Here is a 56,788-nt window from a genome sequence, read left to right on the forward strand (position 1 = left end):
AGCAAGGCCACGCCCGAGCAGCGGGAAGACTGTTGGCTGCTGATGAGCGAGCAGTTTGCGCCAGATGCAAGCAAGGTCAAGGCTGCGCGTGAGCAGTACGAAGCGGCCGTGGGCACACCCGACGAAGGTGTTGCCGAGATCCGTTTGCGCAAGGCCCTGGTGTCGCCACGGACCCGTTTGCTTCAACGTTTTGCGGTTTTCCCCGAAGGCATGCGTTTTCTGGTGGATCTGCGGGCGCAACTGCTGCCCGTGCTCAAAGGCAATAAGCGGCTTTTGGCCCTTGAGGCCGAGTTGGAAAACCTGTTCACCACTTGGTTCGATGTGGCGTTTTTGGAGTTGCGCCGCATCAGCTGGGATTCGCCTGCCAGTCTGGTCGAAAAACTGATCAAGTACGAAGCGGTGCACGACATCAAGAGCTGGGGCGACGTCAAGAATCGGCTTGATTCTGACCGCCGTTGCTACGGATTCTTCCACCCACGCTTGCCCGATGAGCCGCTGATTTTTGTGGAAGTAGCGTTCATGGACGAGATGGCCTCCAGCATCAGCCCGCTACTGGACGAGTCGGCGGCGGCGGTTGATCTGAGCAAGGCCACGACCGCGATTTTTTACTCCATCAGCAACACACAGACGGGCTTGAAAGGGGTGAGCTTTGGTGACTCCCTGATCAAGCGGGTGGTGGAAACTTTGCGGGCAGATTTTCCAAAACTCAAAGTCTTTGCCACTTTGTCCCCCATTCCCGGATTGCGTTCTTGGCTCACGAAAAACGCGGCCCGCATGCTGGATCAGACACCGGAAAAAATGCGAGGCCAGTTGGGTCTTGCTGTCGGATTCGAGCCGCCAACCGCCGCGCATGTGCTGTCTGCCCTTGACACGGTGGTCACACTCGATGACCGCTCCGCGCTGCGTCAATGGTTGCTGGCTTGTGCTGCGCAATACCTGGGCAAAGAGCTGATCGATGATCGACCCACCGATCCTGTGGCCCGCTTCCACTTGGGCAATGGCGCCAGAGTGGAGCACATTCACTGGGGGGCCGATTTGTCTACCAAAGGGCTCAAACAATCTTGGGGTTTGATGGTCAATTATTTGTACGACTTGCGGAAAATTGACAAGCACCGTCAAATGCTGGCGACCAGTAAGGCCCCTGTGTCCAGCGACGTAGACAAGCTGTTTTTGTGAGAAAAGACCCGCTTCCATTTTTATAACTAAGGAGACAAACCCATGAAAAAATCCATTCACACCTGCAGCGACCGCCGCGATTGGCTCAAGTGGGGCCTTGCGGCATCTGCCAGTGCTGCCATGCCCGCGTGGGCGCAATCGGCTTGGCCCGCTAAACCCGTCACGATGGTCGTGCCTTTCCCGGCCGGTGGCGGCACAGACGCTTTCGCGCGGCCCATGTCGGCTCAATTTTCCAGGCTGACTGGCAAACAGTTGATCGTCGACAACCGGGGCGGAGCAGGGGGCACCTTAGGGGCCGGTATTGCGGCCAAGGCGACACCCGACGGCTACACCTTGTTCATGGGCGCCGTTCACCACACCATTGCGCCCAGCATGTATCCCAAGCTGGACTACGACCTCGAACGCGACTTGATTCCATTGATCCAGGTCGCCAGCGTGCCCCAAGTGCTGGTGGTCAACCCCAAGAAGGTCCAAGCGGCCGACTTCAAAGCCTTCTTGGATTTTGTCAAAAAGAACCCTGGCCGTCTGAATTACGGCTCAGCCGGCGGCGGCACCTCGCACCATTTGGCGGGCGAGCTGTTCAAGCTACAAACCAACACCTTCATTACCCACATCCCATATCGCGGAGCAGGCCCGGCCTTGCAAGACCTGATTGCGGGCAATGTCGACATGATGTTTGACGGCCTGGGATCTTCGGCTACGCACATCAAGGGCGGCCGCATCAAGGCCATGATGGTGTCTGGCAGCAAGCGCAACCCGGCTTTCCCGGATGTACCTTGCTCCGCCGAGTTGGGTTTGCCCGATTACACCGTCTCAACCTGGTATGGCGTGTGGGCTCCAAAAGGTACGCCCGCCGATGTCCAAGCAAGGGCTATTGAAGAAATTCGACGCGCTTGCCTGACCGATGAAGCCAAAGTCGTGTGGGCGGGGCAGGGGGCTGAATTTCCAAACCTGACCACGAACCAATTTGATGCTTTCATCAAAAAAGAACTGGCCAAGTGGTCGCAAGTGGTCAAGGCCTCTGGCGCCAAACTGGACTGATTTTTTTATCGCGGCGTTAACAACCTGGGCATCCGGGTTGTGCCCACATTTTCAATGTTTTGATCTGATGTCATGAGCAATCACAATCTCTTTTCTGCCTTGCGGGCCGCTTTCCCGACGGACCTGACAGCGGTGGCCGTCGAAACCGATGATGGGCTGAGCTACAGCTGGTTAGACCTGGACCGCGCCACGGCCATGATGGCCAACTTGCTGCAATCGCTTGACTTGCCAGAGGGCAGTCGGGTCGCCGTGCAGGTCGAAAAATCGGTCGAGGCCATGATTTTGTACTTGGCTACTTTGCGGGCCGGGTATGTGTTTTTGCCGCTGAACACCGCTTACCAAAGTGCCGAGATTGAGTATTTCATTGGCAACGCCGAGCCTGCGGTGGTGGTTTGCAGCGGTGCTCATTTTGGTTGGGTCAGCAAGATCGCGTTCAAGGCGGGCACACAGCATGTCTTTACCCTCAACGAGGACCGCACGGGCAGTTTGCTCGACCGTGCTGCGCGCCACAGCGACCAGCACAAACCCGTGGTACGCACAGCCGATGACTTGGCCGCCATTCTTTACACCAGTGGTACAACGGGTCGCAGCAAAGGCGCGATGCTCACTCACGGCAACATGCTCAGCAATGCGCTCACGCTCAAGGATTATTGGGGTTGGACGAAGTCCGGGGGGCCAGAAGGCCGTGGCGATGTGTTGATCCACGCGCTGCCGATTTTTCATGTGCACGGCTTGTTTGTGGCCATACACGGTGCACTGATCAACGGCAGCAAGATGATCTGGATGGCCAAATTCGATCCCCAACGAGCCATCGCCAACATGGCGAAGGCCACCGTGTTCATGGGCGTGCCGACACTGTATGTGCGGATGTTGGCCGAAGCTTCGCTGAACAAGGCAGCTGTTAAAAACATGCGCTTGTTCGTTGCAGGTTCCGCGCCTTTGCTGATTGAGACGTTCACAGAATGGCAAACGCGCACGGGTCACACCATATTGGAGCGCTACGGCATGAGCGAAACGGCCATGCTGACCTCCAACCCCTATGCGGCTGACGATCGGTATGCCAAACAGTCCGAGCGGCGAGGCGGTACGGTGGGCTTTCCATTGCCCGATGTGTCTTTGCGTGTGCGCGGAGAAAACGAGCAAAACATGCCGGTGGGCGAGATTGGCGATATTCAGGTTAAGGGCCCCAATGTGTTCAAGGGCTACTGGCGCATGCCCGAAAAAACCGCCGAAGAGTTCACGGGTGACGGTTATTTCAAAACCGGCGATGTGGGCAAGTTCGACGAACGAGGCTATGTGACGATCGTGGGGCGAAGCAAAGACCTGATCATCAGCGGAGGCTACAACGTGTACCCTGCCGAAATTGAGGGCTACATCAATGAAATGCCCGGTGTGACTGAGAGCGCCGTGGTGGGCGTGCCCCACCCTGACTTTGGCGAGGTGGGCGTGGCGGTGCTCATTGCCAAATCAGGTGCCGATCTTCAGCCAGATGCGATCGTGGCCGAGCTCAAGGCCAAGCTGGCCAACTTCAAGATTCCTAAGCGCTGTTTTGTGGTGGCCGAGTTGCCACGAAACACCATGGGCAAGGTACAAAAGAACCTGCTTCGTGAACAATACAAGGGCTTGTTCGCAAGCTGATCTGTGCTTCGGGCGCGCTTGTCAAGCGTGCCCAAAGTCCATGCCATTTCAAGTGTCTGCTGAGCCTGAAATCAGCGCAAAACCAGCACCGGTGTGTGAGAGTGCGTCAAAACCTGTTGGGTTTCGCTACCGAGCAGCAAGCGTTTGATGCCTTTGCGCCCATGCGAAGCCATGACGATCAAATCGGCATTTTGCTTTTTAGCAGCGGCAATGATGGCGTCCGAAACAACATCGGATTTGACCGTGACCGCTTTGGTTTCTACGCCTTTGGCTTTGGCTGCTTTTTCCACGGCTGCTAACTGAACACGGGCTGATTCAGTCCATTGCGTTTCAACGCGCGAAATCTCATCTGCCGACAGGGGAATGCTGCCCTCAAAATAGGCTTGAGGGTAACGCGGCACCACCTTCAGCGCGACCAATTCCGCGCCACAAGTCGCGGCCAACGCAATGGCGCTGGCAACGGCTTTTTTAGACAAGGCAGAACCATCGGTGGCCACGAGAATGCGTTTGTACATGAAGTGCTCCAGAGGGTTGTAAAACTCCAGCTTAGAAGACGTAGGCCCTTCATCAATTGATGCACATCAAGCTTTGTGCGCTGCTGATGTCGTATCGTAGGAACATGACTCAAGTCAATGTTTTGCCTGAAATACCCGCCATGCCCGATGTGCCTGCTGGCATCTTGGCTGGGCAGGCAGCGATGCCTGCGCAGGGCGCTGACCGTTTGACGCTCTTGGACGATCCTAAGGAGTGGGCGGCTTTCAGCTTGCCTGAACAAGACAGCACCGGTTGCTGGAGTTCGAGTGTGGTGTTCGAGGGCATGCATTGCGCAGCTTGCGCCATCACGCTCGAAGATGCTTTGCGTGCCGTTCCTGGTGTGGCTTCGGTGCAAATAAGTTCAGCCAGTCATCGCGGCAAAGTGGTGTGGTCGCCAGAGCAAACACGACCTTCTGAGTGGATGCAATCTGTAGAACGTTTTGGCTACAAGGCCATTCCCGCCAACGATGCCCATGCCCACGAAAGACGACGCCAAGAGGCGCGTCGCATGGTGTGGCGCTTGTCGGTGGCGGCCATGTGCATGATGCAGGTGATGATGTACGCCACCCCGGCTTATTTGTCACTTCCGGGTGAGATCTCGGCCGAATCCATGCATTTATTGCGCTGGGCTTCGTGGGTGCTTTCATTGCCCGTTGTCTTTTTTTCGTGCGCGCCATTTTTTGCCAGTGCCTGGCGCGATTTGCGCGAGCGGCAGATCAGCATGGACTTGCCTGTGGCTTTGGGCATGGTGGTGACTTTTGGGGTCAGCAGCTTGGGGACTTTTGAGCCGAACGGCCCATTTGGTGCTGAAGTTTATTTCGACTCATTGACCATGTTCGTTTTCTTTTTGCTGTTGGGGCGTTGGCTGGAACTGCGTTTGCGTGACCGCACGGCAGGGGCTCTGGAAGCTGTGCTTAACCGGCTGCCCGACAGTGTCCGCAAGCGACAGTCCAATGGCACATGGGCGCTTATTTCAATCAGGAGTCTGGCGGTCGGTGATGTGATTGAGGTCCTGCCCGGGGAAGCCTTTGCAGGTGATGGGCGCGTGCTCTCCGGTCAAACTCAAGTGGATGAAGCGTTGCTGACCGGTGAGTCCTTGCCCTTGTCGCGTCAAGCCGGTGACCGCGTCATTGCGGGCAGCCACAACCTGAGCGGGATCCTGGAAGTCCAAATTGAGCAGGTTGGAGCCGCTACCCGCTACGCCCAGATTGTGGCTTTGATGGAAAGCGCGTCGGTGTCCAAGCCGGCCATGGCTTTGTTAGTAGACCGCTGGGCCAAGCCTTTTTTGGTGGCCGTGTTGCTGGCATCCCTGGGCTCTGCCATTTACTGGTGGCCCACCGATCCGGCGCGTGCCTTGATGGTGGCAGTGGCTGTGCTGATCGTGACCTGTCCTTGCGCGTTGTCACTGGCTACCCCAGCGGCGATGCTGGCCACCGCAGGGGCACTGGCCCGCAGCGGCGTATTGGTCCGCAGGCTAGAGGCTTTGCAAAATCTGGCCAGCATCGACACCGTCATTTTTGACAAAACAGGCACCTTAACCCGTGATGCGCTTCAGGTCGTGCGCACCCACACCCGGTCAGGTGTCCGGCCTGAACAGGCGCTAGCCTGGGCAGCGAGCCTGGCCCGTCACTCATTGCACCCGGTATCCCGTGCGCTATGGTCTGAGGCCAGACAACAAGCAGAGGCAGCAGGTGAGTTGCCCGCGTTGGAGGCATTACTTGCCCAAAAATTCTCAGAGCAAGCCGGGCAGGGCGTTTGTGGTCTGTTGTGCAGCAACGGCGGTACTGCGGTGTTATTGCGGCTGGGTTCAGCTGCTTTTTGCCAAGCCCCTGTTTTTAACGGCCACCATTTGCAAGTCAGCTTGGCCGACGATTCGGGCTGGCTGGCTACTTTTGAATTGGCAGAAGAGGTGCGATCTGAAGCCGCTGGCGTAGTTCAGGCATTGAAAGAAATGGGTCTGACGCTCAAAATCTTATCGGGTGATGGTCAAGCCGCCGTGACGCAGGTGGCCCAATCGGTCGGCATTGCCGATGCTCAAGGCGCTTGCAATCCACAAGACAAATTGCAGGCACTCCAAGTTCGGCAGGCGCAAGGCCACAAAGTGGCCATGGTCGGCGATGGTTTGAACGATGGCCCGGTCTTGGCGGGTGCCGACGTGTCGTTTGCGCTGGGCCAAGCTTTGCCATTGGCGCAATCGAAAGCTGATTTTGTACTGATGGGTGGGCAGTTAAGTGTTCTGGTCAGCACGGTGTTGCGCAGCCGTCATACCGTGCGCGTGGTCAAACAGAATCTCGTGTGGGCCGCCTTTTACAACGTAGCCTGTGTGCCGTTGGCAGTGATGGGCTTGTTGCCTGCCTGGGCTGCAGGTTTGGGCATGGCACTCAGTTCCCTGTTGGTGGTGCTGAATGCGCTGCGTCTGGCGCAAGGTTTGGGTCCTGTTCCAGCGTGTCCACCAGAGACAATGCAAACATCTTTCAAATGAGGCAATCAAGATGGACATTCTTTATTTGTTGATCCCTTTGTCGGTTGCTTTGGTGTTTTTCATCCTGGCGGGCCTTTGGTGGGCGATTCACAGAGGCCAATTTGAGGATATTGAAGCCGAAGGCGAGCGGATTTTGCGCAACGATTGATTTTGATCAAGTGTTTCAGGTGTACACCGGGTCAAACTCTCAGCAGTTTTTAAAAAAGAAGAGGTGAAAATGAAATTTGCCAATATGCAGGCGACTTCGTACAACGACACTGTTGTGCGGCAGTTCGCCATCATGACGGTGGTTTGGGGTGTGGTGGGCATGCTGGTGGGCGTGATCATCGCGGCCCAGCTGGCCTGGCCCGAGCTCAATTTGGGCATTCCATGGCTCAGCTATGGCCGTTTGCGTCCCTTGCACACCAACGCAGTGATTTTTGCGTTTGGCGGATGTGGTTTGTTTGCGTCGGCTTATTACGTCGTGCAGCGCACCTGCAACGTCCGTTTGTTCAACGACAAGCTGGCGGCATTCACCTTTTGGGGCTGGCAAGCCGTGATTGTCATGGCTGCTATTTCTTTGCCCTTGGGCTTCACCCAGAGTCGCGAATATGCTGAGCTGATCTGGCCTATCGATCTTTTGATTGCTGTGGTCTGGGTGGCTTTCGCCGTCGTCTTCTTTGGAACGATCGGAACACGAAAAGTTCGCCACATTTATGTGGCTAACTGGTTTTTTGGTGCTTTCATTATTGCCGTTGCACTTTTGCACATCGTCAACAACGTGCAATTGCCGACCAGTCTGACTCACTCTTACTCGGTTTATGCCGGTGTGCAAGACGCCATGGTGCAGTGGTGGTACGGCCACAATGCGGTGGGTTTCTTCTTGACCGCTGGCTTTCTGGGCATGATGTATTACTTCATCCCCAAGCAGGCAGAGCGTCCCGTGTATTCGTATCGCCTGTCGATCGTGCACTTCTGGGCCCTGATCTTCACCTACATGTGGGCCGGTCCTCACCACCTGCATTACACCGCTTTGCCTGACTGGACTCAGTCGATTGGCATGGTCTTCTCGCTGATTTTGTTGGCACCCAGCTGGGGCGGCATGATCAACGGCATCATGACCTTGTCGGGTGCTTGGCACAAACTGCGTGACGATCCGATCTTGCGATTCCTGATCGTGTCATTGTCGTTCTACGGCATGTCGACCTTCGAAGGTCCGATGATGTCCATCAAGACCGTCAACGCCTTGTCCCACTACACCGACTGGACCGTGGGCCACGTGCACTCGGGTGCTTTGGGCTGGGTGGGCTTGGTGACCATGGGCTCCATGTACTACCTGATTCCCCGTCTGTTCGGACAAAAACAAATGTTCAGCGTCAAGGCGATTGAAATCCACTTTTGGACTGCCACCATCGGCATCGTCATTTACATCGCCGCGATGTGGATTGCGGGTGTCATGCAGGGCCTGATGTGGAGAGCCATCAATGCAGACGGCACGCTGACTTACACCTTCGTCGAATCTGTGAAAGCAACCTACCCGTTTTATGTGCTGCGCTTGTTGGGTGGTTTGCTCTACCTGAGTGGCATGCTGATCATGCTCTGGAACACGATCAAGACGGCAACCCAAGGTCGCTCGGTCGAAGTCCAGATTCCAAGCCTGAACGCGCACGCCTGAGGAGAAATAAAACATGGCTCATAACCCCAAAACAGGTGGTATCTCCCACGAGAAAATCGAGACCAACAACTTTTTGATGATTGTTTTGATCCTCATTGTGTTGATGGTCGGTGGCATGGTCGAAATCGTGCCTTTGTTTTTCCAGAAATCAACAACGCAGCCAATAGAAGGTCTCAAGCCGTACACCGCTTTGCAAGTCATTGGGCGCGATGTTTATGTGCGCGAAGGTTGCTACAACTGCCACTCGCAGATGATCCGACCCTTCCGGGCGGAAACATTGCGCTATGGCCCTTATTCGGTCGCCGGTGAGTTCGTCTATGACCATCCCTTCCAGTGGGGATCCAAACGCACTGGGCCGGATCTTGCCCGTGTGGGAGGTCGTTACAGCGATGAATGGCACCGAATCCACTTGAACAACCCGCGTGATGTGGTGCCTGAGTCCAACATGCCGGCATATTCATGGCTTGGCAAAACGACTGTGGATGCTGAGAGCGTGCCTTCACACATGCGCGCTTTGCGGACGCTGGGTGCGCCGTACAGTGATGAAGAAATCGCAAAGTCTGCTGAAGAGGTTAAAGGAAAGTCAGAGCTGGATGCTGTGATCTCCTACCTTCAAGTGCTGGGTATTCACCGCAAGTAAGGCTGAAAAACCATGGACATCAATACCCTGCGCTCCATTGTGACTGTGCTCACCTTTGCCATCTTCCTGGGCATCATCTGGTGGGTCATGTCGCGACGCAACCAAGCAGATTTCGACGAAGCAGCACAACTGCCGTTTCGCCAAGATGACTGAATTGTCCTCAGTGCATAAATAATTTAAGGAATCAATATGAGTGACTTCATCAGCAATTTCTGGCACTTGTACGTGGCCGGTATCACGCTGGTCAGCATCATCGCCTGTCTGATCCTGCTTTGGTTCAGCGGCAAAGCCAAAGCCATGACCGCCAATGACAACACCACTGGTCATGTCTGGGACGGCGATCTGCGTGAAATGAACAACCCATTGCCACGTTGGTGGGTGGGCTTGTTCATCATCACCATCGTGTTCGCATTTTTGTACTTGGCCATGTATCCCGGTGTGGGCAACTTGGCAGGAAAGTTTGGCTGGACCTCAGCGGGTCAATACGACGCAGAGGTCGCCAAGGCCAATGCCGAAGTGGCTCCGCTGTATGCCAAGTTTTCAGCCATGTCGCCCGAGGATGTGGCCAAAGATCCTCAGGCCCAAGCCATTGGTGACCGTTTGTTCATGAACAACTGCGCACAATGTCACGGCTCCGATGCACGCGGCAGCAAGGGCTTTCCTAACTTGGCCGATGGTGATTGGTTGTACGGTGGCACCCCCGAGATCATCAAAGCCACATTGACGCAAGGGCGCATCGGCAATATGCCTCCGATGGCAGCGGCGGTCGGCACACCCGAGGATGTACGCAACGTGGCGCACTACGTGCTCAGCTTGTCTGGTAGCCCGCACGACTCATTGCGAGCCTCTTTGGGTAAATCCAAGTTTGGTGTTTGCGCTGCTTGTCATGGCATGGACGGCAAGGGCAACCCCGCCATGGGCGCGCCCAACTTGACCGACGACATTTGGCTACACGGCTGGGGTGAAAACGCCATCGTCAACATGGTGAACAACGGCAAAGTCAACCAAATGCCTGCACAGGCAGCCAAGTTGTCCGAAGGCCAGATCCATGTCTTGGCGTCCTATGTCTGGGGCTTGTCTAACAAGACGGCTGCAGCCAACAAGTAAGGCATTCAAACCGCCTGCGTCATTGAATCAGGACACCCGCTTTGGGTGTCTTGTGCATTTAAAGGTAAGTGTTTTGGACCCCAATAAAAATCCTCCTCGCAAAATTGTGCCCATCGTCCCCGTGAACGATGCGTCTCATGCCGAGGATGACGTGCAGATGGTTTCTCTGTATGCCGCAACCCAAAAACTGTATCCGCGCACCGTGCATGGCCTTTTTGCCAAATGGCGCTGGATCATGGTGTTCTTGACGCAATTGGTTTTTTACGGTTTGCCATGGATCGAATGGGGTCAACGCCAGGCTGTGCTTTTTGATTTGGGTGCGCGCCGTTTTTATATCTTTGGTTTGGTGCTTTACCCCCAAGACTTCATTTACCTGACGGCGATCCTGGTCATCGCTGCGTTCTCGCTTTTCCTGTTCACGGCGGTGGCTGGTCGCTTGTGGTGTGGTTATGCCTGCCCACAAACGGTGTACAGCGAAATATTCATGTGGGTTGAACGCAAAATCGAAGGCGATCGGTCGGCCCGCATCAGGCTCGATGATGCGAGCATGTCCACGGAGAAACTGTTCAAGAAGTGGTACAAGCACATCGTTTGGCTGGCGATTGCCATGTGGACAGGTTTCACGTTTGTCGGTTACTTCACGCCCATCAAAGACTTGGGCATGGAATTTTTCCTGGGCAACATGAGTTCTTGGGAAGTGTTTTGGGTGTTTTTCTATGCCTTTGCCACTTACGGCAATGCTGGCTTCATGCGCGAGCAGGTGTGTAAATACATGTGCCCCTATGCGCGCTTTCAGAGCGCCATGTTCGACAAAGACACCTTGATCGTGACGTACGATGCCGAGCGTGGTGAGCCACGTGGTGCACGCTCGAAAAAGGCCGACCCAGCTTCCTTGAGCCTGGGCGCATGTGTCGACTGCAGTTTGTGCGTTCAGGTGTGTCCGACCGGCATCGACATACGAAATGGCCTGCAATACGAATGCATTGGCTGCGGTGCCTGTGCAGACGTTTGTGACACGGTGATGGACAAAGTGGGTTATCCACGTGGATTGGTCAAATACTCGACAGAAAATGCCATGCAGAACCACTGGACTGCTGAGCAAACTTGGCGTCATGTATTCCGTCCTCGGGTTTTGCTCTACGTCGGTATTTTGGTGCTGGTGGTGGCCGCTTTGTTCACCAGTCTGGGTTTGCGCAAACCCTTCAAAGTCGATGTGGTTCGCGACCGTGCCTCGTTGGCCCGAATTGTGGCCGGAGGAAAGATCGAAAACGTTTATCGCCTTCAGATCATGAATGCGGCCGAAACACCCTTGGATTTCCGCCTGGCGGCGCAAGGCCTGCCCGATTTATCACTGGTCACCGACAGTGATGTGCGAGTCGCACCGACCGAGTCGCTTTGGGTGTCGGTCCGTTTGCAGTTGCCTTATGACGCCGCACCTTCTGGTACGCACCCGATTGTGTTCACCATACAGTCGGTGAAATCGGACGGGCAGGTACTGGCTGAATTGCAGGAAAAATCTATTTTCCTGGTGCCTCGTTGATATTTTCACAAAGGTTTGAGCATGTCCAATCCCCTTGTTTCCAATTTGCCCAAGCAGCCTTGGTGGTCTTATGGCCACGTCTGGCTGGTGATTGCCGGTCCTTTGGTGGTGGTGGTCGCTTCATTCATCACCTTTTATTTGGCTGCGAATGGCCAAGACCCTGTATTGAGCCAGTCAAGCGTTGAAGTCAACGCCAATGGTGCGGATGCACGCACCACACTCGCACCCGCAATGCAAGCCAGAAACCATGCGGCCACGGGCACATTGCCCTTGACCGATTCAAAAAACAAACCTTGAACGGGTTGCAGGAGACCGACATGTGGGCAAAACGAATGATGTGGATTGCATGGCCAGCATTCCTGGTGGCGGGTCTTCTTGAGATGCTGGTGTTTGCACTGGTCGATCCGCAAGATTTGCAATGGTTTGGGCACGCCTTGTCACTGTCCCGTCAAGGCGTTTACACCTTGGCTTTCTTCGCCTTCTGGGCCCTGACCATGGTGTCGAGCGGACTGACCACGCTGTTGGCCATGTCACCGTTTGAGGTCAATCGCTGTCCCGTGCCTGGGGACCAACGACCCAGCGACTGCGCGCGCCAAGGTGAAAAGGGCTGCTGAGAAAGCTTAACTTCGTCGAGCGTTAAAGCCCGGCGCAGGGCTTTATTGGCAATGGTGGTTGCTGTTCACCAAGCGCTGCAAGCCATCGGTGTCCAAGATGCGCACATGCCGTTGTTTGACCTCGACGGTGCCGTCTTCGACAAATTTGGAGAAGGTGCGGCTGACTGTCTCCAATTTGAGTCCCAAATAGCTGCCGATTTCTTCGCGGGTCATGCGCAAGACCAGCTCTGATTGCGAAAACCCCCGTGCGTGCAAGCGTTGCACCAGGTTCAGCAAGAAAGCGGCCAATCGCTCTTCGGCCCGCATGCTGCCCAAAAGCAGCATCACACCATGCTCACGCACGATTTCGCGGCTCATGATTTTGTGCACATGGCTTTGAAGTGCCGTCACTTCGCGTGAGATTTCTTCAATGCGGTCAAAAGGCATGACGCAGACTTCGGCATCTTCCAAGGCTACGGCGTCGCAGCTGTGTTGGTCGTTCACGATGCCGTCCAGACCAATGATTTCGCCCGCCATCTGAAAGCCCGTGACCTGATCTCGGCCATCTTCGGTGGCCAGACAGGTTTTGAAAAAACCGGTGCGAATGGCGTACAAGGACGTAAACTTTTCACCGTTGGTGAATAAAGTAGAACCGCGTTTGATTTTCCTACGGACAGCCACCAGATCGTCCAAGCGATTCAGGTCGTGGTCGCTCAGACCCACAGGCAGGCACAACTCGCGCAAGTTGCAATTGGAGCAAGCGACGTTGATGAGTTGGGAATTCATGGTTTATCTCATGGTGCGGAAATGGATTTGCCTTGGATCAAGTTGTTAGCTTAAACCTAAAAAACCATCAAATTTAAGGGTCTACCCGGTTCAGGCCAAAAATCACCAATAACCAGTAGACGGTTGATCTGAGTCAATACTTCGGGCTCTGCAAACGGGCAAAGTCGGTGCCTTGTTATGAAGTCGATCGAACTCAATAGAGGCAGACACATGTCCGTCATCACACCTGAATTGCTGACACGTTTTGATGTGTCTGGCCCACGCTACACATCCTACCCAACAGCAGACCGTTTTGTTGAAGCCTTTGCCGAGGCTGACTACGTGCAAGCATTGGCTCAGCGCCAGTCTGGTGTGGTGGGCAAGAAAACGCCCTTGTCGTTGTATGTGCACATCCCGTTTTGCGAGTCGCTTTGCTACTACTGTGCGTGCAACAAAATCATTACCAAACACAAAGAACGTGCGTCTGAGTATTTGCGCTACCTGAGCAAAGAGCTTGAGTTGCACACCCGGCATTTGGGGCGGGGGCAGTCGGTCAGCCAGTTGCATCTGGGCGGCGGCACACCCACATTCATGAGCGATGACGAATTGCGTCAACTCATGAGTGTGCTGCACCAACATTTTGAATTCGTGCCGGGTGGGGAGTATTCGGTCGAAGTCGACCCGCGCACCGTCGATGAAGGCCGATTGGCTGTTTTGGCAGAACTGGGCTTCAACCGCCTGAGCTTTGGGGTGCAGGACTTTGACCCTGCTGTTCAAAAAGCGGTTCACCGCATCCAGCCAGTCGGTCAAGTCTTTCAGCTGGTCGATGCTGCACGTCGCCTCGGCTTTGAGTCGATCAATGTCGACCTGATTTATGGTTTGCCACTGCAAACGCCTGAGTCCTTTGACCGCACCTTGGCGCAGGTCAACAGCCTGCGCCCGGACCGCATCGCCCTTTACGCCTATGCCCACTTGCCCGAACGTTTCAAGCCCCAGCGTCGCATTCATGCCCAAGAACTGCCCTCGGGCGGTGACAAGGTGGCGATGCTTTCGCGCTCGTTGGATGCATTGACCGATGCGGGTTATGTGTACATCGGCATGGACCACTTTGCCTTGCCGCAAGATGCATTGGCGGTGGCTAAGCGACAAGGTCGTTTGCACCGCAATTTTCAAGGCTACAGCACACAGGCCGATTGCGACCTGATCGCTCTGGGCGTTTCATCGATTGGCCGCGTGGGCGCAAGCTACAGCCAGAACGCCAAAACCATGGAAGAGTATTGCGACCTGCTGGATCAGGGGCACTTTCCGGTGGTGCGTGGCTTGACTTTGACCCGCGATGACCTGATTCGTCGATCGGTCATCATGGCGTTGATGTGCCAAGGGCATTTGGAATTCGAGGCCATCAACCTGGCTTGGCTGATTGACTTTCAAGCTGTGTTTTCCAAAGAACTGGCCCAGCTTGAATCCATGCAAAGCCAAGGCCTGGTGCAGTTGAGCGATAGCGGCATTCAGGTTACACCCATGGGCTGGTTTTTTGTACGGGGCGTGGCCATGGTGTTTGACCGTTATCTGCAAGCCGACCGCAACCACACCCGTTTTTCCAAAATCATCTGAGTGATTGCGCTGAACGGGTGTCCGACCACTTTGAGTGCTGCTTCGCAGACAATGCGGTCATCGAGCAACAAGTGGACCTTCTATGCAAAGTTCTTTGGCCATGACGGCCTTGATGATGGGCGTGTTGGGCGGCCCCCATTGCGTGGCGATGTGTGGCGCAGCCTGTGCGGGTCTTGGCCAAGCAGCGGGTGAGCGACGCAACCAGGCTTTGTGGGCCTTTCAAATCGGCCGCTTGGCCGGTTATTCTTTGCTGGGCGCAGTGGCTGCCGCCAGTGTGCAGGCGCTGGGCTGGCTGACCACGCAGTCGGCCGCCATTCGCCCGGTGTGGACATTGCTGCACTTGGCGGCTTTGGCGCTGGGTTTGTTGCTCATGCTGCAAGCCAGACAACCTGTGTGGCTCGACGGCGCGGCACGCCGACTTTGGGCGCGGGTCCGAGCCTTCAACGCCCGTTGGGGGCGCGCTGCGCCCTGGCTGGTGGGTGGTTTGTGGGCCTTGATGCCTTGCGGCCTGTTGTATTCGGCCGTGATGGTGGCTGCATTGACCAGTCAACCGCTAGAGGGGGCCGCCACCATGGCCTTGTTTGCGCTGGGCAGCAGCCTCAGTCTGTGGGCCGGGCCATGGTTGTTTTTGCGCATGCAATCGTTGGGCGATGGGGCATGGGGCATGCGCGTGGCTGGCTTGGCCTTGGCTGCCGTGTCGGCCTGGGTCTTGTGGATGGGCCTCGTGCACGATCAAGCGCCTTGGTGCGTGACACCCTGATCTGATGAGTTATGTCCCTCATGCCGTTCGCGCGCGAGTGATACACGCACCCATTTTGGGGGATATCAGGCTGACAGACCCTTGTAGAGCATGTAAGCGGCCAGCACGTACAACACGCTGGCAAACACGCGCTTGAGTTGTTTCACGGGCAGTTTGTGGGCCGTGGCCGCACCCAGAGGGGCCATGAGCACGCTGCAAACGGCAATCACCACCAACGCAGGCAGCCACAGGTAACCAAAGCTGTAATCGGGCAGGTTCTGGACGTTCTGGCCACTCACGATGTACCCCATCACATTGGCCAACGCAATCGGAAAACCCAAGGCCGCACTGGTGGCCACGGCGTTGTGAATGGCCACGTTGCACCAAGTCATGAAAGGCACGCTGATGAAACCGCCACCAGCACCCACCAGGCCAGACAGCAGACCGATCAGACCGCCGGCGCCCAGCAAACCCCTGAAACCCGGCACTTGGCGCGCTGGCGCGGGCTTTTTATCCAGAAACATTTGCGTGGCCGAAAAGCCCACAAACAGTGCAAAAAACAAGGCCAGGTAAGTGCCTTTGGCAAACGCAAAAATACCCAAACTGCCGATCAAGCTGCCGATCACGATGCCCGGCGCCAATCCTTTGACCAGATCCCAGCGCACGGCTTTTTTCTTATGGTGAGCCCGCACGCTCGACACAGAGGTGAAGATGATGGTGGCCATAGAGGTGGCAATCGCCATCTTGACCGCCAGATCAGGTCCAACGCCGCGCGAACCCAGGAAATAAGTCAGGAACGGCACCATGATCATGCCGCCGCCAATGCCCAAAAGCCCTGCCAAAAAACCGGTGCAAAGGCCAAGAACAGCCAATTCGGCCAACAGCAGAGGTTCGATGATCATGGTATCGGGGGGGTAATGGAAGTAGAAGGTGTCTGCGAATGCCACCGGGCCGGCATCCTGAACCGGGGTTCAGGTGGGCGAGGGCAGATTGGCGTTGGGTTCATCTGACGCGAGATGATCACGCTCACCAAACAATGTACCAAGCCCGGGCTCTATGAGCATTGGTTCAAGGAAATATAAAGCCCGGCATGCACCGCAGACAGCGCGATTGTAGGTCTTTATTTAAACCCGCAAGCGGATCAAGTCTGTCTCAAATCAACTGCCCGTCTTGTTCCAGAACCTGATCCAGACGCTTGAGCAATTGAGCCAAGCGTTGCTGGGATTCTTGAGGAATATCCGAAACGGTTGAGGCTGAAACTGATGCGCTGGGCGCGGGTTCAGGCGACTCAAAAGCCAGATTTAAAGCAGCCAAAACGGCAATCCTGTCGCGCGCCTTGATCTTGCCCGCATCGCGAATCTTGCACATGGCCACGTCCACTTTGCTGACCGCTGAAAGCAAGCGATCTTCGCCTCCTTCGGGGCAACCCAAAATGTAGCTTTGGCCCATGATCTGGACATCTAATTGTTTGTTGCTCATGCTGAAGCCTCAGGAGATGCAGGGGCAGATGTGGGCAAGCGCTCGATCAAGGCATCCACCCGAGCTCGGGCAGCAGCCAAACGGGACTTGAGTTGGTCGCGCTCCAAGGTCAGTACTTGGACTTGCTGAGCCAGCAAAACGTTGGTGCGGTGAAGCTCTTCGTGGCGCAGCAACAAATGATCCACACGCTCGGCAATTTGATCAATGGTGTCGGAATGGGCCATGGCAGACAAAGAAAAAGTGTTCTCACATTGTAGTGGGTGGGGCCGTTTGTAGGCTGGCCGACAGGTTCCAACTTAAAATAGCTGCTGTTGGTGCTCGCGATGCCAGTTCATGGCACGCAGTTCAACGGGAAGCAGGAGGGACAGGCCACCACGGCCCACCTAACCTGCGCTGCCCCCGCAACGGTAAGCAGACGGGTTTTCAGTCAAACGAAAACCCAGCTTTCATCTCAAACCACTGGTCGCCCTGAAACAGGCAGCCGGGAAGGTGATGAAGGTCGCTCTGTCAGCCCGGATACCGGCCAACAAGGTGACCTGTCGCAAGACTGGTTGTATAGCCCATGCACTGTCGGGGAAGGCGGTGAGGGCGTTTGACTTGTTAGTTTCTTATGAAAAATTCATCCCTTTTGATGGCAGGTGTCCTTACGCTGGCTGTTTCATCCCATGCTCAATCAATTGACTCAACTGGATTGCAGCCTCATGAGCTGACAGATCCCATTGTGATTTCAGCCTCTCGCGTGCCGCAGCCTCGTTCTGCCGGATCTGTGGTGGTTGATGTCATCTCTCGCCAACAAATTGAACAATCGGGTGCGTCCAACGTCGTTGAGTTCTTAGACTCCGTCCCGGGGCTGTCTGTGAATCGGTTGTACGGCCGGCTGGGCATTGATGCGTCAGTGGACGTGGGCTACATGGGGGAGGCCGGCTCTCAAAACGTGCTCATCCTTGTGGATGGTCAGCGTGTCAACAGCTTGGATTCCTCTGGCGTTCGGTTTGCACAGGTTCCGATGAGCAGCATAGAGCGAATCGAAATTCGCAAGGCAGGTGGCGGTGCACTTTATGGGGAACGTGCGCAGGGTGGCGTGATCAACATCATTACACGTGCTGATGCCACCAAAGAAGTGAACCTCGCTTTGGGGAGCTTTGGCTATCGAAAGGCCGACGGATACCTGGGCTTCAAGACGGACGACTTCAGTGGCGGTCTTTCCTTGATGAGTGCGCACTCGGACGGTCATCGCCAACACAGCGACTCCCGCCAGGAAAGCGCACAGTTTCGTATTTCTCACACATCGGCGCTGGGCAAAGTGTCCGTGATTGCCCGAGGTTTTGAGGAGACTGCGAACTTGCCGGGATCTTTAACCCGCGATGAATACGCAGTAGATCCGAAAAAAGCCAGCTCATCTTATGCGCCGCATACACACCGGACAGGCAATTCCCTGGGCATCAAATACGACCGTGCTATTGGCGCTGATGATTTGTTGACTATTGACGTGCTGCAGCAAACATCGAAAGATGAAAGCTATGGTACGTATTACTACAATGTGGGGGGCACGCAATTTGGCGACTACTCTGCAAGCACCATCACCAATAAACGTATTTCCGTGAACCCGGAATACAGGATGAAGTTGGGTGTTGCTCAATTTGTATTCGGAGGGGAGTTTTCATCCGCTGATGCCAATACAGATTCGGGCAAACAGGTTCACCGTTCGAGCGAGTCTGCCTATGTTCAAGCTATGCGGCCCATGGGGTATGGCATCACGCTGGATGGCGGCGCACGCACACAGCGCGTGCACAGCGATTTCCAAAAATCAACAACAGAGGCACAAACGAGTTCAAGTGACCAGAAAAATTCCGTCTCTGCTGGCTTGAAGGCGCAACTTTCGGAGGCAACTTCTGTGAGAGTGGGAGCCCTGACCGGGTTCCGGTTTGCCAATGCAGACGAGTTGTACTTGTTTGACAGAAACACGTTTGCCATGCTCGAAATCAATCCGAATCTGCACCCAATGACCACCCGTGAGTATTTCTTGCAAGCAGAGCAGAAATATTCAAATGGAAAGGTGGAGGCACATTACCGCAACATCAAAGCTCAGGATGAAATTGGGTACCAAGCAATTTGTGGATCGGTTGGTACAACGTTGGCTTCATGCAATGCCAATTTGTACGACACAACCCGGTCTATTTTTTCTCTTGCGTCTGAATGGTTGTTGACACCCAGTCTTTCGGTTAAAGCTTCGGTTGACTTCATCAACGCAAAAATTGCAACAGGTAGCAATGCAGGCAATCGGCTGCCAATGACACCCAAAGAAGTTATTCGCATCACCGCAGAGCAGCGCTTCCAGGATTTTTCCTTGATGGCTTCGTCGCATTACCGCGGCAACTTGATCCAAGCGAGCGATCAAAGCTTCTCCAATCCGTTGATTCCTTCGCGAAATCTGATTGATTTGGGTGCAAAAACTCAATTGAGCAAAACCATCTCGATGTCCGCTTGGATTCGGAACCTGACCAATAAGAATTACTACGACTACGCAAGTGGGAATGGTATTTATCCTGCTGATGTGCGTGGTTTTTACCTGAACATCAAGGCCAGTCTGTAATCCATGCCGCATGCTCTTACCCCCCAACGCATCGTCTGTCTCACCGAAGAGACAACGGAGTGGCTTTACCTGTTGGGGCAGGAGGAGCGCATTGTGGGCATCTCGGGCTATACGGTGCGTCCACGTCGGGCGCGCGATGAAAAGCCCAAAGTCAGTGCATTCTTGAGCGCCAAAATTGACAAAATCTTGGCGCTCAAGCCCGATTGCGTGTTTGGGTTTTCGGATTTGCAGGCCGACATCGCGGCCTTGTTGATCCGTGCGGGTGTGCAGGTCACCATCTTTAACCAGCGCAGCGTGGACGAGATTTTTTCGATGTTGTACCAAGTGGCCGCGATGGTGGGGCAGGCTGAGCAAGGCTTGCATCGTTTGCAGCAAATGCGCGCGCAGTTAGAAGCCATTCAACAAACAGCGGCTACCTTCAAGCGTCGGCCCAAGGTGTATTTCGAAGAATGGGACGAGCCTCACATCAGCTGCATCCGTTGGGTGTCTGAACTGATCGGCATTGCGGGTGGCGACGATTGTTTTCCTGAATTGGCGCAAATGCCCATGGGCAAGGACCGCATCATTGCCAGTGGCCAAACCATTGTGGACCGTGCGCCCGACATCATCATCGGCTCCTTGTGCGGCAAAAAGTTTCGTCCTGAAAAGGCTGCCTTGCGTGAAGGTTGGCAAGATGTACCAGCGGTTCGCAACCGGCAAATTTTTGAAATCAAATCTGCCGATATCTTGCAGCCCGGCCCTGCGGCCTTGACCGACGGTGTGGCGCAGCTGCATCGCATCATTCAGCAGTGGGAAGCTGCTCATGCTTAAACGGATCCTCGCGTTGTGCGCTTTGTGGCTCATCGTCAGCGTAGCTCAAGCTGTTGTTTTGCGCGATGACCGTCAAGTGGACGTGACCCTTGCCAAACCACCGCAACGCATCGTGAGCTTGTTGCCTTCACTCACCGAAACCGTGTGTGCTTTGGGGCAGTGTCAAAAGCTGGTGGGTGTGGACCGTTATTCCAACTGGCCCGAAGGCATTGCCAAGTTGCCGCGCATGGGTGGCGGTATTGACCCGAACATCGAAAGTGTGATCGCCGCCAAACCCGATTTGGTGTTGATGGCCACCTCGGCTCGGGGGGCAGAGCGTTTTGCTTCCCTAGGCTTGACCGTGCTGGCACTTGAGCCCCGTTCACATGCCGATGTGCAGCGCGTCATGCGCATCGTGGCTCAGGCTTTGGATGTGCCCGTGCCTGAAAGTGATCGTGTGTGGCGTCACATTGAAGCGGCGGTGGACGCGGCTGCGCAATCCATTCCTGCACAGGCCAAAGGTCAACGCGTGTACTTTGAAGTCAGCCGTGCGCCTTATGGAGCAAGTGAGTCCTCGTTCATCGGTGAGACATTGCAGCGCTTGAGTGCACGCAACATCTTGCCGGCATCGCTTGGGCCATTTCCAAAAATCAACCCAGAATTTGTGGTGCGTGCACAGCCCGACATCATCATGGTGGGCGACAGTAACTTTGCTGACATGACGACGCGCCCCGGCTGGCAAAACATGCGAGCCATTCGCACACAGCGTGTCTGTCATTTCAGGCCAGAGGAATCTGATGTACTGGTGCGCGCAGGACCGCGCATGGCCGAGGCCGCACGCTTGATGGCGAAATGCTTGACTGACAAAGCGGAAACGAGCAAGGCCAATGACCAACCGAAAGGCCGTCCATGACAACGCATGGTGCGCCTTGGTCGCCCGCGTGGGTGGCACTGAGCCTGCTGGTGTTGTGCTTGCTCGGGATCGCGCTGGGCAGTGCTGTGGGCAGCACTGGGTTTGAAAGTTGGCTCACGGCCATGCAAGATGAAACCGCTTGGCAAATCGTGTGGGACATACGCTTGCCTCGCAGCTTGGGAGCTTGTGCGGCGGGAGCACTGCTGGGGCTCGCAGGCGCGTTAGCGCAAGGCTTGTTTCGCAACCCATTGGCAGACCCCTATTTGCTGGGCAGTGCGTCTGGAGCATCTTTGGGTGTGGCCGTGGCATTGGCGCTGTTTGGCGGCAACCCGTTTGCGACCGAATTTTTGACTCGCTTGGGTTTAACAGGTGCAGCATTCGTGGGGGCCGTGTTGGCGGTGTTGCTCACATTGTTCTTGGCGCGTGGTGTGCAACATACCTTGCGTTTGTTGTTGGCGGGCGTGATCGTGGGTGTGGTGCTGGGCGCGTTGGCTTCGCTCATTGCCCTCATGCGCCCTGATGTGTTGCAGGGGATGCAGGGCTTTTTGTTGGGCTCTACCAGCTTCATTGGGTGGAACGCATGTGTGTTGATGTTGCTTGTGTTGCTGTTGTGCCTGGCCGTGGCCTTTGCACTGAGCCGCGCGCTCGATGCTTTGAGTTTGGGTGAGTCCACCGCTTTGAGTTTGGGGTTGCCTCTTGCGCCTGTCCGAGTGGTGCTGGTCTGCGTGTTGGCTTTGGCCACCGGCACAGCGGTGGCACAAACGGGGTTGGTCGCATTTGTCGGTTTGGCCGCCCCGCACTTGGTGCGTTCTTTGTTGAAGGCCCAACACAACTGGATGGTGTTGTTGTCCGCCTTGATGGGCGGCTTTTTGTTGTTGGCCGCTGACTTACTGGCTCGCATGTGGCTATCGCCCCAAGAGGTGCCAGTGGGTGTACTCACCGCTGTTTTAGGCGGTGGTTATTTGTTGTGGCTGATGTACCGTAGCCAAACAATGAGGGGCTCGCGATGAATGCCCCATTGATGGCTTTGCGTTTGCGCGATGTGCATGTGTCTCTCGCAGGGCAAGAGGTGTTGCTTGGCATCGATATGTCGCTTGTGGCCGGGTGTTGGACCAGCATCGTTGGACCCAACGGTGCAGGCAAGTCCACCTTGCTCAAGGCGATGGCTGGTTTGCTGCCCCTGACAGGTCGCCTCTTTTTGTTTGACCAAGAGCTGGTGGCGATGCAACCTAAGCAGCGTGCACAGCAGCTTTCTTGGTTGGGCCAAAACGAATCTGCGTCTGAGGATCTTCGCGTGTGGGATGTGGTCATGCTGGGCCGCATACCTCATCAAGACTGGCTGGCGTCACCCAGTCCACAAGATCATGCCGTGGTGGAAACTGCATTGAAAGCCACTCAGGCTTGGGACTGGCGCGAGCGTGCCATGGGTCAGCTATCGGGCGGCGAGCGTCAACGCGTGCTGCTGGCCCGTGCCATGGCCGTGCAAGCGCAAGTCATGTTAATGGACGAACCACTCGCCAACCTGGACCCACCACACCAAGTGGATTGGCTGGAGCAGGTACGTTGCTTGACCGCGCAAAACACCACCGTCATCAGCGTGCTTCACGAAGTGGGCATGGCCTTGCATGCCGACAACATGGTGGTCATGCAAGCAGGTCGTGTGGTGCATCAAGGGGCCTGTGTAGATGCTGCAACGCACCGCGCCGTAGAGGCCGTGTTTGACAAGCGCATTGCCATTCATTCGCTGGATGGTCAATGGGTGGCCGTGCCCAAGCTCTAAAAAGGATTTCGCCATGACGGCCATGTGTGTGATGGTGCTGGGCACATCCAGTGGCGCTGGCAAAAGCTGGTTGTCCACGGCGCTGTGCCGCCATTACGCGCGCATGGGCCTGAAGGTTGCGCCCTTCAAAGCGCAGAACATGAGCAACAACGCCCGAGTGGTGGCCAGCGCAACCGGCTTGGGCGAAATCGGCAGTGCGCAATATTTTCAGGCACTGGCAGCCTGTGCCGAGCCCGATGTGCGCATGAACCCTTTGCTGCTCAAGCCCGAGGCAGACACACGCAGCCAGGTGGTGATGCTCGGCCAAGTCAGCCAAGCCTTGAGCGACACCCCTTGGCGTGAGCGCAGCGAGAAAGTCTGGCCTCAGATTGCCGCCGCGCTCGATGAGCTGATCGCCGAGAACGATGTGGTTGTGATCGAGGGGGCTGGTTCTCCAGCCGAGATCAACCTCATGGGCAGCGACATCGTCAACCTGCGGGTGGCACGCCATGCCAATGCCCAATGTTTGCTGGTGACCGACATCGACAAGGGTGGGGCGTTTGCCCACCTGTACGGCACTTGGGCACTGCTGAAGCCTGAAGACCAAAAACGCATCAAAGGCTTCGTGCTCAACAAATTCCGGGGCGACGCCACTTTGCTGGCTCCAGCGCCCGAGATGCTGCAAGCGCTGACTGGCGTGCCCACGGTGGCGGTATTGCCCATGTGGTGGCAACACGGCTTGCCGGAAGAAGATGGCATTTTTGATGACCGCAGTCGTGCCCACGGCGTCATTACCAAAACCGTGGCCGTGATTGCCTATCCGCGCATCAGCAATCTGGATGAGTTTCAGCCCCTCAAAAATGTGCCCGGCGTGCGCTTGCTCTGGGCACGCAGCCCGGCTGATCTGGCGGGTTTGCAAGCCAGTGACTGGATTGTGTTGCCCGGCAGCAAGCACACCAGCGCAGATCTTGCTTGGCTGCGCCAGCAAGGTCTCGATGGGGCCATTGCGCAGCACGTCAGTCAGGGCAGGGCAGTGCTGGGCATCTGCGGCGGTCTGCAGATGTTGGGCGAGGCACTGATCGACACCCACGGCATTGATGGCAACGCACCAGGACTCGGGCTGCTGCCACTGGTCACGCAATTTGCGCAAGACAAAACCGTGACACGCACACAAGCCCGCTTTGGCGCGTTAACCGGTGATTGGTCCGCGCTCAGCGGTCTGGACGTCAAGGGCTACGAAATCCACCATGGCCAAACACAAGGCCACAGTGCCATGCTGGCAGGTGGTGAGGTGTTGCACGAAGTCATGCCCGGACTGGCGTGGCAAAGCGGTAGCGGCCAGGTGATGGGCACCTATTTGCACGGCCTTTTTGAATGTCCGGCGGTTCTGCAAGCACTGTTTGGTGCGCAGGTGCCAACGTTGGAGACGGTGTTTGAGGGGCTTGCCGATTTCATCGAAATCCACATCAATCCATCTGTCTTGAGTCGGCTGATCGAAGCCCCGATGGATCGCTAAAATCGGGCCCATGCAACTCAAAATCGTCGTTTACTCCAAGTCCGCATGCCCACAATGCGAGTCCGCCAAGATGGTGCTCAAAACCAAGTCGCTCGATTTTGAAGAAATCAAGATCGACGTCGAGGCCGAGCGCATGGCTTTTTACGAAAAATGCGGTCCCTCGGTCCGCCAGATGCCTCAGATTTTCATCAATGACCAACGCGTGGGTGGCCTTGCTGGCTTGCAAGCCGCGTTGGGTCAGCTCGGTCGCTGAGGCGCGAAACGGCCTTTCGCCGTGGCCGCATCGGCCATTTTGGGTCTCGCCTTGGCCTGACCTGCCTGATCCAGACACAACAAGGTGTCCACATAGTTCATAAAACGGTTCAGGTAGTCCGGCGACACATCGCGCATGATGCCCAGTGAGCGCAGCACCAGCATGTGAGAGTTGATCGGCCCGGCGTTTTGGGGGGCTTGAGCAATGGCTTGCGAAACCTTCTTTTGCACACTGATCTGGCCCAGCTGCTTGCGAAATTGTCGAATGCGCGGGCTCTCTGTGCGCCAGTCACCTAGTTTGCGCGTGTTGGCGTCGGCCGTGGGCGGTTTCATGTCGTCCAGCAGGTCAGCCAAGGGCGAACGCGTGGATTTGACTTCTGTTGCCGTGCCATGTTCGGCTCCCCGTTGCGCTGCCTCAAACCTTGTTTTCAAGCCATCAATGGCGTGCGCCAGTTTGTCGCAAAGCAAGCCCTGTGCAGGACCTTTTTGTTGTCGCGCCCGTTCAGCCAACACACCGATGTAATGCCAAGCCACCCAATCAAAATGCGCGGCACCAGACGCCTGCATTGTGGCTTGCAGCTCATCCAGCGTGGTCAGGGTTGACGGGGCTTCGGTCATCTCGCGTAGCTCAGTTTGCCTTGATGTTGGCCTGCGCGGCATCGACGGTATTGGCAGCTTTAGGTACAGGTGCCATTTCAACGCGGCGGTTCTGGGCACGGGCTTTGTCACTGGTGTTGGCCACCAAGGGTTGTTCCTGGCCAAAAGCGGCGGCAAACAGCATGGCTGAGGGCATGCCTTCCTCGATCAAGGTGCGTGTCACCTTCAGTGCGCGTTGGGCCGACAGTTCCCAGTTGTCTTCAAACTGGCGGTTTCGGTTGCCGACCGCCTTGTCGTCGGTGAAGCCACTGACCATGAGTATTTCGTCACGAGACTGCAGATAGCTGCGCAGCGGACCCACCAGGCTTTTGAGCAACTTTCGGCCCTCGGGTTCGAGCTTGTCCGAGTTCAACTCAAACAGCAATTTGCCGCTGATGCCGATGCGGCCGTTGTTCAGGGTGATGCGGCCGCTGGCCAATGGAATCGCCAGCGCTTGTTCCAGTGAAATGCGTTTTTGCTCTTCCACTTGGCGTTTCTGCACCTCGTCTTCGAGCTTGGAGGCCATCTCAAGTTGCGTGGCCATCACGCCCACCAGCAACAGCACAAAGGCACCCAACAGACCCGTCATCAGGTCGGCAAATGAGATCCAGGTGGGAGCGGTCGAATCGACGTCTGCGTCGTATTCCTGCATCAAGCGGCTCCTTCGGCCTGGCGCTGTTGCAGGGCTTCGAGCACGTCTTTCTGGCTGCCAATGCTCAGGTCAATCATTTCGCGGGCCTGTGCCACGTAATAGGCCAGTTGTTCGTCGCTGCGCGTCATTGACTTGTCAATGGCTTGTTCGATGCGCTGCAGGTTGTTCATGAGCTTTTCATTGGTCTCACTGAACGCCCGCACTGCAAAGCCGAAGGTCTCACCCAGGCTAGCCACATCGACCGCACCGGCCGTGACCTGCGCTGCAATACCGCTCAGTTTGTCGGTTTCGGCGGCCACATGTTCGTGGAACTGGCCACTGGTCTGGGCCAACGATGCTTTGCTGGAAACGAGCAATGCGTCAATGACACCGCGCTGTTCGGTGGATGCGTGGTTGATCGCGTCCAGCAAGGTGCTGAGTGTGCCCAGGATGCGGGTGCGCTCTTCGAGCAGTGCGTTGTCTCGCGCCACACTGACCGAGATTTCCTGGCGCAGTTGGCCAATGACCTCGGCAGCGGCCTTGGGCGCTTCGGAGGCGGTTTCGATCAAACGAGTGATCGGGTCTTCCAGCGCCGTTCCCAGTGTGGTCAGGTGGCTGGTCACGGCGCTTTGCAGTTCGGCCAGACGGGCCACAGCGGCTTCGCCCCGCAGCGCTTCTTGCTCGCGCAGGGCCGACAGTTCTTGGCGCAACACAGCGGCCAGTTCTTCGGCGCGTTGTTGATGTTGCCCAGCCCATTGCGCCTCAGAGGCAATGCGCTCTTGCATCAGCGCTTCGCTGCTGGCTACCAGTCGCGCCACTTCAGACAGGGTCTGTGTGGCCTGGGTTTGCGTGTGGGCGGTGATGTCCTTCGCCGTGCGGGTCAAGGTGTCGCAAATGGCTTGTTGCTGCGCCAGGGTTTGTGTGCCCGAGTCTTTCCATTGGCCGTGCAGTGCCGAGGCCATCTGCTCCAGTGCGGCTTGCCAGGCTTTGAGGCGCTGCTGGTCGACGCCACTTTGCTGGGCCAGTTGTTGCGCTTGAGTGGCGCTGACCTGTTCAACCAAGCCATGAGCGCTGCGCTCGAAATTTTGGCTGAAGGCGTCCAGGGTTTGGCCGACGCGCTCGGTCATGCGTGTGCTGGCCAGTTCGTGGCGGCTCAGCGTTTCGGCGCTGCTCTGTGCCAAGGCAGCGGCAGTGCTTGTCATTTGCAGGTTGAGCTCGCCCAGTTGCTGTTGCGTGTTGTGCAAAAGGCGCTCGTTCATGCTGTGGGCCTGCTCGGCCAGTTGCGTCATGGTTGATTGCACCACCGGGCGAATGCCATCGCTGGCCAATTGCATGCTTTGGCTCAGGCTGGTGCGCAGCGACTGGTCTACCGATTGCGCAAGGCCCGAGTAGGTCGCTCGCACTTCTTGCTGGAAGCTTTGTTGGTTGTCCAGCAAACGATCTCCCAGTTGTTGGCTGGTTTGGGCCATTTGCGCCATCATGGCCTGCAGCTGCTGCACCACTTGGGGCAGCGCTTGCGATTGCTGCTGCAATGCCTTGAAGGTTTCTTGCCTTTGGTGCGTCAATGAAAAGCCACGCAGGCTGGTGGCGATGTGCGCGTCCAGCACTTGCGCCATTTGTGCGCGTTCTTTGCGCACCAAGCTGCTCATCAGGCCCAACATGGCGGAGGTCGCCACGCCCGCTACCGAGGTGCCAAAAGCCAGGCCCAAACCCTTGATGGGTTCAGAAAACGCTGCACGAATGCCCGCGATATTGGTGGAGCCCTCCAGTGCAAACACGGCCCCGTTGAGGGTCACGACCATCCCCAAAAAGGTGCCTAACATGCCCAGCATGACCAACAAACCCACCAAATAAGGAGTGAGGGCTGGGCCAGGCAGGCCGACACGGTCGCCCTCGACGCGCTGGCGCACCGCGTTTTGCAGGCCTGCGGGCAGGGTGATCAACCAGTCGTTCAGGTTTTGAAGGTCTTGCGGAATTTCTGCCAGTGCCCTGCCCAAGCTGTGGCTGGCGGTCCGGTATTGGCGCAACTCCATGGCCCCAAAAACATAGACACCCCCGATAAAAGCGGTCATGACCAACACCAGAAAGTGGCTGCTTGCCACAGCTGCGGCGACCCAGACGACGGCCAATGCGCCCAGTCCAAAGGCTGCTTCGAAGGAATATCGTTTCATTGTTCTTGTGGTGTTTCTTGGTTGAATGCTTCAAGCAGGCCGAGTGTGGGTTGCAATCGGGTGTCCAGCTCGGCCAGCAAAGCTGAGCGCATCGTCTGGCGCAGCGGCATGAGCCAAGCGTTGACACTTGACTGTGCGCTGGGTGCATCCTCTGAGCCCTCGGCCCGGAGTTCGGTTGCTTGCTTGAGATGTTGTTTGATGGCTTGCACAAAGCGCTTTTCGAGCAATTTGGGCACCTTGGCAAGCAGTGCCGCTTCGCGCTCACTGAGAATGCTTTCAAAAGCCGTGTCCAGCGTCGCCAATTGCTGCAAAGTGCCGGCACTTTTGCTCAGCTGTCCGCGCACTTGCGAGCGCAGTTTCTGAACAGTGCTTTCCATTTGCCGCTGGTGTGCGGCATAAAAGCGCCGGTAGGGCTCAAAAGCGGTTTTGATCTCGATGGATTCGTCCATTTCTGGCGATGGCATGTCTATTCGCGCAAGACCTGATCCTGGTGGTGCGCCTTGCATGATGGATTGCTCCAGCTGGGCCCGAACTTTGTCCACATGCTGACCCAAGGCCTCGGCGGTCATCATGGCCGCACGGCGCATGTGGGCTGGCTGTGGGTCTGGCCTGGATTCCGGGTTCAGCAAGCCGTGCAAGGCAATGGCTTGGCGAAAGTTCAGCCAATCGCCCAGCTTTTGTCCGACATCAACCCCTGCAGGGGTGGCATCTGTCAAGGCGTTTTCGGTCAGAAAACGCACCAGTCGGGAGCTGTTGAAGTGGGCACGCGGCAGGGCTCGCGTCATAGGTGAATGGGCTCGGATTCAAAAAGGCAGAGCGGCAGCGCTCTGGAGGTGACGGGCACCAGGCCAATGGCGAGGGGCAGCCGAATCAGCGAATTCTTAATTTTACCCGCCGAAGTCATGGACCCCCGATCGGGTCGGAGGTGACGGAGCATGAAGCATCGACCCCCGATCGGGTCGGGGGTGACGGAGCATGAAGCATCGACCCCCGATCGGGTCGGGGGTGACGGAGCATGAAGCATAGACCCACGATCGGGTCGGGGTTGACGAGGCTCGGTTTCACGCCAATCTGTCATACCCGGCTTGACCGGGTATCCATGAACCCTGCATTCAAGCCGTTTTCGGCTTGTAGTCGCAAAAAGCAGCCACCGCGCACTGCCCGCACTGCGGTTTGCGCGCCTGGCAGACATAGCGTCCATGCAGGATCAGCCAGTGGTGGGCGTCAACCAAATACTTGCCCGGAATGCGCTTGAGCAGCTTTTGCTCTACTTCGAAGGGCGTTTTGCCTGGGGCCAGGCCCGTGCGGTTGCCCAAGCGGAAAATATGGGTGTCCACCGCCATGGTGGGCTCGCCAAAGGCCGAATTCAGCACCACATTGGCAGTTTTGCGGCCTACACCCGGCAGGGCTTCGAGGGCTTCGCGCGTGCGGGGCACCTGCCCGCCATGCTTTTCAACCAAAATCCGGCAAGTTTCCAGCAGGTGTTTGGCCTTGCTGTGAAAAAGGCCAATGGTCTTGATGTAACTCTCCAGGACTTCCAGACCCAGGTCCAAGATTTTTTGCGGCGTGCCCGCCACGGGAAACAATTTGCGCGTGGCCTTGTTCACGCCCACGTCAGTGGCCTGTGCCGACAGCAGCACGGCGGTCAACAGCTCGAACACGCTGGTGTATTCCAGCTCGGTCACGGGCATCGGATTGGCCGCTTGCAAGGTGGCAAAAAAAGAGTCAATTTGAGCGGGTTTCATGGGGCGTCCGGATGTTGGCAAAATGTCGGCCAAGTCAACACGAGAAGATACACCATGCCTTTGCAATTTGCCGATCGCCTGAACAACGTCGAAACCTCTGCCATCCGCGAGCTCTTCAAGCTCTTGGGCAAGCCCGGCATCATCAGCTTTGCAGGCGGATTCCCTGACAGCGCCATGTTTGATGTGGACGGCATCCGCGAGGCCAGCAACGCGGCTTTGACGCAAGACCCCGGCGCGGCGTTGCAATATGGCGCAACCGAAGGCTACGGTCCGCTTCGCGAGCAATTGGCCCACTTCATGGCCCAAAAGGGCGCTCAAGACGTGGCCCCGGATCAGTTGATCGTGACCACCGGCAGCCAGCAGGCGCTGGATTTGATCGGCAAAACCATGATCAGCCCCGGTGACAAGGTGATCGTGGAAGGCCCGACATTCCTCGCCACCATCCAGTGCTTTCGCCTCTATGGTGCAGAGCTGATCAGCGCCCCGGTGGACGGCCATGGCGTGAAAACCGACGAGCTGGAAAAGCTGATTGCCGAACACAAGCCGAAGTTTGTGTACCTGATCCCCACTTTCGGCAACCCCAGCGGAGCCTTGCTGAGTGCCCAACGTCGCCAGCAGGTTTTGCAAATGGCCGTGAAGCACCAAACCCTGATCGTCGAAGATGACCCCTATGGCGATTTGTACTTTGGCGAAGCGCCCCCGCCCAGCTTGTTGGCCCTGAGTGCGTCTGTGCCCGGCAGCCGCGAGCTGCTGGTGCATTGCGGCTCGCTGTCCAAGGTGCTGTCGCCCGGTTTGCGTGTCGGCTGGATGATCGCACCGCCTGAATTGCTGGCCCGCGCCACCATGTGCAAGCAGTTCAGCGACGCGCACACCAGCACCTTTGCCCAAGCCACTGCAGCGCAATATTTGCTGGCTGGCCGCATGCCCGTCACGCTCGACAAAGTGCGCGCTGTTTATGCAAAACGTGCTCAAACCATGGGCGATGCGCTGCGCCGTGAGCTGGGCGATGCGGTTGAGTTTGTGCAGCCCCAAGGCGGCCTGTTTGTCTGGGCACGCCTCACGGGAGCTGGCGGCAAGGTGAATGACGGCAACGTGTTTGCCAAACGCGCCATCGACAACGGCGTGGCCTTTGTGCCCGGCACACCGTTCTTCTGCGCGAACCCCGACCACGCCACCTTCCGCCTGAGCTTTGCCACCGTGGGCGAAGACAAGATTTTGGAAGGCGTCTCGCGTCTGGCCAAGGCGTTGTGATTTGACGGCCGCCATTTTTAAGCGATGACCACAGAACTGTCCCTGGATGTTGATGGCACCGAAGTCTTGCTGCAGGGGCAGGGGGATCAGCTCATTCTTATGCTGCATGGCTGGCCCGACACCCGTGCCTTGTGGGATGACACGGTGCTGGCCCTCAGGACTGACCATCTTTGTGCGCGGCTGACCTTGCCGGGCTTCACGCGTGGCCCCGTATCGGCCACGTCGCTCGACGAGATGAACCAATTTTTGCGCCGCGTGATCAACCGCATCAGCCCAGGCAAGCCCGTGACGCTGATGCTGCACGATTGGGGATGCGTGTTTGGCTATGAATTCGCCATCCGTCACCCCGAGCGCGTGGCGCGTGTGGTGGCTGTGGATGTGGGCGACCACAATTCGCCACGTTTGCAGCGCAGCTGGGCACTGCGTGAAAAGTTCGCGGTTTTCGCCTACCAGTACTGGCTCGCTGTGGCCTGGAAAATCGGCTGTTCCTTCAGCCCCGGCATGGGCAACCGCATGACCCGTGCCATGGCCCGGTGGTTGCGCTGCCCAACAGACCCGGCCAGCATCACCTACCGCATGAACTACCCCTACGCTATGCAGTGGTTCGGCACGGCCGGTGGTTTCAGGCGTGCCGCCCCGGTGCAGTTGCCCATGCCCATGCTGTATGTGTATGGGGCACGCAAACCCTTCATGTTCCATTCGCCCGAATGGCTGGAGAGGTTGGCCGCGCGTAAAGGCTGCGCCGTCGAAGGCCTCCCCTGCGGTCATTGGGTCATGGTGTCAGAGCCCGAGGCGTTTCAGGCCCGCGTGCGCCAATGGCTAGGCGGCCAAGGATGAGGTGTTCAGCATGAAACCCGAAGACTTGGAGAAGCTGGTCACCCTGCCCATGCCCTTTGGCAAGCACAAGGGCACCCTGATCGCCGATTTGCCCGGCAACTACCTGAATTGGTTTGCGCGAGAGGGTTTCCCAAAAAGTGAGGTCGGACAGCTGCTGCGCTTGATGCAAGAGATCGACCACAACGGCCTGAGCGACCTGCTCAAACCACTGCGCCGCTGAGGCCCCTAGTCGGAGCGGCGCCCTTGCCGATCTGTGCCCCGCAGACCCCAAGTCGTCGCCCAGAGAGCGTGGCGCCCACAATCAAACAGTCAGGGTTTAACGACTTCCAGCAGGCGGTCCAGTCCGCCTTCTTGAATGGCCACCATGGCCTGCTCACGCACCTTGGGTTTGGCGTGGTAGGCCACCGACAGACCTGCCGCACCCATCATGGGCAGGTCGTTGGCCCCGTCGCCCATGGCGATGCATTCATGCGGTGCGATGCCCAACAGCGAAGCAACTTCGAGCAAGGTGCGGCGTTTTTCTGCACCATCGCAAATGTCGCCCCAGCTTTGCATGACCAAGCCACCCGTGAGTTCGCCGCCCACGATCTCCAGTTGGTTGGAACGGGCGAAGTCGATGTTCAAGCGGTCTTTCACGCGGTCCGCAAAAAAGGTGAAGCCACCCGACACCAGCAGCACCTTCATGCCCACTTTTTGGCAAGCGGCGATCAAATGGGCCGCACCGGGGTTGATCTGCAGGCGCTCGTTGTACACGCGCTCCATGTCGGCCAGCGTCACGCCTTTGAGCAAGGCCAGGCGGCGGCGCAAGCTTTCTCTAAAGTCGCTGATCTCGCCGCGCATGGCCGCTTCGGTGATGGCGGCCACCTCGGCCTTGCGGCCCACGGCGTCGGCGATCTCGTCGATGCACTCGATGCTGATGAGCGTGGAGTCCATGTCAAACGCGATCAGCTTGAACTGGGACAAGGGCAGCGGGGCGGTGAAGCCTTGAATGGTGAGGCCGGGGGCGAATTCGGTGGCGGAGGTCATGGGTCAGGATTATCGAAGATCTTGTTGGGGCTCAGGCGGCGGCTGTTTCGGTCTTGGGCTGGCCCAAACTCCGCAGCACATCCCGCACCATCTGCGCCCGCGCCTTGGGGTCGGGCAATTCGCGTTCGATGCGGATTTTGTCGTTGCCCGCCAGCTTGATGTGTTTGTTCTTTTGGATCAAACCAATGATGGCCATGGGGTCTACAGGTGGGTTGGGCTTGAAGGTGATCTGGATGACACCCGGCGCGGCGTCGACCTTGATGACGCCATAGGGCTGGGTCAGCACGCGCAGGCGGTGCACGTCCACCAGCGTCTGCGCTTGCGGGGGCAGCTTGCCAAAGCGGTCCACCAGTTCTTCGAGCAGGGCGTCGATCTGGTCGTTGGTTTTGGCGGTGGCCAGCTTTTTGTAAAAGGACAGGCGCAGGTGAACGTCGCCACAGTAGTCGTTGGGCAGCAGGGCGGGGGCGTGCAGGTTGATGTCGGTGGTGGCGGTCAGTGGGTTGAGCAAATCGGGCTCTTTGCCTGCTTTGAGGCTGCGCACGGCTTCGGACAGCATTTCGTTGTAGAGCTGAAAACCCACTTCGAGCATGTTGCCGCTTTGATTTTCGCCCAACACCTCGCCCGCACCACGGATCTCCAGGTCGTGCATGGCCAGATAAAAGCCGCTGCCCAGTTCTTCCATCTGCTGGATCGCATCGAGCCGTTGGGCGGCTTGTTTGGTCAGGCCTTCGATCTCGGGCACCATCAAATAGGCATAGGCCTGGTGGTGTGATCTGCCCACGCGCCCGCGCAGTTGGTGCAGTTGGGCCAAGCCGAACTTGTCGGCGCGGCTGATGACGATGGTGTTGGCCGTGGGCACGTCGATGCCGGTCTCGATGATGGTCGAGCACAAAAGGATGTTGTAGCGCTGGGCCACAAAGTCGCGCATCACACGCTCCAGCTCGCGCTCGGGCATCTGGCCGTGGGCCACGGCGATGCGGGCTTCGGGCAGGATTTCTTCGAGCTTTTGCTTGCGGTTTTCGATGGTCTCGACTTCGTTGTGCAAAAAGTAGCACTGGCCGCCGCGCTTGAGTTCTCGCAGCACCGCCTCGCGGATCACGCCCGTGCCTTCGTTGCGCACAAAGGTTTTGATGGCCAAGCGGCGCTGCGGCGCGGTAGCAATCACGCTCAAATCGCGCAGACCTTCGAGGGCCATGCCCATCGTGCGGGGAATCGGGGTAGCCGTCAGCGTGAGCACATCGACCTCGGCCCGCAGGCCCTTCATGGCCTCTTTGTGGCGCACGCCAAAGCGGTGTTCCTCGTCGATGATGAGCAGGCCCAGGTCGTGGAACTTGGTGGATTCGCTCAGCAGCTTGTGCGTGCCGACCACGATGTCCACCGTGCCATCGGCAATGCCTTTGAGGGCTGCGGTGACTTCTTTGCCTGACCGAAAGCGCGAGACTTCGGCCACCTTGACGGGCCATTTGGCAAAGCGGTCTTTGAGGGTTTGGAAGTGCTGCTCGGCCAGCAGGGTGGTGGGTGCCAGCAGCGCGACTTGCTTGCCACCGGTCACGGCCACAAAGGCCGCACGCAGCGCCACTTCGGTTTTGCCAAAGCCCACATCGCCACAGACCAGGCGGTCCATCGGGCGGGGGCTGATCATGTCTTGGATCACGCAGTGGATGGCGGCCTTTTGGTCGGCGGTTTCTTCAAAGCCGAAATCGTTGGCAAAGGTTTCGTAGTCTTGCGGGCTGTAGCGGAAGGGGTGGCCTTCGCGGGCTGCGCGGCGGGCGTAGATGTTGAGCAGCTCGGCGGCCGCGTCGCGCACCTGTTCGGCGGCGCGGCGTTTGGCCTTTTCCCACTGGCCGCTGCCCAGCTTGTGCATCGGCGCTTCGTCGGCGCTCACGCCCGTGTAGCGGCCAATCAGCTGCAACTGGCTCACGGGCACATACAGCGTGGCCTTGTCGGCGTATTCAAGGTGCAAAAACTCTTGCAGGGCGGGCGTGCCGTCTTCGTTTTTCTGCCCCATGTCCATGTTGACCAGGCCCCGGTAGCGGCCAATGCCGTGCGCGCTGTGTACCACCGGGTCGCCCACGTTCAGCTCGCTCAGGTCTTTTATGAGCGCTTCAACGTCGCTGACCTGTTCCTGCTTTTTTCGGCGGCGCGTGGTCGGGCCTGCAGCAAATAGTTCGGTTTCTGTGACGAGGTCTGTGTTGTGCTCGAACCAATGAAAACCGCTGACCAGTGCGGCGGTGGCCATGCCGACTTTTTCGTCACTCGCCAAAAACTCTTGCAGGCTGTCAAAGACCGGCGGCGTGAGGCCACTGGAGCGCACAAAGTCGAGCAAGCTTTCGCGGCGGCCATCGCTTTCGGCCAGGATCAGCACCCGGCTGGCGCTGCTGCGGATGTGCGCTTGCAGGCGTGACAGCGGGTCTTCGGCACCACGCACCACGGTCAGCTCGGGCAGAGGCTGGGCCATGGTGTTGTCGGGCACGTCGGCTGTACCTGAGCGCAGCGCCAGTTGCGCGTGGCCGTTGGTCAGCGTGTAGAACTGCTCGGCGCTCAAAAACAGCGCATCCGGCGGCAGCACAGGCCGCTCGGGGTCACCCTGCACCAAGCGGTAGCGGTCGCGGGTGTCTTGCCAAAAGCGCTGAAAGGCCGGTTCAAGATCGCCGTGCAGCACCACCGTGGCGACATTCGCTTGACCCACGCCAAGGTAGTCAAACACCGTGGCTGTTTCTTCAAAGAACAGCGGCAGGTAGTACTCGATGCCCGCCGTGGCCACGCCATTGCCCATGTCTTTGTAGATGCGGCTTTTGGTCGGGTCCCCTTCGAGCAGCTCGCGCCAGCGGCTGCGAAAGCGGGCACGCGCCGCTTCGTCCATCGGGAACTCGCGCCCGGGCAGCAGGCGCACTTCGGGCACGGGGTAAAGGCTGCGCTGGCTGTCGGGGTCAAAGGTGCGGATGCTGTCGATCTCGTCGTCGAACAAATCCACCCGGTAAGGCACCAGCGAGCCCATGGGGAACAAATCAATCAGGCCGCCGCGCACCGCGTATTCGCCGGGGCTGACCACTTGACTGACATGCGAGTAGCCCGCCAGCGTGAGCTGGGCCTTGAGCTGGGCTTCGTCGAGCTTTTGCTTGACCTTGAACTCGAAGGTATAGCCCGCCAAAAAGGACGGCGGAGCCAGACGGTACAGCGCCGTGGTGGCGGGCACCAGCACCACGTCGGCACTCTCGGCGTGGTTGCGTTGCTTGATGCGCCAGAGCGTGGCCAGGCGCTCGCTGATCAGGTCCTGGTGAGGCGAGAAGGTGTCATAAGGCAGGGTTTCCCAGTCCGGAAACATCACACAGCGCAGGTCGGGTGCAAAAAACACCAACTCGTCCATCAGGCGCTGGGCATCAGCGGCATCGCTGGTGACGATGGCGGTCAGCTTGCCGGCCTTCTTCTCGCGCTCGGCCAGCTGAGCCAGCAGTACAGCGTCTGCCGATCCGACGGGGCGGGGCAGGGTGAATCGTTTGCCGATGGTGAGGCTGGGCAGTTGCATGGTGGCGATGGGCAATGGCGGAGAAAAAAGCAAAACACCCCCCGCCGGGATGGAGGGGGGTGGAAATAATCAGCAGACATCGTCATTGTAGAAGCGAGACCCGAGAGCCCCCTTGCTGGCCGTGGGCATGGGTGCAAGCTTCGGACGCCGAGGTGACCTCCTACAATTCAAGCCCATGTCCAAGACTTCTGCCTCCTGTTTCCATACTTTGGTGCCTTGTGCGGGCACGGGCAGCCGTGCCGGCACCGCAAGCCCTAAGCAATACCAAGATGTGGCGGGCCAACCCATGATCATGCACACGGTGCAGTCCTTGGCCCAGGTGCCGCAATTGACGAGTGGCTGGGTGATTTTGTCGCCGGTCGATGATTTCAGCTGGCCCGAGCTGGATTGGCCCAGCCATTTTCGGCGTGTGCCTTGTGGTGGTGCCAGTCGAGCCCAAAGTGTGTTCAATGGCTTGCAGGCCATGCGCCAAGCCGGGGTGCCCGACAGCGACTGGGTGTTGGTGCACGATGCGGCGCGTTGCCTGATCACGCCCGAGGCAGTGTCGCAACTCATCGAGGCCTGCCGGAATGACGCCGTGGGCGGTTTGTTGGCATTGCCGCTGCCCGACACTTTGAAGTCACACGCACTCGACGAGCAGGGCGCACGGGTGGCCAGCACAGTGCCTCGTGCCGACAAATGGTTGGCCCAAACGCCCCAGATGTTCCGTTTGGGCGCTTTGCACGAGGCTTTGGCCAGCGTGTCGGCCAGCGGTTTTGAAGGCATTACCGATGAGTCCAGCGCGATGGAGCGCCTTGGATTGTCTCCGCGCTTGGTGCCAGGTTCGGCCCAAAATTTGAAAGTCACTTACCCGGCAGATTTTGCGTTTGCCGAGGCAGTCCTGAAAGGCAAAGCATGAATATCCGCATTGGCGAAGGCTGGGACGTGCACGCCCTGGTGCCCGGTCGCAAGTTGATTTTGGGCGGCGTGGAGATTGCCCACACGGTGGGTTTGCTGGGCCATTCAGATGCCGATGTGCTGCTGCACGCCATCACCGACGCGGTGTTGGGGGCAGCGGGTTTGGGCGACATTGGGCGGCATTTTCCGGACACCGACGCGCAATTCAAAGGGGCAGACTCGTCTGTGCTGCTGGCAGAGGCCGTGCGCAGAGTCCGGGCCCAAGGCTGGGAACTGGTGAATGTGGACAGCACCATCGTGGCCCAGGCACCCAAGCTGGCCCCGCACATGACCGCCATCAACTCAGGGGTGGCCAAGGCCTTGGGCGTACAAGCCGATCAGGTGAATGTGAAGGCCAAAACGGCCGAGAAATTGGGGCCAGTGGGCATGGGCCAAAGCATGGAGGCGCGTGCGGTCGTGCTGCTGAAGAAGGTTTAAGCGGCCGAATGAATGAGGCGCTTCACGCCTCGCTTTGTGCCTGTCGGAATTTCATCAGCGCCATCAAACCACCCGCGCTGTTGTTGAACACCGAAAATGTGCCGCCCATGCGCTGCACCGAGCGCTCCACAATCGCCAGACCCAAGCCGGAGCCGGTGGCCGATGTTCTGGCGGCATCACCCCGAAAAAACGGTTGCGTCAGGTTTTTCAAGGTTTCTTCGGACACGCCGGGCCCTTGGTCGCGCACGCGCAACAAGACCCAACCTTCGTGCACCCGGGCCACGACCTCGACCCGTGTCACGCCGTCGCTGGGGCTTTGGCCATAGCGGCGGGCATTTTCCAACAGGTTAGAGAGCACACGCACCAACTCAACTTGCTCGGCTTTGACTTGCAGGTCTTCGGCCACATCCACATTGATTTCAAAACGCGGGTTGTTGCGCCAAGGCGCAATACTGCGGCTGATCACGCCAGACAACAGCACAGGCCCCAAGTCGGTGGGCTCGGGCCGTGCGTAGTCGAGAAATTTGTCGATGATGTCGTCAAGCTGGGCAATGTCCGCCGCCATCAAATCACGGGTTTCAAGGTCGGCAACGCTCAACTCGGTCTCTAGCCGCAAGCGGGCCAGGGGTGTGCGCAGATCGTGCGAAATGCCTGCCAACATCAAGGCTCTCTCTTGCTCGATCTTGGCCAAGCGCTCGGCCATCCGGTTGAAGCCGATGTTGACCTCGCGAATCTCGCTGGTGGCCGCATCTTCGTCCAGTGTCGAAGTGTTGAAATGCCCTTCGCGAACTTGGCTGGCGGCAAACGACAGGCGCTTGAGCGGGCGGTTGATCAGCCCGGCCATCATGGCGGCCCCGGCCAAAGAAAGCGCCAAAGTGACGCCCAACCAAGTCAACCAAGCTGAGCCCCCCAAGGGTTGCAGACGCTCAGGGTCCATTTGCAGCCAATAACTGTCCTGCTCGATCTTGAAGCCCACCCACAACCCGTATGTGTCGTTCACGCTGGAAGCGATCACGGTGCCAGGCCCCAGGCGTTTGACCATCTCCTCGACCAATCGGTTTTCCATGCCAGATGCCCCAAAGGGGACAATGCGGTCGCCGGGTTCGCGTGTTTGGATGCTGACGGATTCTTCATCGGCCAGCATTTTGAGCAAAGACACTCGGGCGATGGCGTCGGTGTGCATCAGCGCAGTTTTGGTCAAATTGACCACGGTGGCTATTTGGTGCGCATTGCGCAAAATGCGAGGTTCGTACTCTTGAGTGCGGAACATCTGCAGCCAAGCCAGGCTGCTGCAAAAGATCAACAAACCGAGCAAAAAGAAGGTACGCCAAAACAGGCTCAGCTTGAGCCTGCGAGCCGGTTTCTCGACTTCTTCGCTGTCGTTTGTGGCGTTATCAGGCGCGTTCACGGCTGCCCATCAGGGATAAATACATAGCCCACACCCCAGACGGTTTGGATGATTTTGGGGGTGGCAGGGTCGACCTCGATCATTTTTCTCAAGCGTGAGATTTGCACGTCCAGACTGCGGTCAAACGGCTCGAATTCACGGCCTCGCGCCAATTGCGCCAATTTGTCACGCGTCAGGGGTTGTTTGGGGTGTCTGGCCAAGGCCTTGAGCATGGCAAATTCGCCCGTGGTCAATGGCATGTCCTGCCCGTTTTTGGAAAATGCACGCGTTCCCAAATCGAGTGAAAACGCGCCGAACACGATGACTTCGTGGTCACCCGATGAGGGCGCGCCGGGTACTTCGCTTTGGGGTCTTCGCCGCAGGACCGCATGAATGCGGGCCAACAGTTCACGCGGATTGAAGGGTTTGCCCAGGTAATCGTCCGCACCGATTTCCAGGCCCGTGATGCGGTCCACATCTTCAACCTTGGCGGTCAACATGATGACGGGCGTTTTGACACCCGCAGCACGCAGGCGACGGCAAATACTCAAGCCATCTTCACCAGGCAGCATCAGATCGAGCACGATGAGGTTGATGGTTTCGCGTTGCAAGATGCGGTCCAGCGCACGGCCGTCTTCGGCCAGCAACACGTCAAAACCTTCTTGCGACAGAAAGCGGCGCAACAAGTCGCGAATGCGAGCGTCATCGTCAACGATGACGATTTTGTCCAAGCGTGGGGATGTGCTCATGGGTTTACTGAGCGGTCCAGCCGCCGTCCATGTTCCAGGCCGCGCCGCGCACGTTATTGCCTGCGGGTGAACAGAAGAACACAGCCAAGTCGCCCAGCTCTTCGGGGGTGGTGAACTGCATGGAAGGCTCTTTCTCTTGCAACAACACTTTTTTGGCTTCTTCGTTGGACAAGCCCATGGCTGCGGCCTTGGCGTCCACCTGTTTTTGCACCAGCGGCGTCAACACCCAGCCGGGGCAAATGGCGTTGCAGGTCACGCCCGTGGTGGCGTTCTCAAGGGCGGTGACTTTGGTCAGGCCGACCACGCCATGCTTGGCGGCAACATAAGCCGACTTTTCTGCCGAACCCACCAAGCCATGAATGGATGCCACGTTGATGATGCGGCCCCAGTTAGATGCTTTCATGGCGGGCAGTGCCAGACGTGTGGCATGAAATGCACTGGTCAGGTTGATCGCCATGATTGCGTCCCAGCGTTCAACCGGAAAGTCTTCAATCCTGGCCACATGCTGGATGCCCGCGTTGTTGACCAAAATGTCGACGCGCCCGAAGGTGTCAGCGGCAAACTTCATCATGGCTTCAATCTCGCTGGCTTTGCTCATGTCGGCACCGTGATAAGCCACTTTGACACCCAGTGCCGCAATCTCGGCTTTGGGGCCCTCAGAGTCGCCAAAGCCATTCAAAACGATGTTGGCGCCTTGACGCGCCAAGGACTTGGCGATGCCCAGTCCGATACCACTGGTTGAGCCGGTGACCAGCGCTGTTTTACCTTGCAACATGATTTCCACTCCAGAGATGAATTAGGATGTTCAAAAGTCCATTATGGCGCTGCAAAAGCTTGGTTTTTGCGGAGCAGCGCCCAGATTGTTTCCGAATGTCATGAACTCCCAAACTGGTCAACCTTTGCTTGAATTTGTGTCCTGCCCCCACCCCGAGGGCCAACACCGCATGGCGTATTGGCGTTGGGGTGATGTCAATGCCCGCCATCTGGTGGTGTGTGCCCACGGTTTAACGCGACAAGGCCGTGACTTTGACCGGCTTGCGCAGGCACTGGTGTCGCAAAGCCCGCAAGCGCTGCAAATCATTTGTCCCGACGTGGTGGGACGTGGCCGCAGCGATTGGCTGAGCGATCCCGCCGCTTACCAAATTCCTCAATACGCCGCAGACATGCTGGCCATGTTGGGCCAGGTCAACGCCCAAATGATGGCCCAAACGGGTGATAACAAGCCGATTCAAACGCTGGACTGGGTCGGAACCAGCATGGGTGGCTTGATCGGCATGGTGTTGGCGGGTCAACCCGGCTTGCCTTTGCCTGCGCCCATTCGCCGCTTGGTCCTCAACGATGTGGGTCCGGCGATCACCTGGAGCTCCGTCCAGCGCATGCAGAGTTATGTCGGGCACTTTGGGCAATTTACAGACCTCGATGAGGCCGCTGCAGCCCTGTGGGCACTGTCTCAAGGCTTTGGCCCGGTGGCAGCCGATGTCTGGCGCGACATGTCAGCGCACATGACCCGACCCGGCACAGATGGTAAATTGACCTTGCATTACGACCCCGCCATTGGTGTCCCTGTTCGTGCCATGACGCCCGAAATCGCAGCCGCTGGTGAATCGGCACTGTGGGCTTTGTACGATCAAATTCAGGCGCAAACACTGCTTATTCGGGGTCAAGACTCGGACCTGCTGACGCCAGAAACCGCGACCATCATGACCCAACGCGGCCCCCATGCCCAATTGGACACTTGGCCTGGTTTTGGGCATGCACCCACCTTGACGGGTGATGACCAGATCGCGGTGGTGGCCAAGTTCTTGCTGGGCGTTTGACACCATGGTCAGTCCTTCATCCAGTCATTCTGCAAGCCCGATATCGGCCTCGGGCCGGTTGCATGCGCCTCACTCAACGTCTATGCATTTGCCGCCCGTGATGCTGGCCACCGCAGATGCGGCAGAGCAAGCTGAAACCCTGGCCAAAGCCCGCGCCTTTGCCGATCCTTTGATCGCCGGTGAAACACTGGACACCGGAGAAAACATCCTGGTCCATGCCGATGCTGTGGCCGCGATTCTGGCTGACATTGGGGGTTCGGTCGCCATGCAAGCAGCCAGTTATCTGGTCTATGCCTGCCCGCACCTGAACAAGCCTGAAGAGGTCATCGCCAAAGCCTTTGGTCCCAATCTGGCGCAATTGGCCATGCAAACCAACCAACTGGTGCATGTGCAGCGTCTGTCCCGGGCGGCAGAGTCGAAAACCCAGGGTGCCGACAACACGCCACTCAGCCCGCAGTTGCAAACCGAAAACGTGCGCAAGATGCTGCTGGCGTTCAGCCGCGATTTGCGCGTGGTCATGCTGCGCCTGGCCTCGCGGTTGCAAACCCTGCGCCATTTTGCGGCCACCAAATTGCCCGTGCCCTCTGCATTGGCCAGTGAGTCTTTGCAGGTGTTTGCCCCGCTGGCCAACCGCTTGGGCATCTGGCAGATCAAATGGGAAATGGAAGATTTGTCCTTCCGCTTTCTGGAGCCCGCCACTTACAAAGAAATTGCCCGGCTGCTGGATGAAAAACGCGCCGAGCGTGAACGCTACATGGTCGAATTGCGTCAACGCTTGCAACAAGCGCTGGCGAGCCAAGGCATCAAAGCGTCCGTCGAGGGGCGACCCAAACACATTTACAGCATCGTGCGCAAAATGCGCGGCAAGTCGCTGGCGTTTGACCGCGTGTTCGACATCCGGGCGCTGCGCGTGGTCGTACCCAGCGTGGCCGACTGCTACCAGGTGCTCAGTTGGGTTCACGAGCACTTTGCCCCCATTGCAGAAGAATTTGACGACTACATTGCCAAGCCCAAAGCCAACGGCTACCAGTCTTTGCACACCGTGGTGCGTGATGTTGATGGGGGCCCGATTGAGGTGCAAATCCGCACCCTGGCCATGCACGAACATGCAGAACATGGTGTCGCCGCGCATTGGGCTTACAAAGAAGCCGGTGCCAAAGGCTATGCAGGGATCTCGGCCAACAGTGAATACGACACCAAAATTGCCGTGCTGCGTCAGCTGTTGGCCTGGGAACGCGACCTGTCGGGAGCAGCGCAGCAAGGTAATGCACAAAGCAAGGGCTTGTTTGACGATCGCATTTACGTGCTGACGCCTGAAGCTGCGGTGGTCGAACTGCCACAAGGCGCGACCCCCATCGACTTCGCTTACACGGTGCATACCAATCTGGGGCACCGATGCCGTGGTGCCAAGGTCGATGGCGTCATGGTGCCGCTGAGCACCCCATTGGCCAATGGCCAGACCGTCGAGATCACGGCCATCAAAGAAGGCGGGCCATCTCGCGACTGGCTGAACCCCGAACTGGCTTATCTCGCCAGTCCGCGTGCACGGGCCAAGGTACGGGCTTGGTTCAACGCTCAAATCAGCGAAGAAACCATTTCCCGTGGCCGCGAAGCCGTAGAAAAATTGCTGCAACGCTTGGGGCGCACCGTCATCCGCCTGGAAGATTTGGCCAGCCAGCTGGGTTTCAAGTCGGCCGATGGCTTGTTCGAAGTGGTGGGCAAAGACGAATACTCGCTGCGCAACATCGAGGTCTTGCTCAACCCGCCAGAGCCGGCGCTGCAACCAGACGAATATTTTCAAAAGAAGTTCAAAGGTGCAGTGGCCCGCAAATCGCCATCGGGCGTGCTGGTGGTAGGGGTTGATTCACTGCTCACGCAACTCTCGCGCTGCTGCAAACCCGCGCCGCCCGATGCCATCAGCGGCTTTGTGACACGCGGGAAGGGTGTGAGCATCCATCGCCAGGACTGCAGCAATTTTCGTGAATTGGCCTCGCGGCATGGCGAACGGGTGATCGACGTGCGATGGGGGGAGCACAAAGGCGCTGATGCCTCGGTTTATCCGGTCGATGTGGCGGTGGAGGCGTTTGACCGTCAGGGCCTGCTGCGTGATATTTCCGAAGTCTTTGCTAAGGAAAAGATGAATGTGATCGGCGTGCAAACCCAGTCTGTCAAAGGTACGGCCTGGATGACCTTCACGGTAGAAATCAGCGATGCGGTTACTTTGAACAAAGTTTTAGGCAGCGTGAGGGGTGTCAAAGGGGTGAGGGCGGCACGAAGACGTTAAAACATGTCAAATTGAAATCCGCTTCCGAAAAGAGTGTTTTTTGCAGCTATAATTGGAAGCTCAACAGGCGCGTAGCTCAGTTGGTTAGAGCACCACCTTGACATGGTGGGGGTCGCTAGTTCGAATCTAGTCGCGCCTACCAAATTTGGTAGGGAAAACAAGCACTCGGCAGAAATGCCCGGTGCTTTTTTTTCGCCTGAGCGTCAGGAAGGCAACTGTACCAATGCGTTTTGTCATCGACTTGACTCTCGCTGCTGGCACCAGAACCACTCCCGGCCCGAACAGCTTGCGGGGTTAAGGTTGGCCGAAAGACGGGATCGCATGTGACTGCAGCTGCGCCAGTGTCACAAACAAAAGTGCCCGTTCATGTGTGCACTCCAGAACAACAGGCGGTGCAACGCCTGATTCCAGGGCTTCTTTCCAGCGCATGGCGCACAGGCACCAGCGGTCGCCTGCTTGCAAGCCAGAAAAGCGGTGTTCGGGTCGTGGCGTGACGAGGTCGTTGCCCCGAGCCAGTGAAAAATCCAAAAATTTTTGCGTGACTTTTGCGCACACCACATGGCTGCCCCGGTCATGGTCATCCGTGTTGCAGCAGCCGTCCCGGTAATACCCGGTTAACGGATCATAGGAGCAGGGCACCAGCGCAGCCCCCAGAACGTTCAGTGCGTTTTGGCTCATGGTTTCTTTTGACTTTTAGCGCGTTGAAGGCCTGGCCTGAGCCCTAAAAAGTCAGGGCGAGGCGCTGGGTTTAACGCTGGGGTTGAGGCTCAGGCAGCGACCATGCCCTGGTGGCGCAGCAAGGCGTCCAAGTTGGGCTCGCGGCCACGGAAAGCTTTGAACGATTCCAGTGCAGGTCGACTGCCACCGGCTTCCAGAATGGCTTTGCGGTATTGGCGGCCGGTTTCCACGCTGGGCGTGCCGTCGGCGGCAGCGGTTTCTTCAAACGCAGCATAGGCGTCCGCGCTCAGCACCTCGGCCCATTTGTAGCTGTAATAGCCAGCGGCGTAGCCACCCGCAAAAATATGGCTGAAGGTATGCACCATGCGGTTGAAGGCGGGTGGGCGGATCACTGCCACTTCGTCGCGCACCTGGTTCAGCAGCGGCATAAAGTCTTGCGCGGGATCGTGCTCGCCGTGCACCAGCATGTCGAACAGCGAAAACTCGATCTGGCGCAAGGTTTGCAAACCGCTCTGAAAATTCTTGGCAGCCAGCATCTTGTCAAACAAGGATCGCGGCAGAGGCTCACCCGTTTGCACATGCGAGGTCATGTGGCGAAGCACAGACCATTCCCAGCAAAAGTTTTCCATGAACTGGCTGGGCAACTCGACCGCATCCCACTCGACGCCGCTGATGCCCGAGACATCGCGCTCGTTCACTTGCGTGAGCATGTGGTGCAGGCCGTGGCCAAACTCATGGAAGAGGGTGATCACGTCGTCGTGCGTCAGCAAGGCGGGTTGGCCGTTGACCCCTTCGGCGAAGTTACACACCAAATGCGCCACAGGCGTTTGCAGCACGCCCGTGTCGGGGCGCTGCCAGCGGCCACGCACATCGTCCATCCAGGCTCCGCCGCGTTTGCCTGCGCGGGCCGGTGGGTCGAGGTAGAACTGGCCCACCAATTGGCCATCGCGCTCGATGCGATAAAACGCCACTGCCGGGTGCCAGACAGGAGCCTGGTCGGGGCGGATGTTCACCTCGAACAGGTTTTCGATGATCTTGAACAAGCCGGCCAGCACCTTGGGTGCCGTGAAGTATTGCTTGACCTCTTGCTCGCTGAAGCTGTAACGCGCCTCTTTGAACTTTTCAGACAGGTAAGGAATATCCCATGCGTTGAGCGCGGTGCTGAGGCCGAGGGCATTGGCAGCAAACTCGCGCAGATCGGCCAGGTCTTTTTCGGCAAAGGGGCGGGCTTTGACCGCCAGATCGCGCAAAAAGCCGGTGACTTTTTCGGGCGACTCGGCCATTTTGGGCACAACCGACACTTGTGCGTAGTTGTCAAAACCCAGCAGGCGGGCCTCTTCCTTGCGCAAGGTCAGAATCTCTTGCATCAAGGCGGTGTTGTCAAAGTGCTTGGCGTCTTCGGCGGCTTGGTCCGAGGCGCGGGTGACGTGGGCTTTGTAGAGCTGCTCACGCAGAGCGTTGCTTTCGGCAAACTGCATCACGGGCAGGTACACCGGCATCTTGAGCGATAAGCGATGGCCTTCTTTGCCTTCTTTTTGGGCAGCGTCGCGGGTGGCCTGCACCACATCAACCGGGACGCCTTTGAGCTGGTCTTCGTTCACGTACAGGGCAAATCTGTCGGTGGCGTCCAAAGTGTTTTCACTGAATTTTTGGGTGATTTCGGCCAAGCGCTCTTGAATGGCGGCATAGCGCTCTTTGTCAGCGCCTTGCAGTTCAGCGCCACCGAGCACAAATGCACGCAAAGCATTGGTTTGGGCCTGTTTTTGTTCAGCATTGAGGCTGGCAGGATCAATGGCTTTGTATTTCGCGTACAGGCGCTCATCGCTACCCAGTCGTGTCCAGAATTCCGTCACACGGGGCAGCGCTGCGTTGTAGGCGGCGCGCAGCTCTGGCGTGTCGGCCACGCTGTTGAGGTGGCTTACAGCACCCCAAGCCATGCCCAGACGCTCTGTGGCCACATCCAGCGTTTGCGCGATCGACTTCCAGACTGCCGGAAAGTCTTTGGCCGCCACGGTGTCCAAGGCTTTTTCAGCATCGGCCAGCAACACATCGAGGGCTGGGGCCACATGCTCAGGAGCAATTTGGTCAAACAGGGGCAGGCCAGTGGTGTCGAGCAAGGGGTTGGTCATGGTGTTCTCCAGAGACTGGGCAAATGGGGACGAAGGAGGATGAGGACATGGATCCCGGGTCAAGCCCGGGATGACAAGGTGGACTGGGTCTCACGCAGTGGATTTGGTCTTACACAGTGGCGCTGCTTTGACACAGTGAATCGCCTTTGACACAGTGAATCGCCTTTGACACAGTAAATTCGCCTTTGACACATTAAATTTGCTTTGACACATTCGGTCTGGTGTGACGCAGCGCCTGTCTTCGTCTCTTGTTGTATCAGTTAGGGGCGCGCTCGGCTGCTTCAAGGGTGTTGACCAACAACATCGTGATGGTCATCGGGCCCACGCCGCCGGGCACGGGCGTGATGTGGCTGGCGACGTCTTTGACGCCATCAAAGTCCACATCGCCGCAAAGCTTGCCTTCGTCGTTGCGGTTCATGCCCACGTCCAGCACCACGGCACCGGGTTTGACCATGTCGGCGGTCAGCACATTGCGTTTGCCCACCGCCGCCACGATCACGTCGGCTTGCAAAGTCATGGCTTTGAGGTCGGCGGTGCCACTGTGGCAAATGGTCACCGTGGCGTTCTTTTGCAAGAGCATCAGCGCCATGGGCTTGCCCACAATGTTGCTGCGGCCAATGACCACGGCGTGCTTGCCTTTCAGATCGTAGCCAATGCTTTCCAGCATTTTCATGCAGCCATAAGGCGTGCAGGGCCAAAAGCCGGGCATGCCGGTCATCAACGCACCCGCGCTGGCGATGTGAAAACCGTCCACATCTTTGGCCGGGCTGATGGCCTCGATCACCTTTTGTGCATCGATGTGCGCGGGCAGTGGCAGCTGCACCAGGATGCCGTGGATAGATGGGTCGTTGTTGAGGGCTTCCACGCGGGCCAGCAGGTCGGCTTCGGTCATGTCGGCTTCGTATTTTTCGAGCACCGAATGCAGGCCGCTGTCTTCGCAGGCCTTGACCTTGTTGCGCACATAGACCTGGCTGGCCGGGTTGTCACCCACCAACACCACGGCCAAGCCGGGCGTGACGCCTTTGGCCTTGAGTGCTTGGGCGCGGGCGGCCACTTCGGTGCGCAGTTGTTTGGACAGGGCATTGCCGTCGATGATTTGGGCGGTCATGTTAGAAAAACTCGAAAGGTCGGTAAAAAATGCAAAACGCCCGACGGGTGCGGGCGTTTCAGGTGCAGTGCGATCGGTCAGGCCTTGGGTGCGTTTTGCCCCAGGGCAATCTTGAGAAGGTCTGCCACGGTGTTGGCGTTCAGCTTTTCCATGATGTTGGCGCGGTGCGCTTCGACTGTTTTGATGCTGATGCCCAGATCGTCAGCGATCTGTTTGTTCAGACGGCCTGCAACGATGCGCTCCAGCACTTGGGCTTCGCGGCCTGTCAGCTTGGACAGCAACGCATCGCGGCTGGCGGCTTGCTGGTAGCCCGCAAAAGCGTCACGGGCTTCATCGAGCATGCGCTCGACCAGGCCCAGCAGCTCTTCTTCTTTGAAAGGCTTCTGGATGAAGTCCATCGCGCCTTTTTTCATGGTGTTCACCGCCATGGGCACATCGCCGTGCCCGGTGATGAACACAATGGGCAAAGGTGAGCGGCGCTCGATCAGGCGGTCTTGCAACTCCAGCCCAGTCATGCCACCCATGCGAATGTCTGCGATCAAACACGCTACTTCGCGGGGGTCGTAACGGCTGATGAAGGATTCTGCACTGTCAAAACAACGCACCCGATAGTCTTTGCCTTCGAGCAACCACTGCAGTGAATCGCGCACGGCCTCGTCGTCGTCAACGACGTAAACAGTGCCTTTTTTCGGAATCAAACTCATTCATTTACCCCAGTGGGTTGTTGTTTGGTCAAAGTGCTTTCGACCGGAATCCAGAAGGAGAACCGGCAACCGGTCACCTCGCCGGCATTGTAGAGGTTCTCGGCAGCGATCCTGCCCTGATGGGATTCGATGATGCTGCGGCACAAATTGAGGCCAATGCCCATGCCTTCGACCTTGGTCGAGAAAAAGGCCTCGTAGACCCGCTCGATGTCTTCGGGTGGCAGACCTTTGCCCGTGTCCGTGACTGAAAACTCCACCACCGACTGGTTGTCAATCTGTTTGGGCACGATGCGCAGTTCGACCTGCCGTTGTCCGGTAGGCCGATTGGCGTTATCGATGGATTCGGCTGCGTTTTTCATCAGATTGATCAACACCTGTTCGATCAAAATAGGGTCGACCATCAACTGAGGCAATCGAGCGGCTACATGGTGGGTCAGGCGCACATGGCGTCTGCGCATTTCAATTTCAGCCAGCTCCAACGACTCACTGACCATGGCCGACACGTCCGACAAGCTCCGATTGGGCTCGCTGCGCTTCACAAAGCTGCGGATGCGCAAAATGATCTGACCGGCGCGCTGCGCCTGGCGGGCTGTTTTGTCCAGCGCCCACAGCAGGTCTTCTTCTTTGACCTGCTGGGTCTTGATGCGCGAAATCATGCCGCTGCAGTAGTTGCTGATGGCCGTGAGCGGCTGGTTCAGTTCGTGAGCCACGCTCGACGCCATTTCGCCCATGGTGATCAGGCGGCTGGCGGTCTGGGCGCGTTCGGCTTGCTGGGCGGCCAGTTCTTCGGCTTGACGTCTGGGCGTGATGTCGCTGGCAATCACCATCTGGGCCAATCGGCCATCTGCCCAATTGATGTAGCGAGAGCGAACCTCTAGCCATTTGCCGAGTTCCGACACGAAGATTTCGGCATTTTCAGAACTGGCTACTGTCAGACTTTCAGTGGGCAGACCGACCATGTCATCGACATCGTCAGAACGCGCAGTGGCTTCGGTGGTGCCGGCTTTTTGAACCAAGTGAAGGTGGCCCACGGTGTTTTGCCCAAACCAGAGACGGTACAACTTGTTGGCAAAAAGCAGCTCTTCGCTGCCCAAGGGAGCCACTGACACCGAAGCGTCCAAGGCCTCCAGCACGATCGTGAATCGCTCATGCGAACTGGCCAACTGCTCCCGAATCCTGTTGGGCTCGGTGATGTCGGTCATCGACGTCATCCAGCCTGTTTGCTTGCCTGTCGCATCAATCAACGGGGACACGTACATGCGGGCATCAAACAACTGGCCGTTTTTGCGTTTCACACGCACCTGAAATCCGCCCGCTGAATGCTGCCCACTGATTTCTTCTTCCAACCGCTTAGTCAACAGTTCCCTGTCCTGGTCAGGCCAATAGGGAAAGGGGGCCACGGCACCCACCAAATCGGTCTCACTCCATCCTGTCATTTGGCAAAAGGCGGGGTTCACATAGGTGATGCGGCCACGCAGGTCCAAGGCTCGCATGCCCGTCAACATGGAGTTTTCCATGGCGCGGCGGAAATTGGTTTCGGCCACCAGGGCCTTTTGGGCTTGTATCCGGCGCCGAGTGTGTCGCCAGTTGCCAATCAGCATCCAGGCGGTCATTACGCTCAAGACACCGACCAACCAAAACAGGCCGCCGCCCACCAGGCCTTGCGAGGTGCGCCAGGCTTGCGCACGCAAGATCAAGTCGTTGCCGACGGGCGAGACCGGTACCTCGTAATCGTTGTTGGGTTTGTCGCTGCCGGGCAGCAAGCTCCAAAGCGCAATGCGCCCGGGTATGGTTTGGCCAGCCAGCAGATGGCCTTTGCTGTCTTGCAATGCCACCGCGTACTTGGCCAAGACCTCGGTGGGAATGCCATAGCGCAGCAGGCCTTCCATGGTGTATTCAGCCAGAATCACGCCACTGAAACGACCTTGGTCATTGCTCAAAGGCGAGTGCAGTTGCAGCACGGCTGTTTGCGCGTCTTTGTCTGCGTCGACATCGATTTGGCCGTAAATGGGTTGCATCAAATCCCGGGCCAAGCTGAAATGGCTTTCTGTTTCACCCACTTTGAGCACGCTACCCGCACGCAAATATTGACTTGGCGAAACGCTGGACACCGTTTGGTTGGCAACGATGCGCCTTCGGTCGTCGATCCAGCTCAAGGACATCATTTCGGGGTATTGCTGAACCAGTGCTTCGGCCCGAGACAAAAACTGATCAGGCCGAATTTCTTTGTTGGACACATCGCGGGCCAGTCGCATGACCTGCTCTTGCCGTTCCAGTAAGCGCAAACGCAGGCGTTGCTGGGCGTACTCGACATCTCGTTTGATGGCTTCTTGCTCCCGCTCAATTTCCTCCACCCGCAAATACCAAAACGCGCTGGCGATGGCGGCCAAAAAAAGCACCACGGCAGCGACGGGGGCCAGATTGGCAAACCGATCTTGTCTGTTGGGTGACTGTCGATGCCACCAAGTTCGCCACCACGCCCATGGCCCGACTTGCTTCACGACGGATGTTGCTTTGTTCAATTCCATGAATAGGAGTTTAGGTGACAACCCTTGCGTAATTCCCCGGATGGGCTTCTGCAAATCGAGTCAAATGACGATGATATTTCACTATGCAAAAACAATAAGCACGATTTGAAATTTGAGAAAAAATATGTGAAAATTCGGGCATCATTTCCAAACAACAGCAACAGGAGACAAGCATGACAGCGGCAACACCTCAACAGCCGGGGCGGGATCTGGACAGTCAAGAGACCCGTGAATGGATGGACGCACTGTCCGCCGTGATCGAAAAAGAGGGCGGCGAACGCGCACACTTTTTGATTGAGCAACTGCTCGAACACGCCCGCGAAAACAGCATCGATATGCCGTTTTCGGCCACCACAGGCTACGTCAACACGATCGAACCCAACCAAGAAGCCCGTTGCCCCGGCAACATCGAGATCGAAGAGCGCCTGCGCGCTTACATGCGCTGGAACGCCATGGCCATGGTCGTCAAGGCCAACCGCCACAACCCCGAAGACGGCGGCGACTTGGGTGGCCACATCGGCTCCTTCGCGTCACTGGCCCACATGTTCGGTGCCGGTTTCAACCATTTCTGGCACGCCGAGAGCGAAAACCACGGCGGTGACTGTCTCTATATTCAAGGCCACGTGTCGCCCGGCGTGTATGCCCGTGCCTACTTGGAAGGCCGCTTGACCGAAGAGCAGCTGCTCAACTTCCGCCAAGAAGTCGATGGCAAAGGCCTGTCGAGCTATCCCCATCCCAAACTCATGCCCGAGTTTTGGCAGTTCCCCACCGTGTCGATGGGCCTTGGCCCCTTGATGGCCATCTATCAAGCGCGCTTTTTGAAGTATTTGCACGCCCGTGGCATTGCCAACACCGAAAACCGCAAAGTCTGGGTGTTCTGCGGCGATGGCGAGATGGACGAAGTCGAATCGCTGGGCGCGATCGGCCTGGCCGCACGCGAGAAACTGGACAACCTGATTTTTGTCGTCAACTGCAACTTGCAACGCTTGGACGGCCCCGTTCGCGGCAACGGCAAAATCGTGCAAGAACTCGAAGGCGAATTCCGCGGTTCCGGCTGGAATGTCATCAAGCTTTTGTGGGGCAGCGAATGGGACAGCTTGCTGGCCCGCGACAAAGACGGCGCTTTGCGCAAGCTGATGATGGACACGCTGGACGGCGACTACCAGGCTTTCAAAGCCAATGACGGCGCGTATGTGCGCAAGCATTTCTTTGGCCGCGACCCGCGCACGCTCGAAATGGTCGCCCATCTGTCTGACGACGACATCTGGAACCTCAAACGCGGTGGTCACGACCCACAGAAAGTCTATGCCGCTTACCACGAGGCTGTGAACACCAAAGACCAACCCACGGTGCTGCTGATCAAGACCGTCAAGGGTTATGGCATGGGCAAAGCGGGCGAGGGCAAAAACACCGTCCACCAGACCAAAAAGCTGACCGACGAAGACATCAAGTACATGCGCGATCGCTTCAACTTGCCGATCCCCGACAGCGAGTTGTCCAAGATCCCGTTTTACAAGCCGGCCGACGACACACCCGAAATGCGTTACCTGCACGAGCGCCGCAAAGCCCTGGGTGGCTACCTGCCCAAGCGCCGCGTCAAGGCCGAAGAAAGCTTCACCGTGCCGTCTTTGGAAACTTTCAAAGCCGTGATGGAGCCCACCGCCGAAGGCCGTGAAATCTCCACCACCCAAGCCTATGTGCGCTTCCTCACGCAGCTGCTGCGCGACCAAGCTTTGGGACCCCGCGTGGTGCCGATTTTGGTGGACGAAGCCCGCACTTTTGGCATGGAAGGCCTGTTCCGCCAAATCGGTATTTACAACCCGGCAGGCCAGCAATACACCCCGGTCGACAAAGACCAGGTCATGTACTACAAGGAAGACAAAGCCGGTCAAATCCTGCAAGAAGGCATCAACGAAGCCGGCGGCATGTCCAGCTGGATCGCGGCGGCCACCAGCTACAGCACCAGCAACCGCATCATGGTGCCGTTCTACGTGTACTACTCGATGTTCGGCTTCCAGCGCATTGGCGACCTGGCCTGGGCTGCGGGTGACATGCAAGCTCGTGGCTTCTTGTTGGGCGGCACATCGGGCCGTACCACGCTCAACGGCGAAGGCTTGCAGCACGAAGACGGTCACAGCCACATCATGGCCAACACCATCCCCAACTGCGTGTCGTATGACCCCACCTTCGCCCACGAAGTTGGCGTCATCCTGCACCACGGCTTGAAGCGCATGGTTGAGAAGCAAGACAACGTTTTCTATTACCTGACCTTGCTGAACGAAAACTACGCGATGCCCGGACTCACGCCCGGCACCGAAGAGCAGATCATCAAAGGCATGTATTTGTGCAAGCCCGGAGCCGCTGGAGAAAAGCGCGTGCAATTGCTGGGTTCGGGCACCATCCTGCGCGAATCGCTTGCCGCGCAAACCCTGCTGGCCACCGACTGGGGCATCCAGGCCGATGTGTGGAGCTGCCCCAGCTTCAACGAACTGACCCGCGACGGTCAGGACGCCGAGCGCTTCAACCTGCTGCACCCTCTGGAAACACCGCGCGTGTCCTTCGTGGGCCAACAGCTGGCCAAGCACAACGGTCCCGTGGTCGCATCGACCGATTACATGAAAGCCTATGCGGAGCAGATCCGTCCGTTCATTCCAAAGGGCCGCACTTACAAAGTGCTGGGCACCGACGGTTTTGGCCGCTCAGACTTCCGCAGCAAACTGCGCGAGCACTTCGAGATCAACCGCCACTACATCGTGATCGCCGCCCTCAAGGCACTGAGCGAAGACGGCGCAGTGCCCGTCGCGCAAGTGGCTGAGGCGATCAAGAAGTACGGCATCAACACCGACAAGATCAACCCGCTGTACGCATAAATCCGGGAGACACACATGGCATTGGTAGAAGTACAAGTCCCGGACATCGGGGATTTCGATGAAGTGACCGTCATTGAGTTGATGGTCAAAGTGGGCGACACCGTGAAAGCCGAGCAATCGCTGATCACGGTCGAGTCCGACAAAGCCTCGATGGAAATCCCATCGAGCACAGCAGGCGTCGTCAAGGAAATGCGCGTCGCTTTGGGCAACAAGGTCAAACAAGGCTCGATCGTGTTGGTGGTGGAGGCCGCTGGTGCTACTGCGGCCCCTGCCGCAGTGGCCGCAGCCCCTGTTGCTGCGCCAGCCCCTGTGGCGGCTGCAGTCGCAACTTTTTCCGCACCTTTGGCCGCACCTTCTGCATCGGGCCCCGTGCAAGTGCATGTGCCTGACATTGGCGACTTCAAAGACGTGATCGTGATCGAAGTCATGGTCAAGCCCGGCGAGAACATCAAGGTGGAGCAATCGCTGATCACGGTTGAGTCTGACAAAGCCTCGATGGAAATCCCTTCGTCACACGCGGGCGTGCTCAAAGAGCTGAAAGTCAAAGTGGGCGACAAGGTCAACATCGGCGACCTGTTGGCGGTGCTGGAAGGCACCGCATCGGCAGCCGCGCCTGTGCTGGCGGCGGCTGTGGCCGCACCTGTGGCCGTGGCTTCGGCCCCGGCTGCTGCGCAAACCCCAGTGGCCGCTGCTGCCGCTGCAGTGGCCGCGCCAGCCCATGCCCCAGGCGCTTCGACATTGGGCTTGCCCCACGCTTCGCCTTCGGTGCGCAAATTTGCCCGTGAACTGGGTGTGCCGCTCGAGGAAGTTAAAGGCAACGGTCTCAAAGGCCGCATCACCGTGGACGACGTGCAAGCCTTCACCAAGGCCATCATGTCGGGTGCAACGCAAACCAAAGCGCAAGCGGCCAAAGCTCCTGCGGCTTCGGGTGGTGACGGTGCAGGCTTGGGTCTGATCCCTTGGCCGAAGGTCGACTTCGCCAAGTTCGGCCCCATTGAGCGCAAAGAAATGGGCCGCATCAAGAAAATCAGCGGTGCCAATTTGCTGCGCAACGCCATCATGATTCCGGCCGTCACCAACCACGACGATGCCGACATCACCGACCTCGAAGCCTTCCGCGTCTCGACCAACAAAGAGAACGAAAAATCGGGCGTCAAAGTCACCATGCTGGCGTTCTTGATCAAGGCTTGCGTGGCCGCGCTCAAGAAATACCCCGAGTTCAACAGCTCGTTGGATGGCGATGCGCTGGTCTACAAAAACTACTGGCACATCGGCTTTGCCGCTGACACGCCCAATGGTTTGATGGTGCCGGTCATCCGCGATTGCGACAAAAAAGGCGTGCTGCAAATCAGCCAGGAAATGGGCGAATTGGCTAAGAAAGCGCGTGACGGCAAACTAGGCCCCGCCGAAATGACGGGCGCCACCTTCACCATTTCCAGCCTCGGCGGTATTGGTGGCAAGTACTTCACGCCCATCATCAACGCGCCCGAAGTGGCCATCCTCGGTGTGTGCAAGAGCACCATGGAGCCCGTCTGGGACGGCAAGCAGTTTGTGCCTCGCCTGATGCTGCCCTTGTCTCTGACATGGGACCACCGCGTCATCGACGGCGCTGCCGCCGCACGCTTCAACGCGTTCCTCGGTCAAATCCTCAGCGACTTCCGTCGCGTATTACTCTAAACCTTGGGGGCGGACAAAAGCGAAGCTTTGCTCGGCCCCCAACCGATTGAGAAGAACATGGCATTCATAGATATTCAAGTTCCCGACATTGGCGACTTCGACGAAGTGGCCGTGATCGAGTTGCTGGTCAAACCCGGCGACACCGTCAAGGTCGAGCAATCGCTCCTCACCGTCGAGTCCGACAAGGCCTCCATGGAAATCCCGTCCTCCCACGCTGGCGTGGTCAAGGAACTGCGCGTGAAGCTGGGCGACAAGGTCAAGCAAGGCTCGGTGGTGTTGGTGCTGGAAGGCGAGGGCGCTGCTGCGCCTGCGGCTTCGGCAACCGCTGCCGCACCGGCACCCACATCTGCACCGGCTGCTGCAGTTGCTCCTGTCGCAGCGACTGCTGTGCCTGCACCTGTGGCATCCAGCTTCGGCGGCTCTGCCGACATCGAGTGCGATGTGCTCGTGTTGGGCGGCGGCCCCGGCGGTTACTCGGCTGCGTTCCGCGCGGCCGATCTGGGCCTCAAGGTGGTCGTCGTTGAGCGCTACGCCACTTTGGGCGGTGTTTGCTTGAACGTCGGTTGTATTCCCTCTAAAGCACTGCTTCACGTCGCAGCGGTGATGGACGAAGTCAGCCACATGGCTGACCTCGGCGTGGACTTCGGTGCCCCAGTGGTCAACATCGACAAGCTGCGTGGCCACAAAGAAAAAGTCATCGGCAAACTCACAGGCGGCTTGGCCGCCATGGCCAAGATGCGCAAGGTCACCACCGTGCGCGGCCTGGGCCAGTTTGTCGGCGCGAACCACCTCGAAGTGCTGGAAACCAGCGGTACCGCGCAAGCGCAAACCGGCAG

51 protein-coding genes, 1 tRNA gene and 1 riboswitch (2 of these 53 cut by a window edge) are annotated in these 56,788 nt (G+C 57.8%); of the genes, 32 read left to right on the top strand and 20 right to left on the bottom strand.

Annotated elements, in window-relative coordinates; all coding sequences use genetic code 11:
• From BN3544_RS04145 to BN3544_RS04155, 3 genes are all read left to right on the top strand, one after another.
• Nucleotides 1-1,176, top strand: partial view of a malonyl-CoA decarboxylase gene (locus BN3544_RS04145; protein WP_019428918.1) — the 3' portion only. Its footprint begins 306 nt before the window's first position; only the last 1,176 of its 1,482 coding nucleotides appear in the window; its start codon lies off the left edge, out of view; the stop codon is at nt 1,174-1,176.
• Between the two features lie 42 nt (nt 1,177-1,218).
• Nucleotides 1,219-2,217, top strand: coding sequence for a Bug family tripartite tricarboxylate transporter substrate binding protein (locus BN3544_RS04150; protein ID WP_019428919.1), 999 nt, complete (start codon nt 1,219-1,221; stop codon nt 2,215-2,217).
• 72 nt (nt 2,218-2,289) lie between these two features.
• Nucleotides 2,290-3,855, top strand: a complete 1,566-nt coding sequence (locus BN3544_RS04155; protein WP_019428920.1) for a malonate--CoA ligase — start codon at nt 2,290-2,292, stop codon at nt 3,853-3,855.
• Nucleotides 3,856-3,926: 71 nt separating this feature from the next.
• On the opposite strand, the gene BN3544_RS04160 is transcribed toward BN3544_RS04155, so the two are convergent.
• Complete coding sequence (locus BN3544_RS04160) at nt 3,927-4,370, bottom strand: universal stress protein (RefSeq protein WP_019428921.1); 444 nt, start codon at nt 4,368-4,370, stop codon at nt 3,927-3,929.
• 104 nt (nt 4,371-4,474) lie between these two features.
• Between BN3544_RS04160 and BN3544_RS04165 the strand changes: the two genes are divergently transcribed.
• The 9 genes from BN3544_RS04165 to BN3544_RS04205 all read left to right on the top strand — a co-directional run bounded on the left by BN3544_RS04165 (nt 4,475) and on the right by BN3544_RS04205 (nt 12,426).
• Nucleotides 4,475-6,871: a heavy metal translocating P-type ATPase gene (locus BN3544_RS04165; RefSeq protein WP_019428922.1), complete on the top strand. Its 2,397-nt coding sequence runs from the start codon at nt 4,475-4,477 to the stop codon at nt 6,869-6,871.
• 10 nt (nt 6,872-6,881) lie between these two features.
• Nucleotides 6,882-7,019 carry a cbb3-type cytochrome oxidase assembly protein CcoS gene (ccoS, locus tag BN3544_RS04170; RefSeq protein ID WP_019428923.1) on the top strand — a complete coding sequence of 46 codons (138 nt, stop codon included), beginning with the start codon at nt 6,882-6,884 and terminating at the stop codon, nt 7,017-7,019.
• A 69-nt stretch (nt 7,020-7,088) separates the two neighbouring features.
• Complete coding sequence (ccoN, locus tag BN3544_RS04175) at nt 7,089-8,525, top strand: cytochrome-c oxidase, cbb3-type subunit I (RefSeq protein WP_019428924.1); 1,437 nt, start codon at nt 7,089-7,091, stop codon at nt 8,523-8,525.
• 13 nt (nt 8,526-8,538) lie between these two features.
• Nucleotides 8,539-9,165: a cytochrome-c oxidase, cbb3-type subunit II gene (ccoO, locus tag BN3544_RS04180; RefSeq protein ID WP_019428925.1), complete on the top strand. Its 627-nt coding sequence runs from the start codon at nt 8,539-8,541 to the stop codon at nt 9,163-9,165.
• A 12-nt stretch (nt 9,166-9,177) separates the two neighbouring features.
• Complete coding sequence (locus BN3544_RS04185) at nt 9,178-9,318, top strand: CcoQ/FixQ family Cbb3-type cytochrome c oxidase assembly chaperone (protein WP_019428926.1); 141 nt, start codon at nt 9,178-9,180, stop codon at nt 9,316-9,318.
• Nucleotides 9,319-9,354: 36 nt separating this feature from the next.
• Complete coding sequence (ccoP, locus tag BN3544_RS04190; protein ID WP_019428927.1) at nt 9,355-10,272, top strand: cytochrome-c oxidase, cbb3-type subunit III; 918 nt, start codon at nt 9,355-9,357, stop codon at nt 10,270-10,272.
• 157 nt (nt 10,273-10,429) lie between these two features.
• Nucleotides 10,430-11,812 (top strand): cytochrome c oxidase accessory protein CcoG, encoded by a 1,383-nt coding sequence (gene ccoG, locus BN3544_RS04195; RefSeq protein ID WP_155820353.1) that lies wholly within the window; start codon nt 10,430-10,432, stop codon nt 11,810-11,812.
• 21 nt (nt 11,813-11,833) lie between these two features.
• Nucleotides 11,834-12,109 carry a hypothetical protein gene (locus tag BN3544_RS04200; protein ID WP_019428929.1) on the top strand — a complete coding sequence of 92 codons (276 nt, stop codon included), beginning with the start codon at nt 11,834-11,836 and terminating at the stop codon, nt 12,107-12,109.
• Nucleotides 12,110-12,129: 20 nt separating this feature from the next.
• Nucleotides 12,130-12,426: a hypothetical protein gene (locus BN3544_RS04205; RefSeq protein ID WP_026036463.1), complete on the top strand. Its 297-nt coding sequence runs from the start codon at nt 12,130-12,132 to the stop codon at nt 12,424-12,426.
• Nucleotides 12,427-12,468: 42 nt separating this feature from the next.
• Here the strand turns inward: BN3544_RS04205 and fnr are convergent, their stop codons facing one another.
• Nucleotides 12,469-13,191 (bottom strand): fumarate/nitrate reduction transcriptional regulator Fnr, encoded by a 723-nt coding sequence (gene fnr, locus BN3544_RS04210; RefSeq protein WP_019428931.1) that lies wholly within the window; start codon nt 13,189-13,191, stop codon nt 12,469-12,471.
• A gap of 210 nt (nt 13,192-13,401) precedes the next feature.
• Here fnr and hemN point away from each other — a divergent pair, with 210 nt between their 5' ends.
• Nucleotides 13,402-14,784 (top strand): oxygen-independent coproporphyrinogen III oxidase, encoded by a 1,383-nt coding sequence (gene hemN, locus BN3544_RS04215; protein WP_019428932.1) that lies wholly within the window; start codon nt 13,402-13,404, stop codon nt 14,782-14,784.
• Between the two features lie 82 nt (nt 14,785-14,866).
• Nucleotides 14,867-15,544 (top strand): sulfite exporter TauE/SafE family protein, encoded by a 678-nt coding sequence (locus tag BN3544_RS04220; RefSeq protein ID WP_019428933.1) that lies wholly within the window; start codon nt 14,867-14,869, stop codon nt 15,542-15,544.
• 65 nt (nt 15,545-15,609) lie between these two features.
• On the opposite strand, the gene BN3544_RS04225 is transcribed toward BN3544_RS04220, so the two are convergent.
• From BN3544_RS04225 to BN3544_RS04235, 3 genes are all read right to left on the bottom strand, one after another.
• On the bottom strand, nt 15,610-16,425 hold the full coding sequence (locus tag BN3544_RS04225; RefSeq protein WP_019428934.1) for a sulfite exporter TauE/SafE family protein: 816 nt from the start codon (nt 16,423-16,425) through the stop codon (nt 15,610-15,612).
• Between the two features lie 250 nt (nt 16,426-16,675).
• Nucleotides 16,676-17,002, bottom strand: coding sequence for a cell division protein ZapA (locus BN3544_RS04230; protein WP_019428935.1), 327 nt, complete (start codon nt 17,000-17,002; stop codon nt 16,676-16,678).
• Nucleotides 16,999-17,226, bottom strand: a complete 228-nt coding sequence (locus tag BN3544_RS04235) for a hypothetical protein (protein ID WP_019428936.1) — start codon at nt 17,224-17,226, stop codon at nt 16,999-17,001. Before BN3544_RS04235 ends, BN3544_RS04230 begins: the two co-directional genes overlap by 4 nt.
• 71 nt (nt 17,227-17,297) lie before the next feature.
• Nucleotides 17,298-17,545, top strand: a riboswitch (cobalamin riboswitch).
• 67 nt (nt 17,546-17,612) lie between these two features.
• Between BN3544_RS04235 and BN3544_RS04240 the strand changes: the two genes are divergently transcribed.
• From BN3544_RS04240 to BN3544_RS04270, 7 genes are read left to right on the top strand one after another with little or no spacing between them, the layout of a single operon-like run.
• Complete coding sequence (locus BN3544_RS04240) at nt 17,613-19,595, top strand: TonB-dependent receptor (protein ID WP_081499344.1); 1,983 nt, start codon at nt 17,613-17,615, stop codon at nt 19,593-19,595.
• Between the two features lie 3 nt (nt 19,596-19,598).
• A complete protein-coding gene (locus tag BN3544_RS04245; RefSeq protein WP_019428938.1) occupies nt 19,599-20,405 on the top strand; it encodes an ABC transporter substrate-binding protein in 807 nt (268 codons plus the stop codon).
• On the top strand, nt 20,398-21,297 hold the full coding sequence (locus tag BN3544_RS04250; RefSeq protein ID WP_019428939.1) for an ABC transporter substrate-binding protein: 900 nt from the start codon (nt 20,398-20,400) through the stop codon (nt 21,295-21,297). Before BN3544_RS04245 ends, BN3544_RS04250 begins: the two co-directional genes overlap by 8 nt.
• Nucleotides 21,294-22,307: a FecCD family ABC transporter permease gene (locus tag BN3544_RS04255; protein WP_019428940.1), complete on the top strand. Its 1,014-nt coding sequence runs from the start codon at nt 21,294-21,296 to the stop codon at nt 22,305-22,307. The genes BN3544_RS04250 and BN3544_RS04255 overlap by 4 nt, the downstream gene beginning before the upstream one ends.
• Entirely contained in the window at nt 22,304-23,077 is a 774-nt protein-coding gene (locus tag BN3544_RS04260; RefSeq protein WP_019428941.1) for an ABC transporter ATP-binding protein, read from the top strand. Before BN3544_RS04255 ends, BN3544_RS04260 begins: the two co-directional genes overlap by 4 nt.
• A gap of 13 nt (nt 23,078-23,090) precedes the next feature.
• The gene (locus BN3544_RS04265) at nt 23,091-24,572 is read left to right on the top strand and encodes a cobyric acid synthase (RefSeq protein ID WP_019428942.1); all 1,482 of its coding nucleotides are present in this window, start codon (nt 23,091-23,093) and stop codon (nt 24,570-24,572) included.
• A gap of 10 nt (nt 24,573-24,582) precedes the next feature.
• Nucleotides 24,583-24,825: a glutaredoxin family protein gene (locus tag BN3544_RS04270; protein WP_019428943.1), complete on the top strand. Its 243-nt coding sequence runs from the start codon at nt 24,583-24,585 to the stop codon at nt 24,823-24,825.
• Here the strand turns inward: BN3544_RS04270 and BN3544_RS04275 are convergent.
• The 5 genes from BN3544_RS04275 to nth form a co-directional block, all read right to left on the bottom strand.
• Nucleotides 24,810-25,442, bottom strand: coding sequence for a DUF2894 domain-containing protein (locus tag BN3544_RS04275; RefSeq protein WP_019428944.1), 633 nt, complete (start codon nt 25,440-25,442; stop codon nt 24,810-24,812). The genes BN3544_RS04270 and BN3544_RS04275 overlap by 16 nt on opposite strands.
• A gap of 10 nt (nt 25,443-25,452) precedes the next feature.
• Nucleotides 25,453-26,112: an OmpA family protein gene (locus BN3544_RS04280; protein WP_019428945.1), complete on the bottom strand. Its 660-nt coding sequence runs from the start codon at nt 26,110-26,112 to the stop codon at nt 25,453-25,455.
• Entirely contained in the window at nt 26,112-28,262 is a 2,151-nt protein-coding gene (locus BN3544_RS04285; RefSeq protein WP_019428946.1) for a DUF802 domain-containing protein, read from the bottom strand. The genes BN3544_RS04280 and BN3544_RS04285 overlap by 1 nt, the downstream gene beginning before the upstream one ends.
• The gene (locus tag BN3544_RS04290) at nt 28,259-29,047 is read right to left on the bottom strand and encodes a DUF3348 family protein (RefSeq protein WP_019428947.1); all 789 of its coding nucleotides are present in this window, start codon (nt 29,045-29,047) and stop codon (nt 28,259-28,261) included. Before BN3544_RS04290 ends, BN3544_RS04285 begins: the two co-directional genes overlap by 4 nt.
• A gap of 327 nt (nt 29,048-29,374) precedes the next feature.
• Entirely contained in the window at nt 29,375-30,007 is a 633-nt protein-coding gene (gene nth, locus BN3544_RS04295) for an endonuclease III (RefSeq protein WP_019428948.1), read from the bottom strand.
• Nucleotides 30,008-30,061: 54 nt separating this feature from the next.
• On the opposite strand from nth, the gene BN3544_RS04300 reads away from it, so the two are divergent.
• From BN3544_RS04300 to BN3544_RS04310, 3 genes are read left to right on the top strand one after another with little or no spacing between them, the layout of a single operon-like run.
• Nucleotides 30,062-31,258: an aminotransferase-like domain-containing protein gene (locus tag BN3544_RS04300; RefSeq protein WP_019428949.1), complete on the top strand. Its 1,197-nt coding sequence runs from the start codon at nt 30,062-30,064 to the stop codon at nt 31,256-31,258.
• A gap of 24 nt (nt 31,259-31,282) precedes the next feature.
• Entirely contained in the window at nt 31,283-32,095 is an 813-nt protein-coding gene (locus BN3544_RS04305; protein WP_019428950.1) for an alpha/beta fold hydrolase, read from the top strand.
• A 10-nt stretch (nt 32,096-32,105) separates the two neighbouring features.
• Nucleotides 32,106-32,315: a DUF3820 family protein gene (locus BN3544_RS04310; RefSeq protein ID WP_019428951.1), complete on the top strand. Its 210-nt coding sequence runs from the start codon at nt 32,106-32,108 to the stop codon at nt 32,313-32,315.
• An 89-nt stretch (nt 32,316-32,404) separates the two neighbouring features.
• On the opposite strand, the gene serB is transcribed toward BN3544_RS04310, so the two are convergent.
• Both serB and mfd read right to left on the bottom strand, forming a co-directional pair.
• The gene (serB, locus tag BN3544_RS04315) at nt 32,405-33,121 is read right to left on the bottom strand and encodes a phosphoserine phosphatase SerB (protein ID WP_019428952.1); all 717 of its coding nucleotides are present in this window, start codon (nt 33,119-33,121) and stop codon (nt 32,405-32,407) included.
• Nucleotides 33,122-33,152: 31 nt separating this feature from the next.
• Entirely contained in the window at nt 33,153-36,647 is a 3,495-nt protein-coding gene (gene mfd / locus BN3544_RS04320; protein ID WP_026036466.1) for a transcription-repair coupling factor, read from the bottom strand.
• Nucleotides 36,648-36,822: 175 nt separating this feature from the next.
• Here mfd and ispD point away from each other — a divergent pair, with 175 nt between their 5' ends.
• Nucleotides 36,823-37,545 (top strand): 2-C-methyl-D-erythritol 4-phosphate cytidylyltransferase, encoded by a 723-nt coding sequence (gene ispD / locus BN3544_RS04325; protein WP_019428954.1) that lies wholly within the window; start codon nt 36,823-36,825, stop codon nt 37,543-37,545.
• Nucleotides 37,542-38,021 carry a 2-C-methyl-D-erythritol 2,4-cyclodiphosphate synthase gene (ispF, locus tag BN3544_RS04330; RefSeq protein ID WP_019428955.1) on the top strand — a complete coding sequence of 160 codons (480 nt, stop codon included), beginning with the start codon at nt 37,542-37,544 and terminating at the stop codon, nt 38,019-38,021. The genes ispD and ispF overlap by 4 nt, the downstream gene beginning before the upstream one ends.
• Nucleotides 38,022-38,043: 22 nt before the next feature.
• Here the strand turns inward: ispF and BN3544_RS04335 are convergent, their stop codons facing one another.
• The 3 genes from BN3544_RS04335 to BN3544_RS04345 are packed head-to-tail and all read right to left on the bottom strand — an operon-like array spanning nt 38,044 to nt 40,932.
• Nucleotides 38,044-39,429, bottom strand: coding sequence for an ATP-binding protein (locus tag BN3544_RS04335; protein WP_019428956.1), 1,386 nt, complete (start codon nt 39,427-39,429; stop codon nt 38,044-38,046).
• Nucleotides 39,426-40,157 (bottom strand): osmolarity response regulator transcription factor OmpR, encoded by a 732-nt coding sequence (gene ompR, locus BN3544_RS04340; protein WP_019428957.1) that lies wholly within the window; start codon nt 40,155-40,157, stop codon nt 39,426-39,428. The genes BN3544_RS04335 and ompR overlap by 4 nt, the downstream gene beginning before the upstream one ends.
• A 4-nt stretch (nt 40,158-40,161) precedes the next feature.
• Nucleotides 40,162-40,932, bottom strand: a complete 771-nt coding sequence (locus BN3544_RS04345; RefSeq protein ID WP_026036467.1) for a 3-hydroxybutyrate dehydrogenase — start codon at nt 40,930-40,932, stop codon at nt 40,162-40,164.
• Between the two features lie 100 nt (nt 40,933-41,032).
• Here BN3544_RS04345 and BN3544_RS04350 point away from each other — a divergent pair, with 100 nt between their 5' ends.
• The 3 genes from BN3544_RS04350 to BN3544_RS04360 all read left to right on the top strand — a co-directional run bounded on the left by BN3544_RS04350 (nt 41,033) and on the right by BN3544_RS04360 (nt 44,400).
• A complete protein-coding gene (locus BN3544_RS04350; protein ID WP_019428959.1) occupies nt 41,033-41,974 on the top strand; it encodes an alpha/beta fold hydrolase in 942 nt (313 codons plus the stop codon).
• Between the two features lie 82 nt (nt 41,975-42,056).
• Nucleotides 42,057-44,258 carry a RelA/SpoT family protein gene (locus BN3544_RS04355; RefSeq protein WP_019428960.1) on the top strand — a complete coding sequence of 734 codons (2,202 nt, stop codon included), beginning with the start codon at nt 42,057-42,059 and terminating at the stop codon, nt 44,256-44,258.
• Nucleotides 44,259-44,323: 65 nt separating this feature from the next.
• A tRNA-Val gene (locus tag BN3544_RS04360) sits at nt 44,324-44,400 on the top strand.
• A gap of 152 nt (nt 44,401-44,552) precedes the next feature.
• Here BN3544_RS04360 and BN3544_RS04365 read toward each other — a convergent pair.
• The 5 genes from BN3544_RS04365 to BN3544_RS04385 all read right to left on the bottom strand — a co-directional run bounded on the left by BN3544_RS04365 (nt 44,553) and on the right by BN3544_RS04385 (nt 51,405).
• Nucleotides 44,553-44,936, bottom strand: a complete 384-nt coding sequence (locus tag BN3544_RS04365; protein WP_019428961.1) for a DUF2237 family protein — start codon at nt 44,934-44,936, stop codon at nt 44,553-44,555.
• 89 nt (nt 44,937-45,025) lie between these two features.
• A complete protein-coding gene (locus BN3544_RS04370) occupies nt 45,026-47,065 on the bottom strand; it encodes a M3 family metallopeptidase (protein WP_019428962.1) in 2,040 nt (679 codons plus the stop codon).
• A gap of 256 nt (nt 47,066-47,321) precedes the next feature.
• Nucleotides 47,322-48,173, bottom strand: coding sequence for a bifunctional methylenetetrahydrofolate dehydrogenase/methenyltetrahydrofolate cyclohydrolase FolD (gene folD, locus BN3544_RS04375; RefSeq protein WP_019428963.1), 852 nt, complete (start codon nt 48,171-48,173; stop codon nt 47,322-47,324).
• A gap of 77 nt (nt 48,174-48,250) precedes the next feature.
• Nucleotides 48,251-48,877, bottom strand: coding sequence for a response regulator transcription factor (locus BN3544_RS04380; RefSeq protein WP_019428964.1), 627 nt, complete (start codon nt 48,875-48,877; stop codon nt 48,251-48,253).
• Complete coding sequence (locus tag BN3544_RS04385; RefSeq protein ID WP_026036469.1) at nt 48,874-51,405, bottom strand: PAS domain-containing sensor histidine kinase; 2,532 nt, start codon at nt 51,403-51,405, stop codon at nt 48,874-48,876. The genes BN3544_RS04380 and BN3544_RS04385 overlap by 4 nt, the downstream gene beginning before the upstream one ends.
• 173 nt (nt 51,406-51,578) lie before the next feature.
• On the opposite strand from BN3544_RS04385, the gene aceE reads away from it, so the two are divergent.
• The 3 genes in view from aceE to lpdA are tightly spaced (at most 57 nt apart) and all read left to right on the top strand, a layout consistent with a single transcriptional unit that may run on beyond the window.
• Complete coding sequence (aceE, locus tag BN3544_RS04390) at nt 51,579-54,275, top strand: pyruvate dehydrogenase (acetyl-transferring), homodimeric type (RefSeq protein ID WP_026036470.1); 2,697 nt, start codon at nt 51,579-51,581, stop codon at nt 54,273-54,275.
• A gap of 15 nt (nt 54,276-54,290) precedes the next feature.
• The gene (gene aceF, locus BN3544_RS04395; protein WP_019428967.1) at nt 54,291-55,952 is read left to right on the top strand and encodes a dihydrolipoyllysine-residue acetyltransferase; all 1,662 of its coding nucleotides are present in this window, start codon (nt 54,291-54,293) and stop codon (nt 55,950-55,952) included.
• 57 nt (nt 55,953-56,009) lie between these two features.
• On the top strand, nt 56,010-56,788 hold the start of the coding sequence (lpdA, locus tag BN3544_RS04400; RefSeq protein ID WP_026036471.1) for a dihydrolipoyl dehydrogenase. 1,078 nt of this gene lie beyond the right edge of the window; only the first 779 of its 1,857 coding nucleotides appear in the window; the start codon lies at nt 56,010-56,012; its stop codon lies off the right edge, out of view.

This window comes from Limnohabitans sp. Rim47 (genome assembly GCF_001517545.1).
GTDB lineage: Bacteria > Pseudomonadota > Gammaproteobacteria > Burkholderiales > Burkholderiaceae_C > Limnohabitans_A.

Coding starts and splice junctions, on each gene's coding strand:
- BN3544_RS04150 (WP_019428919.1), top strand. CDS start 1,219: ATGAAAAAATCCATTCACACCTGCAGCGACCGCCGCGATTGGCTCAAG.
- BN3544_RS04155 (WP_019428920.1), top strand. CDS start 2,290: ATGAGCAATCACAATCTCTTTTCTGCCTTGCGGGCCGCTTTCCCGACG.
- BN3544_RS04160 (WP_019428921.1), bottom strand. CDS start 4,370: ATGTACAAACGCATTCTCGTGGCCACCGATGGTTCTGCCTTGTCTAAA.
- BN3544_RS04165 (WP_019428922.1), top strand. CDS start 4,475: ATGACTCAAGTCAATGTTTTGCCTGAAATACCCGCCATGCCCGATGTG.
- ccoS (WP_019428923.1), top strand. CDS start 6,882: ATGGACATTCTTTATTTGTTGATCCCTTTGTCGGTTGCTTTGGTGTTT.
- ccoN (WP_019428924.1), top strand. CDS start 7,089: ATGAAATTTGCCAATATGCAGGCGACTTCGTACAACGACACTGTTGTG.
- ccoO (WP_019428925.1), top strand. CDS start 8,539: ATGGCTCATAACCCCAAAACAGGTGGTATCTCCCACGAGAAAATCGAG.
- BN3544_RS04185 (WP_019428926.1), top strand. CDS start 9,178: ATGGACATCAATACCCTGCGCTCCATTGTGACTGTGCTCACCTTTGCC.
- ccoP (WP_019428927.1), top strand. CDS start 9,355: ATGAGTGACTTCATCAGCAATTTCTGGCACTTGTACGTGGCCGGTATC.
- ccoG (WP_155820353.1), top strand. CDS start 10,430: ATGGTTTCTCTGTATGCCGCAACCCAAAAACTGTATCCGCGCACCGTG.
- BN3544_RS04200 (WP_019428929.1), top strand. CDS start 11,834: ATGTCCAATCCCCTTGTTTCCAATTTGCCCAAGCAGCCTTGGTGGTCT.
- BN3544_RS04205 (WP_026036463.1), top strand. CDS start 12,130: ATGTGGGCAAAACGAATGATGTGGATTGCATGGCCAGCATTCCTGGTG.
- fnr (WP_019428931.1), bottom strand. CDS start 13,191: ATGAATTCCCAACTCATCAACGTCGCTTGCTCCAATTGCAACTTGCGC.
- hemN (WP_019428932.1), top strand. CDS start 13,402: ATGTCCGTCATCACACCTGAATTGCTGACACGTTTTGATGTGTCTGGC.
- BN3544_RS04220 (WP_019428933.1), top strand. CDS start 14,867: ATGCAAAGTTCTTTGGCCATGACGGCCTTGATGATGGGCGTGTTGGGC.
- BN3544_RS04225 (WP_019428934.1), bottom strand. CDS start 16,425: ATGATCATCGAACCTCTGCTGTTGGCCGAATTGGCTGTTCTTGGCCTT.
- BN3544_RS04230 (WP_019428935.1), bottom strand. CDS start 17,002: ATGAGCAACAAACAATTAGATGTCCAGATCATGGGCCAAAGCTACATT.
- BN3544_RS04235 (WP_019428936.1), bottom strand. CDS start 17,226: ATGGCCCATTCCGACACCATTGATCAAATTGCCGAGCGTGTGGATCAT.
- BN3544_RS04240 (WP_081499344.1), top strand. CDS start 17,613: ATGAAAAATTCATCCCTTTTGATGGCAGGTGTCCTTACGCTGGCTGTT.
- BN3544_RS04245 (WP_019428938.1), top strand. CDS start 19,599: ATGCCGCATGCTCTTACCCCCCAACGCATCGTCTGTCTCACCGAAGAG.
- BN3544_RS04250 (WP_019428939.1), top strand. CDS start 20,398: ATGCTTAAACGGATCCTCGCGTTGTGCGCTTTGTGGCTCATCGTCAGC.
- BN3544_RS04255 (WP_019428940.1), top strand. CDS start 21,294: ATGACAACGCATGGTGCGCCTTGGTCGCCCGCGTGGGTGGCACTGAGC.
- BN3544_RS04260 (WP_019428941.1), top strand. CDS start 22,304: ATGAATGCCCCATTGATGGCTTTGCGTTTGCGCGATGTGCATGTGTCT.
- BN3544_RS04265 (WP_019428942.1), top strand. CDS start 23,091: ATGACGGCCATGTGTGTGATGGTGCTGGGCACATCCAGTGGCGCTGGC.
- BN3544_RS04270 (WP_019428943.1), top strand. CDS start 24,583: ATGCAACTCAAAATCGTCGTTTACTCCAAGTCCGCATGCCCACAATGC.
- BN3544_RS04275 (WP_019428944.1), bottom strand. CDS start 25,442: ATGACCGAAGCCCCGTCAACCCTGACCACGCTGGATGAGCTGCAAGCC.
- BN3544_RS04280 (WP_019428945.1), bottom strand. CDS start 26,112: ATGCAGGAATACGACGCAGACGTCGATTCGACCGCTCCCACCTGGATC.
- BN3544_RS04285 (WP_019428946.1), bottom strand. CDS start 28,262: ATGAAACGATATTCCTTCGAAGCAGCCTTTGGACTGGGCGCATTGGCC.
- BN3544_RS04290 (WP_019428947.1), bottom strand. CDS start 29,047: ATGACGCGAGCCCTGCCGCGTGCCCACTTCAACAGCTCCCGACTGGTG.
- nth (WP_019428948.1), bottom strand. CDS start 30,007: ATGAAACCCGCTCAAATTGACTCTTTTTTTGCCACCTTGCAAGCGGCC.
- BN3544_RS04300 (WP_019428949.1), top strand. CDS start 30,062: ATGCCTTTGCAATTTGCCGATCGCCTGAACAACGTCGAAACCTCTGCC.
- BN3544_RS04305 (WP_019428950.1), top strand. CDS start 31,283: ATGACCACAGAACTGTCCCTGGATGTTGATGGCACCGAAGTCTTGCTG.
- BN3544_RS04310 (WP_019428951.1), top strand. CDS start 32,106: ATGAAACCCGAAGACTTGGAGAAGCTGGTCACCCTGCCCATGCCCTTT.
- serB (WP_019428952.1), bottom strand. CDS start 33,121: ATGACCTCCGCCACCGAATTCGCCCCCGGCCTCACCATTCAAGGCTTC.
- mfd (WP_026036466.1), bottom strand. CDS start 36,647: ATGCAACTGCCCAGCCTCACCATCGGCAAACGATTCACCCTGCCCCGC.
- ispD (WP_019428954.1), top strand. CDS start 36,823: ATGTCCAAGACTTCTGCCTCCTGTTTCCATACTTTGGTGCCTTGTGCG.
- ispF (WP_019428955.1), top strand. CDS start 37,542: ATGAATATCCGCATTGGCGAAGGCTGGGACGTGCACGCCCTGGTGCCC.
- ompR (WP_019428957.1), bottom strand. CDS start 40,157: ATGAGCACATCCCCACGCTTGGACAAAATCGTCATCGTTGACGATGAC.
- BN3544_RS04345 (WP_026036467.1), bottom strand. CDS start 40,932: ATGTTGCAAGGTAAAACAGCGCTGGTCACCGGCTCAACCAGTGGTATC.
- BN3544_RS04350 (WP_019428959.1), top strand. CDS start 41,033: ATGAACTCCCAAACTGGTCAACCTTTGCTTGAATTTGTGTCCTGCCCC.
- BN3544_RS04355 (WP_019428960.1), top strand. CDS start 42,057: ATGCATTTGCCGCCCGTGATGCTGGCCACCGCAGATGCGGCAGAGCAA.
- BN3544_RS04365 (WP_019428961.1), bottom strand. CDS start 44,936: ATGAGCCAAAACGCACTGAACGTTCTGGGGGCTGCGCTGGTGCCCTGC.
- BN3544_RS04370 (WP_019428962.1), bottom strand. CDS start 47,065: ATGACCAACCCCTTGCTCGACACCACTGGCCTGCCCCTGTTTGACCAA.
- folD (WP_019428963.1), bottom strand. CDS start 48,173: ATGACCGCCCAAATCATCGACGGCAATGCCCTGTCCAAACAACTGCGC.
- BN3544_RS04380 (WP_019428964.1), bottom strand. CDS start 48,877: ATGAGTTTGATTCCGAAAAAAGGCACTGTTTACGTCGTTGACGACGAC.
- BN3544_RS04385 (WP_026036469.1), bottom strand. CDS start 51,405: ATGGAATTGAACAAAGCAACATCCGTCGTGAAGCAAGTCGGGCCATGG.
- aceE (WP_026036470.1), top strand. CDS start 51,579: ATGACAGCGGCAACACCTCAACAGCCGGGGCGGGATCTGGACAGTCAA.
- aceF (WP_019428967.1), top strand. CDS start 54,291: ATGGCATTGGTAGAAGTACAAGTCCCGGACATCGGGGATTTCGATGAA.